The following is a 57,306-nucleotide window of genomic DNA, read 5'->3' on the forward strand; positions in this document are numbered from 1 at the left end:
ACCGGCCGCCCTCGTGCGTCCGCAGGCCGGGTCCCGGACGGTGGCCGCGACGTGGGCGGGGCCGGGTACGCCGCCGGGCCGCGCCCGGACGCGATGAGCGGTGCCCACGACGCGGGCGGGAGCCGGCCGGGTCCCGGACGGTGGCCGCGACGTGGGCGGGGCCGGGTACGCCGCCGGGCCGCGCCCGGACGCGACGAGCGTCGGCCACGGCGCGGGCGGGAGCCGGGTACGCCGCCGGGGCGCGCCCGGACGCGACGAGCGTCGGCGGCGACGCGGGCGGGAGCGCGCGTGGTGCCCGCTACGCGCGCCTGCGCCGCCGCCGCGGTGGGTTCCGCGGCGACGGCGCCGGTGTCCGCCCTATGAGGTTGTCCGCGCGACGCCGTCTCCCCGAGTCGGACGGCGTCCCGCAGCTCTCGGCCTGGCTCAGCTCTCGGCCAGGATGTGTGAGAGCTCCGTATCGAGGTCGAAGTGACGGTGCTCGGTGCCCGGCGGGACCGCGGCGTCGGTCCTTTTCAGGAACGACTCCAGGGCCCGCGCCGGGGCTTCCAGCAGGGCTTCGCCCTCAGGGGAGCTCAGCGCGATGCAGACGACGCCTTGGCCGTGGCTACGAGATGGCCAGACGCGGACGTCTCCGGTGCCGGTGGGCCGGTGCAGCCCCTCGGCGAGGAGGTCACGGGCGAAAACCCACTCGACCGTCTCCTCCGCTCCGGTGTGGAAGGTGGCGTGCACGGCATAGGGATCGGCCGTGTCATACCGCAGGCCCGCGGGTACAGGCAGTGAGGACTCGCTCGACACAACGAGGCGCAGGTGCAGCTCGCAGCTGACCGTGGTGTTCATAAGCGCCAGGGCCTTTCGCTCAGTGTGCGCTCGGGGATTCGCACGTCGGCGAAATCGACATGCCACCTACGGTGGCGTTGTAAACCCCTCTGACCTATTTGTGGCGCTTCGGGTCCCTCGTGCGGCGGTGTGTAACTTTGGGTCATGCGTCCATTCCGGTGACGATCGCCGTTCGGGTAGGTTGGCTCCATGAACGCGGAGAGTGACGAGCGGAAAGGGGTCGCCGCGACATCGGCGCCCGACTCCGCCACGGGGGACGAGCAGACGGCGGAGCGTGAGCTGGGGTCCCGGGCGCCCCGGTACATCCAGGCGTCGCGGGTGCTTCACCTGAGCTGGCAGGTAGGAATCTTCGTCGTCGGCCTGGCCGTGGTCGGCGCGGGCATCGTGATGCTGCCGCTGCCGGGTCCCGGGTGGCTGGTGATCTTCGGCGGTATGGCGATCTGGGCGACCGAGTTCGTCTGGGCCCAGCTCGTCCTGCGCTGGACCCGGCGCAAGGTCACGGAGGCCGCCCAGCGCGCCCTCGACCCCAAGGTCCGGCGGCGCAACATCATCCTCACCACGCTCGGGCTGCTGATCGTCGCGGTGCTGGTCGGGATCTACGTCTGGAAGTTCGGCATCGAGATGCCGTGGAAGATCGACCAGTGATCCGGTGATGGTCCGAAGGCGCCGCTGACATGGGGTAATGTATGCCGTGCGCCGGGGCGATTAGCTCAGTGGGAGAGCGCTTCGTTCACACCGAAGAGGTCACTGGTTCGAACCCAGTATCGCCCACCCCGGTCCGATGGCCCGGAAGCTTCTGAGAAGCTTCCGGGCCATCGGCGTTTCCGGGTGTGCCGTCGCGGCGCCCGGCCCCAAGTCTGTTCGGCCCGCCGACAGCCGACCGAATTTTCGTCCGAACCGTTGACGTGCTGGGTGCGGCTCCTTACTTTGACCCAGCAAGCGCTTTCTAAAACGATTCAATGCGAATGGATGGGGGCGAGCCATGTCTCGGAACAGCGGCATCGACCGTCGGCAGATGCTGAAGCTGGCCGGCTTCTCGGCGGCCGGTCTCGGATTGACAGCGGCCGGTTGCGGCTCGGGCGGAGGCAGTGGCTCCGGAGGTCCGGTCACCATCCGGCACTCCTGGTGGGGCGCCGACGACCGGGCGAAGAAGGTCCAGCAGTGCGTCACCCTCTTCGAGAAGAAGCACCCGAAGATCAAGGTGAAGACCGACTTCCAGCAGTACCCGGACTTCTGGAAGAAGTTCAACACCCAGGCGGCCGGCGGCAACCCGCCGGACGTCATCCAGAACGCCGTGACCTTCCTGCGCAAGTACGAGGCGAAGAACGTCCTCCTCGACCTCAACCCCCAGGCGAAGGCCGGCAACCTCGACCTCACCGGCTTCCGCTCCGGGCTGGAGAAGTTCGCCGAGATCGACGGCAAGCTGCTCGGGGTGCCGGTCGGCAGCAACTCGATGGCTCTGGTCATCGACGAGAAGGTCTACGAGAAGGCGGGCATCACCCCCGAGATCGGCTGGACCTGGGACGACTGGTACGCCGGTCTCCAGAAGATCAAGAACGGCCAGAAGATAGCCGGCGACGCCGGGCCGCACGGAGTGATGTACCTCTACGACCTGATACTCCGCCAGAACGGCAAGGCCTTCTTCACCGAGGACGGCATGGGCTTCGGCGAGGCCGAACTGCTGCCGTACTGGACCGAGGCGCTGGAGCGGGTCAAGTCGGGCATCTACGCCGACCCCAAGAAGGTCGAGCAGCTCAAGCCCGCCTCCGCGACGGCCAAGGGCCTGTCCGCCGGCGAGTTCACCTGGGACAACTTCTCGGTGCGCTACAGCGCCGAGGGCAAGAGCAGCTACGGCCTCGCGCCCATCCCCAGCACCGACGGCAAGAAGACCGGTCAGTACCTCGGCTCCCTGATGCTGAGCGGCACGGCCCGCACCAAGCACCCCGCCGAGGTGGCGACCTTCATCAGTTTCATGACGCACGACCCCGAGGTCGCCCGGATCATGGGTTACGACCGGGGAGTGCCCGCGACCACCGCGCAGTTCGAGGCGTACGAGCCCACCGACGCCCCCAGCAAGGCGATCGGCGCGTACGAGACCGCCATCGCCGACGCGGGCGTGCTGGAGCCCATCACCCCGCACCCCGCGGGCGCGGACGTCGTCGAGGCGGCCTTCCTGCGCATCGGTGCCGACCTGGCCCTGGGCAAGGCCTCGCCGAAGGACTCCGTGCAGCAGTTCTTCTCCGAGGCGAAGACCGCCCTCGCCTCGAACTGAGAGGACTGTGGTGACTGACATCCACACCTCCCCGGGAGTGATCGCCCCCGGGGACGACCGTTCCGCCACCGAGCGGCACGGTCCCGGAGGAAGCGCGCCGCCCGCCGCCACGAAGCGGCGGGGCTCCGGGGAGAACCTGGCCGGCTACCTGTTCATGTCGCCCTGGATCGCGGGCTTCCTGTTCCTGATCGCCGGGCCCATGGTCTTCTCGCTGTACCTCTCGTTCACCGAGTACAACCTGTTCGAAGCACCGCGCTGGATCGGTCTGCAGAACTTCACCGACATGTTCGCCGACCCCCGCTGGCGCCAGTCGGTCGAGGTGACCTCCTGGTACGTGCTGATCGGCACCCCGGTCAAGCTGGCCGCCGCACTCGCCGTCGCCATGCTGCTCGCGCAGAAGCGGTGGGGCCAGTCCTTCTACCGGGCGGCCTTCTACGCCCCCTCGCTGATCGGCGCGAGCGTCTCGGCGGCCATCGTCTGGCGCGCGCTGTTCTCGGACGACGCGATCGTCGACCGTACGCAGAAGGTGTTCGGCGTCGAGACCGGTGGCTGGATCGGCGACCCGGCGATGATCATCTACGCGCTGATCGCCCTCACCGTCTGGCAGTTCGGCGCGCCGATGGTCATCTTCCTGGCCGGTCTCAAGCAGGTCCCGCAGGAGCTGTACGAGGCCGCCGAGATGGACGGAGCCGGCCGCTGGCGGAAGTTCTTCAACATCACCCTGCCGATGATCTCGCCGGTGCTGTTCTTCAACGTCCTGCTGGAGACCATCCACTCGTTCCAGATCTTCGGCTCGGCCTACATCGTCAGCAACGGCAGCTGCGGGCCGGCCGACGCGACGCTCGTCTACACCTGTTACCTGTACGAACAAGGCTTCGTGAACAGCCGCATGGGCTTCGCGTCCGCCATGGGATGGCTGCTGCTGGTGGCGGTCGGCCTGGTCACCGCCGTGCTGTTCTGGTCCCAGAAGCGCTGGGTGCACTACGAGGAGGGCGGCCGATGAGTCTCCTGACAGCTGCCGTACGCCGCCGGGGCCCCGGCGCACTCGCCTGGCACCTCGGTGCGCTCGCCATCCTCGCCGTGGTCCTGTACCCCGTGGTGTGGACGATCGGCGCCTCGTTCAAACCGAGCGCCGAGATCATCGGCGCCCTGGACCTGCTCCCGGCCGACCCCATCGGTGACAACTACACCCGGCTCACCGAGGGCATCGCCGACATCCCGATCTCCACGTTCTTCCTGAACTCGACGTACATAGCCGTCGGTTCCGTGATCGGCGTGGTGCTGTCCTGCTCGCTGACCGCCTACGCCTTCGCCAAGGTCCGGTTCGCGGGACGCAACGTCATGTTCGCCATCATGATCGGCACGCTGCTGCTGCCGTACCACGTACTGATCATCCCGCAGTACGTGATGTTCCAGAAGCTGGAGCTGATCAACACCTTCACCCCGTTGCTGATCGGCAAGTACCTGGCCACCGACGCCTTCTTCGTCTTCCTGATGGTGCAGTTCATGCGCGGGCTGCCCAAGGAACTCGACGAGGCGGCCCGGCTGGACGGCTGCGGGCACCTGAGGACCTACTGGTCGATCGTCATGCCGCTCTGCCGGCCGGCGCTCGTCACCAGTGCGATCTTCACCTTCATCAACGCCTGGAACGACTTCATGGGCCCGCTGCTGTACCTCAACGAGCCGGACAAGTACACCGTCTCCATGGGCCTGAAGATGTTCATCGACCAGGACGCGGTGGCGGACTACGGCGGCATGATCGCCATGTCCCTGGTCGCCCTGCTGCCGGTGCTGGCCTTCTTCGTGGCCTTCCAGCGCTATCTCATCGACGGCATGGCCACCTCGGGCCTGAAGGGCTGACCGCACCATGGCGACGAAGGCCCGCACCCAGGCCAGGCGCACCCGCGCCATGGACCGCTTCGCCCTGTTCTCCGAATGCCTGCTCGTCGGTGTGTGGATCGCCGTGGCCGCACTGCCCGTGTTCACGTTCCCCGCGGCCTTCGCCGCGGGGACCCGGCACCTGCGCCGCTACCTCGGCGGAGAACGCGGCGGGCTGCGCGAGTTCGCCACCGACGCCCTCGCCGCGGCACGCGGCGGATGGCTCGTCGGCGCGGCCGTCTGGGCCGCCGCCGCACTGCTCTGGCTCGACCTCGCGGCCGTACACGCCGGGCTGCCCGGCGGGCCGCTCGTGGGGGCCGTCGGGATCCTCGCCATGATCGGATTCCTGGTCGCCGTGCTGCGCGCCGCCACCTGCTGGGAGCCGGGAGCGCGCTGGCGCGCCCTCCTGGCCGAGGCCGGCCGCACCACGGTCCGCGACCCGGCCGGCTCCCTCCTGCTGGTGTGCGGGATGGCCGTCGTCGTGCTGTCCGGCGCCATGATCCTGCCGCTGGCCGTCCCCGTCGTCGGGGCCGTCGCCGCCGCTGCCACCGCGGTGCAGGCGCGCCGGCTCTCGCACTGACCCGCAGACCCCTCCCTGTTCGTCCCCTGTCCCGATCCCGCACGGAGAGAGGCACAACCATGTCCAGGATGCCCCGCAGAACGCTCCTGAAGGCCGCCGCAGCGGCCGGCGCCGCCGCACAGTTCAGCTGGTCGCTCGGCGCCACCCCCGCGTCCGCCGCCCAGGGCGCGCGGGAGGCGGCGGAACCGGTCACGCTGACGTGGCTGGAGTCCGGCGGGCTCGGCGCGGCCCCCGGTTCCACGCTCGGTGTGCCCTGGCCCAAGGGTCAGTACGCCAAGGACCAGACCTTCGCGCTGGCCACGGAGGACGGCAAGGACGTCCCCGTCCAGACCTGGCCGATCGGCTACTGGCCGGACGGCTCGCTCAAGTGGACCGCGCACGCCGTCGGTCCCGAGGTCACCGCCAAGAAGTTCTCCCTGACCGCCGGTGCCCCCGCCGCTCCGTCGAAGAAGGTCACCGCCGTGCGCTCCGGCGGCACCATCACCGTCTCCACCGGGGTGATCACGGCCAAGCTCGGCACGAACGGCTCCGCCCTCGTCAAGACCGTCACCCGGGGTTCCACCGAGATCGCGCGGAACGGCCGTCTCGTCCTCGTACGCCAGGGGGAGATCGAGGACGGCGACCAGGGCAGCGAGAAGTTCGAGCGCTTCGAGAGCGTCGTCGAGGAGGCCGTGCTCGAACAGGACGGCCCCGTCCGGGCCGTCGTACGCATCGACGGCAAGCACCGCAAGGGCTCACGCTCCTGGATGCCCTTCTCCGTACGCTTCTACTTCTACGCGGGCGCCGAATCCTTCCGGATGGTGCACACCATCACCTACGACGGCACGGTGGAGCCCGGCAAGGCGTCGGGCGACTTCGTCCGGGGCCTCGGGGTCCGCTTCACCGTGCCGATGCGCGACGCCGCCTACGACCGTCACATCCGCATCGGCGGCGACGGCACCGGACTCCTGCGCGAAGCGGTGAAGGGCATCACCGGTCTGCGCCGCGACCCCGGGGCGGCCGTACGCGAGGCACAGTTCGCCGGCCGGAAGCTCCCCGACCCCGCCACCTGGGACCAGCGGGTCACCACCCGGCTCCAGTACATCCCCGAATGGGGCGACTACACCCTCTCCCAGCTCTCCGCCGACGGCTTCGGCCTGCGCAAGCGCACCAAGAAGGGGCACGGCTGGATCGGGGCGGGCGGCGGCAGGAGGGCGTCCGGCTTCGGCTACGTCGGCGGCCCCAGCGGCGGATTCTCCTTCGGCCTGCGGGACTTCTGGGAGAAGCACCCCGCCCAGCTCGACATCCGTGACGCGCACACCGACGCGGCCGAGGTCACCCTCTGGCTCTGGTCGCCCGAGGCCCAGCCCATGGACCTGCGCTTCTACCACGACGGCATGGGGCAGGACACCTACCCCGAACAGGTCGAGGGCCTCAACATCACGTACGAGGACTACGAGCCCGGATTCGGCACCCCGTACGGCATCGCCAGGACCAGCGAACTCCTGTTCTGGGCCAACGAGTCCACCCCGGCCCCCGAGACACTCGCCCAGCAGGTCGAGGCCGTGCGCACCCCGCCCCAGCTCGCCGCGCCGCCCGCGCAGCTCGTCAAGGCGAAGGTCTTCGGCGGCCTGTTCGCCGAACCCGACCGCTCCACCGCCGCGAAGTCGAAGATCGAGGACCACCTGGACTTCCTCTTCACGTACTACAAGGACCAGGTGGAGATGCGCCGTTGGTACGGCTTCTGGGACTACGGCGACATCATGCACACCTACGACCCGACCCGTCACCAGTGGTGCTACGACGTCGGCGGCTATGCCTGGGACAACTCCGAACTCTCGCCCGACCTCTGGCTCTGGTACGCCTACATGCGCTCCGGGCGGGCGGACATCTACCGCTTCGCCGAGGCCATGACCCGGCACACCGGCGAGGTGGACGTCTACCACCTCGGCAAATGGGCGGGCCTGGGCACCCGCCACGGCGTCCAGCACTACGCCGACAGCGCCAAGCAGCAGCGCATCGCCAACACCACCTACCGGCGCATGTTCTACTTCCTCACCGCGGACGAGCGCGTCGGTGACCTCATGCACGCCAACGTCGACTCCGACGAGACCTTCCTGGCCCTCGACCCGATCCGCAAGATCCGCACCGAGCCCTACACCCCGGACCGCCACGCCCTGTCCATCGGCTTCGGGACCGACTGGAGCGGGCTCGTCTCCGCCTGGCTCACCGAGTGGGAACGGCGCGGCCCCAAGTGGGAGAAGGCCAGGGACCGCGTCCTGTCCACCATGGAGACCATCGCCGCCCAGCCCAACGGCTTCGTCCAGGGCACCGGCCTCTACGACCTCGACACCGGGAAGTTCGCGATAGCCGACAAGCCCGCGGTCGGCGTCTCGCACCTCTCGGCCATGTTCGGACTGGTCGAACTCAACGCCGAACTCATCGACATGATCGACATGCCGGCGTTCGAGGCCGCCTGGATCGACTACTGCCGCTACTTCAACGCCACCAAGGCCGAACAGACCGCCCGCTACGGCAGCAACTTCGGCACCCTGCTGCTGTTCCAGGGCCACTCACGCCAGGACGCCTACGCCGCCGTACGGACCGGTGACGTCACCCTGGCGACCCGGGCGTGGAAGCAGTTCTACAGCAGCGCCGACGCCTGGGACTACAAGGAGAGCACGGACTGGAGCACCAAGAAGATAGAGGGGCCGACCGGTCCGGTGCCGGGCAGCGAAGCGGCCTGGGTCAGCACCAACACCACCGCCCTGTACGGCCTCGCGGCCATCCAGAACCTCGCACTGGTCGGCGACAAGATGCCTTAACGCATGCGGCCGAAGCTCTCCCTCACCCGGCGCGCGTCGCGCAGCCGCTGCTCGTACGTCGCACCGACCGCGAGCAGCAGCAGCCCGGCGAGCGCCGGGGGAGCCCAGCGCGGGAGCGCGTCGAAGACCTGGACGACGTGCGGGGCCAGCTCATGGAGCCCGTCCAGCGCGAGGACCGCACCACCGATCACCAGGGGCGCCCGCAGCCGCAGGCGGGCGCCCGCCAGGGTGACCACCAGCGCCGCGATCCCCAGCAGCAGGGGCCGCAGCCAGTGCGGATCGCCCCAGGCCACGACGAGGCTCGGCACCATCGTCACGGACAGGGCCGGACCGTAGGCCACCCACGAGGACGCGGAGGGGTCCCTGCGAAGACGCAGGTGCCCCACCACGAACGCGGCCACCGAGACCGGCAGCGTGTAGGCCTCCGGGTCCGTCACCCCCGAGGCCGCCAGCCGCACCCACGCCGCCGCGAGGAACAGCGCCGCCGCCGGATACCCCGCCGCCCGGCGGCGCTCCGGCCGCAGCGCGGAACCGGCTGCCAGAACCCCGCACAGGCCCAGCACCAGGGACAGGAACGGCGCGTCGGTCACCGAGAGCAGCACGGCCACGAGCGCGGCGAAGGCCCCCGTGAGCTCCACCGGCACCGCCACCGCGGGCACCCGCGACCGCGCCCCCAGCAGCACCGTCGCCGCGGTCACCGCCAGCACCAGCGGGGCCGTGTGCGGGGCGCTCCACCCCAGTGAGGCCCCGGCCGCCACGGCGACCACCGTGGCGCACAGGACCGAGCCGCAGGCGAGCACCGAGCGCACGGCACTCACCCCCGGCCGGGCAGCCGCACCGCCGAAGAGCACGGCCAGGGCTCCGAAGACGACGTACGTCGCGGGTTCGGCGGCCAGTCCGAGCACCCCTGCGCTCGCCGCGCCGGTGAGCGCGCACACCAGGGCCGTCACCGCGAGGGCGTCGCCGCCCCGGCGTACGGATGCGGTCAGCAGCGCCGCCACGAGCAGCAGCTCCACGCCCACCGCGACCGGGTACGGCGCGTCCGCCACCCCGAGCAGAGCCAGCGCCGCGCCCCAGCCCAGGACCGTGGCCCCCGCCCCGGCCGCGGCGCGCCCGCTCCTGCCCGGGAGGGACTGCGGCCACCTGACGTGGAGCGCGGCCGCCAGGCCGGCCGCCACCCCGAGCACCACGGGGGAGGAGGCCGAGGCCGACCAGGGCATCGTGCCCCCCATCGCGTCCCGCAGGCCCTCCGGCGCCCCGGACCAGACGCCCCCCGACAGCGTCACCGGACCCAGCACCACCGCTGCCACCACGGGCACCGCCCACAGCACCGAGGCCCCCACCACGACGGCCGACGCTCCCAGCACACCCCGGCTCACCGGGAGCGGGACGCGGAGCCGCAGAACGCCCGCCGACGCCGCACCGCACAGCAGATACACGACGACCGCCCAGCCCCACGGCAGGGCCGCCGCCGGCACACCGCCCACGGCCGCCACCGCGGCCAGACCGGCGACGAGGCCCCCGAACACGGCCAGTTCCTTCGGCGCGCGCAACGCCCCGGCCGCCGCCAGCGCACCGCCCGCCAGCAGCAGCGCCCCGGGGCCCACGGCCCCGAGCGCGTCACCCGCGGACACGGACAGCCCCAGCCCCAGACCCAGCGCGATCAGCCCGGTCAGCAGGGCACCGGTGCACGCCGTGACGCGCACCGCGAGGCCCCGGCCCCACAGCGCCACGGCGACATCCGCCGCCGCCGTCATCAGGAGCGCCCAGCCGAAGCCGGCCGCCGGCGCCTCCACCGCCCACGCCGCGAACACCAGCGGGAACTGCCCCGCCACCACGGCCGCCGGCAGCGGAACCCGCAGCTTTCCCAGCGACAGGCCGTACGCGGTCCAGAGCACCACCAGTACCGCCGAGGCCACCGCCGAGAAGGCGAACCCGTCCGTGCCCGGTGCCGCCACCGCGTGCAGCGCGACCGCGTCCAGGACGGTCAGCACCAGGGCCAGCGTGGCCACCGCCTCCGCCGTCGAGGGCAGCCGCCGGCCGAGCAGCAAAGCAGGCACCACCAGCGCCCCGGCGGTCACCACCGCGAGCACCGCCGAACGGCCCGCGATCTCCATCTCGCCCCAGCTGAACAGGGTGAACGCGATCGCCGCCACCGTGAGCAGCAGCCCTCCGAGGACCAGCAGCACGTTCTGCGTGCCGTGCGCCGGCGCCGCCGGAGCGAACGGCCTTGCGGCAGGCGCCGGAGCGAACGGCGGGGTGCCGGGCGCCGGAGCGGACGGCGGAGCGCCGGGCGCCTGGGGCCACGGCGGTGAAACCGGCGTACGCAGCACACCGAGCAGCCAGGCACGACGGTTGAGCAACTGGACCCGGCGGGCATCCAGCCAGACCAGTTCACGGTCGAGGAGCGCCAGTTCCTCTGCGGGCGGCGGCACATGTTCCATGAACGGGAGTGTGGCGGCGACCACATGCGCGTACATGCGTTCTCCTACTCAGTTCCGCGTCTGAGTAGGCACCCGGGCGCAGACTGGAGCCATGGACTGGAACCACTACCGCTTCACGAGCGTGTGGGAGATGCCCGCCCCGCCCGACGCCGTGTACGCGGCCCTCGAACGCCCAGAGGACTATCCGCGCTGGTGGCCCCAGGTCCGTGAGGTCAGCCGGATCGACGACGCCACCGCCAGGGCACGCTTCCGCTCCTCGCTGCCCTACGAACTCGTCCTGACGCTGCGGCAGCGCCACAGCGACCCCGTGACGCGGACCCTGGAGGCGGAGATGAGCGGTGATCTCGACGGCTGGGCGCGCTGGACCGTCGCGCCCCACGAGGACGGCAGCCGGATCGTGTACGAGCAGGAGGCCGTCGTGCGCAGGGCGCTGCTGCGCAGGTTCGCCGTCCCCGGACGGCTCTTCTTCCGGGCCAACCACGCGCTGATGATGCGCGCCGGACGCCGCGGACTGAGGGCGTGGCTGGGAACGGTTTGAACGGAGACCGCCGAGCCCTGTATGGTTCAACCCGTTCCCGGGCGATTAGCTCAGTGGGAGAGCGCTTCGTTCACACCGAAGAGGTCACTGGTTCGAAACCAGTATCGCCCACCCGGGAAAAGCCGGTCCGTCGCATGCCGACGGACCGGCTTTCGCGTACCCGGCCCGGATCACGCCGCCGCGGGCAGCTCCGGGCGCAGCGGCCACGCCGGGTCGACCACCTCCGGTGTTCCGCTCTTCTCGAACCAGGCCTGCAGTCCGCGCGCCTGCGCCGCGTGCCACACCGCCTGGAGCGAGTGGACCTCCGCCGGCGACAGCCGCTCCAGCCGGGCGGAGAACCGCCGCCCCACCGCGCGCACCAGCTCCAGCGACGCCGCCGCGTCCGCCGCCGCGTCGTGGGCGCCGTCCAGCGTCACCCCGTACAGCTCGCACAGGTCCGTCAGCGTGCGGCGGCCCTTGCGGTAGCGGTCCAGATGCTTGTCCAGGACCCGCGGATCCAGCACGCACAGCGGCTTGTTCCGCAGGTACCCCGCCAGCGAGGACGCCCGGTGCCGCCTCAGCTCCCGGTCCAGCAGGGTCAGATCGAACGGAGCGTTCATCACGACCAGCGGCCGCCCCGTCGCGCACTGCTCGGCCAGCGCCCGGCCTATCTCCTCGACCACCGGAGCCGGCCACCGGCCGTTGCGCTGCAGATGGTCGTCGGTCAGACCGTGGATCTCGGTGGCGCCGGGCGGCACCGGAATCCCCGGATTGACCAGCCAGCGGGTGACGCGGAGCCGTCCGCCCGCCATGTCCTGGAGGACGAGAGCGGCCGAAACGATCCGGTCCTCCTCGACGTCCACGCCTGTCGTCTCGGTGTCAAAAGCCGCCAGCGGCCCCTCGAACCAATGCATCATCCCCGAACTCCTCGCGCCTGCACGGCAGATGACGGGATTCCTCTGCCCGGTCCGGTGATACCCGCGCCTTATGCCTGATACGCCGTTTACGGGCCCTCTCCTGCGGTGACAACACAATTGACGGGCACGGAAGTTGACCAGCCCGGCAGCGGAGACCGGGCGACCGGTCGGCACAGCCCGGAAGGCACGGAGCCATGGCGCTCGCGCAGCCGAACCCAGGGAGTCCCGCCCGCACCGAGGACCACGGGGGAAAGCCGCCGCCGCAGCGGAACGCACCACCGCTGCGCGGCACACTCGCCACCACCGCCTGCATGGAGACCCTCCAGGTGGGCTACCTCCACGCCGTGGCAGCGGCGGCGGGCTGCTCGCTCTCGCAGCCCTTCCCCGACAACGGCATCGACTGGCACGTCAGCCACGGCGCCCCCGACCACACCGTCGACGACGAAGTGACCGTCAAGGTGCAGCTCAAATGCACCTACCAGATCCCCGCGCACCCGCCCGGCGCCGCGTTCTCCTTCACCCTCGACAACGCCCATCTGGTGAAGCTGGCCCGCACACCGGTCTCGGTGCACAAGATCCTGGTCGTGATGCTCGTGCCGCGCAGCCAGGACGACTGGCTGCGGGCCGGACACGACCGGCTCGACCTGCGGCACTGCTGTTACTGGACGAATCTGGCCGGCCACCCCGTCACGGGCCGGTACCGGACCACCGTGCGGATCCCGACCTCGCGGATCTTCGACGACCGCGCGCTCTGCGACATCATGGCCCGGGTCGGGGCGGGAGGGAGACCCTGATGCACCGCTCGACGGACGAGCCCACCGGAGGAACGGTCCCGGCGGGAACACGCGCACACCCGTACGCCGGGGAACCCGGGCCCGGCCAGGTCCCGGACCCGGCGCGTGTCGACCCAGCCGTCCTGTCCGCGCTGCTGCGCAGGCACGGCTGGAACCGGCGCGGAGGCGCCCAGGGCCGGTACAGCCGCTGGGTCCCGCCCGGCTCCGCCGCCCCCGGCACCAGCCTGCTCGTGCCGGACACCACCGCCTTCCCCGACAGCGAGGACCTGCTCGCCGAGGCCCTCACCGCCCTCGCCCGCAGCGCCGCCCCCTCGGCCCGCGAGATCATCGTGGCGCTCACCGTGCCCAGTGACGAGATCCGCTGGTGGCGGCACGTGCCCGAGGAACCCGTCGGCGCGGCCGACTGGACCGGCACCGACCAGCTGCGCACGGCGGCCCGGCAGATCCTCCTGGCCGGAGCCCTCTCCCTGCGGGGCCGGGCGGGCTACCACGGCGCACGGCACAGCAGGAAGGCCCGCGCGGCACTCGACGGAACCCTGGTGGGGCCGGTGTCATCGGGCCGCGGTCTCACCGCGTTCGTCCCCGTCGCGGAGGGGCGGGCCGTCGCCGTGCAGCTCTACGCGGCGCTCAACGCCACCCGCGAGGCCGTCGACTACCAGCGCGCCACCGGCGGCATGGACGCCTTCGACGCCGCCGTGGCCGCGGGAGTCAGCCGGGAGCTCACCGAGGCGCTCGTCGCCCTGGTCCGGGGCGCGGAGGGCGCCAGGATCACGCTGGCCTGGGCGCCGGCGGCGGGAACCCCCCGAGGGTGCCCGGCGCGCCCCGAGCCCGTGGAGTTCTCACCGGGCGACCTGCCCGCCCTCCGTCTCGCCGGGGTGCGCTATCTCCAGGACGAGCCCTCCGTCCCCGTACGGATCACCGGGGCCGTCGTCCGGCTGCGCCGCTCCGCACCGCGCGGCCCCGGCGTCGTACGCCTGCGGGTGCTGGCCGGGGCGGAGGTCGCGCACGTACGGATCGAGCTCGACGAGGAGGCCTACCGGATAGCGGGCCACGCCCACCTCGTCGGGCTGCCGCTGCGGGTGGAGGGGAGGCTGGAGAACCGGGGCGGCTTCCGGCGGCTCACCGGCGCCTCCCAGGTCGCCCCCGTCCAGGTGGACGAGGCGGAGCGTGACCGGCTGATGAAGTCGCTCCACGAGAACGTCGATTTCTTCGAGGAAGCGTGCACGGGGGACGAGGAGTAGGCGGCCCCGGTATCCCTTTCGCGTCGAGGCCCCCCGGCTCGGTACGATTCCTCTTGCGCGCGCAAGAGGAAAGCGACGCACCCCCTCAGTCAGGAGAGACCGGTGTCAGACGTCCGTGTGATCATCCAACGCGATTCCGAGCGGGAAGAGCACGTGGTGACGACGGGCACGACGGCCGCCGAGCTCTTCCCCGGGCAGCGCACCGTCGTCGCCGCGCGGGTCGAGGGCGAGCTGCGGGACCTCGCGTACGAGCTCAGGGACGGCGAGGTCGTCGAGCCCGTCGAGATCTCGTCCGAGGACGGCCTGAACATCCTGCGGCACTCCACCGCGCACGTCATGGCGCAGGCGGTGCAGGAGCTCTTCCCCGAGGCCAAGCTGGGCATCGGCCCGCCGGTCAAGGACGGTTTCTACTACGACTTCGACGTCGAGAAGCCGTTCACGCCCGAGGATCTCAAGGCCATCGAGAAGAAGATGCAGGAGATCCAGAAGCGGGGCCAGAAGTTCTCCCGCCGCGTCGTCACCGACGAGGCGGCCCGCGAGGAGCTCGCCGACGAGCCGTACAAGCTGGAGCTCATCGGCATCAAGGGCTCCGCCTCCACGGACGACGGCGCGGACGTCGAGGTGGGCGGCGGCGAGCTGACCATCTACGACAACCTCGACGCCAAGACCGGCGACCTGTGCTGGAAGGACCTCTGCCGGGGTCCGCACCTGCCCACCACCCGCTTCATCCCGGCCTTCAAGCTGATGCGCAACGCCGCGGCCTACTGGCGGGGCAGCGAGAAGAACCCGATGCTCCAGCGCATCTACGGCACCGCATGGCCCACCAAGGACGAGCTCAAGGCGCACCTGGAGTTCCTGGAGGAGGCCGCCAAGCGCGACCACCGCCGCCTCGGCAACGAGCTGGACCTCTTCTCCTTCCCCGACGAGATCGGCCCCGGTCTCGCCGTCTTCCACCCCAAGGGCGGCATCATCCGCCGGGCCATGGAGGACTACTCGCGGCGCCGCCACGAGGAGGAGGGCTACGAGTTCGTCTACAGCCCCCACGCGACCAAGGGCAAGCTCTTCGAGAAGTCCGGCCACCTGGACTGGTACGCCGACGGCATGTACCCGCCCATGCAGCTCGACGACGGGGTGGACTACTACCTCAAGCCGATGAACTGCCCCATGCACAACCTGATCTTCGACGCGCGCGGCCGCTCCTACCGCGAACTGCCGCTGCGTCTCTTCGAGTTCGGCACGGTGTACCGGTACGAGAAGTCGGGTGTGGTGCACGGACTGACCCGCTCGCGCGGCTTCACCCAGGACGACGCGCACATCTACTGCACCAAGGAGCAGATGGCGGAGGAGCTCGACCGTACGCTCACCTTCGTCCTGAACCTGCTCCGCGACTACGGTCTGACCGACTTCTACCTGGAGCTCTCCACCAAGGACCCGGAGAAGTTCGTCGGCTCGGACGAGGTCTGGGAGGAGGCCACCGAGACGCTGCGTCAGGTCGCGGAGAAGCAGGGCCTCCCGCTCGTCCCCGACCCGGGCGGCGCCGCCTTCTACGGGCCGAAGATCTCGGTGCAGTGCAAGGACGCCATCGGCCGGACCTGGCAGATGTCGACCGTGCAGCTCGACTTCAACCTGCCCGAGCGCTTCGACCTGGAGTACACCGGCCCGGACGGCACCAAGCAGCGCCCGGTCATGATCCACCGTGCGCTGTTCGGATCCATCGAGCGCTTCTTCGCGGTGCTGCTGGAGCACTACGCGGGCGCCTTCCCGGTCTGGCTGGCCCCGGTCCAGGCGGTCGGCATCCCGATCGGCGACACCCACATCCCGTACCTCCAGGAGTTCGCCGCCGAGGCGCGCAAGAAGGGGCTGCGGGTCGAGGTGGACGCCTCGTCGGACCGGATGCAGAAGAAGATCCGCAACCACCAGAAGGCCAAGGTCCCCTTCATGGTCATCGTCGGCGACGAGGACATGAACGCGGGCACGGTGTCCTTCCGCTACCGCGACGGCTCGCAGGAGAACGGCATCGCCCGTGACGAGGCGATCGCCAAGCTCGCCGACGTGGTGGAGCGCCGCGTCCAGGTGTGATCTCCGCCTGACCCGAAGCCCCTGGAGGAGCTACGCGCCCTCCGGGGGCTTCTTGTCGTCCTCCCGCCTGAACACCTCCACGAGCCACGACGAGAACGACCCCGTCACGGCCCCCAGCAGCGCCAGCCCGCAGGCCATCAGGAACGCGGCGATCACCCGGCCGCCGGCCGTCACGGGCACCGCGTCGCCGTAGCCCACCGTCGTGAGCGTCGCGCACGCCCACCACAACGAGTCCCCGAACGTGCGGATCGTCGAATCCCGCACCCCCTGCTCCTGGTGGTAGACGGCGAGGGAGGCGGAGAAGCCCAGGAGCACGGCGCTGAGGCCCGCGTAACTCATCACCCGGGCGTACAGGCTCAGCCGGGCCTTGCCCGTGCGGTGCCGGACCGCCGTGTAGACCTTGACCAGGCGCAGCGGGCGCAGCAGCGGCAGCAGGAGGACCACCGTGTCCAGCCAGTGCGTGTGGACGAAGCGCCCGCCCAGGCCGCTGAGCCGGAGCCGTACGCCGTAGTCGACGGCGAAGAGCAGCCAGGTCGCGGCCACCAGGGCGAGGGCGATGTCGCGCCACGGCTGGGCGCCGATCGGGGCGAGGACGCGTACCGCGTAACCGACGAGGAAGACCAGGGCCGCGGCGAAGAGGGGCACCTCGGTGCGCTGCTCCCACGCCGCGAGCCGGTCGGGGGCGGGGGCTGGGGTGCGGTCGCTCATGGCGCCAGCATCGCGGTGCGCCCACGGGGACCGCCCCGGCGACACGCGCGCCGGGAGTGACGCAATATGCTGGCCGGCATGACGAGTGAGCCGGAGCAGCAGTTCGGAGTGGGGACGCCCGACGCGTTCCAGCGCCTGTGGACGCCCCACCGGATGGCCTACATCCAGGGTGAGAGCAAGCCGAGCGGCCCGGGAGCCGGGGACGGGTGTCCGTTCTGCGAGATTCCGTCGAAGTCGGACGAGGACGGTCTGGTCATCGCGCGCGGTGAGAAGGTCTACGCGGTGCTGAACCTGTACCCGTACAACGGCGGGCACCTGATGGTGGTGCCCTACCGTCACGTGGCCGACTACACGGAGCTGGAAGGCGCGGAGACGGCCGAGCTGGCCGACTTCACCAAGCGGGCCATGGTCGCGCTGCGGGCCGCCTCGGGGGCGCACGGCTTCAACATCGGGATGAACCAGGGGGCCGAGGCCGGGGCCGGTATCGCCGCGCACCTCCACCAGCACGTGGTGCCCCGCTGGGGCGGGGACACCAACTTCATGCCGGTCGTCGGTCACACGAAGGTGCTCCCGCAGCTGCTGGGCGACACCCGGACGATGCTGGCCGGCGTCTGGCCGGCCGAGCTGCCGTCCGTCTGACCCGGTCGCACCCGCCCCGGGCCGAGGTCACGCGTCGTAGACGTCGGCCTTGCGCGGGGCGGGGTCCTGGACCAGGCCGCTGAGGATCATGGAGCGGTTGTCGAAGCGCTCGGTGTCGACGCCGTGCTCCTTCAGGACCCGCATCGTCGCCGCGTGGACGACGCGCAGGACCGGGGTGGCCGTCCGCATGGCGTCGTCGGCCATGAAGCGGTGGCCCCACGGCTTGGCCGCCCAGGCGTGGCGCAGGCCGAACGGCTCGGGCAGGACGATCTTGCCGCCCAGGTAGTCGAGCAGCGGCGGGTACCAGGTGAAGGGGGCGCGCAGGGCGAGCCTGACGACCTCGCTCGCCGTGACGAGGGGGAGGGAGATCTTGCGGGTCTCCCAGAACCTGACCGCCTTCTTGACCGTCTTGGTCGGTGCCTCGGGCTTGGTGAGGAACAGGCCGTGGACGGGGCCCAGCGCGTGCCCGGTGACCTCGATACGGAGGGTCTCGTGGAGCACGGTGACGCTGATCAGCATCGTGATCACCAGCTGGCCGTCCCAGAGGGTGAACTGGACACCCAGGTAGTGCCGGTCGCCGCTGCCGAACTGCTGGTGGTTGCAGATGCGCTGTATCTCGTGGGGCTTCACCTGGAAGGTGGCGACGTCCTCGCCCTCGGGGCGGGAGACGGAGTCGGCGTTCTCACCGACGGGGGAGACGATCCAGTGCTTCACGGACGGCGTGGGGAACCCGCCGGTGTTCAGCGGACCGCGCTCCAGCATCTTCAGCTGGTCGTGCACGGCGCGTACGACGTCCCAGCTGCGGAACTGGTGGATCTCCCTGGTGGGGTCCTCCGGGGTGAGTTCCTCGGCGAGCTGCCAGCTGCCCCAGCGTGTGCCCATGCCGAGGATGCCCTTGGGGCCCGCGTAGAAGACGGAGTTGGACTGCTGCTCCGCCGACAGCTTCTCCAGGCCCTGGCGCAGCGCCTCGCGAGCGGTCTCGTTGGGGTTCTTCGGCACGGCTTCGGGGATCTTCGCGCTGACCCCCGCGCCGGTGAGGAGCCCTTCCCAGCGGCCTCGCAGGTCCCTGGTCGAGGCCTCCGCGATCCGCTTGGCGAGCAGCCAGCCGATCAGCGGCGCGACGGCGGCGGCGCGCAGGTAGAGCGCCAGGAAGCCGGTGAGCGGCATGGCGATCAGGAAGAACGCGGCGGCGCCGCCGAGGACGACGAGCAGCACACCGCCCAGTGCCTGGAAGAACTTGTCCTTGGACTTGGCGAGGGAGTCCCGCAGCCGGAAGGCGAGGACCCACAGGAGCATGCCGGGCAGGAAGACGAAGCCGCAGACGGCCGTGATCAGGGTCAGCTTGGTGTCACGTGCCTTGCGCAGCCGGGTGGCGGACAGGCAGTGCTCGACGACGGTCTGCGGGTCGGTGCCGAAGGACTGGATGAGCGCGGCGCGACCGCCGCCGAGCATCCGCTCCTGCACGGCCCGGGAGAATGCCTCGCCCAGATTCGGCTTGAAGTAGTCGGACTTGAACAGCGTGGACGAGCCCGGTTTCACCTCGGACTTGTGCCACTCGCTGTTGGCCTTGAGGATCTCCGACACGTCGCTGTCGCGGTACGCGGCGGAGGCGAGGGCGTTGGTCGCCACCGCCTGTCCGCCTGAACCCTGGAGCGGGATCTGCGCTCCGGGAGAGAAATCGAATCCGTCGTTGGCCACTGTCGCCCCCACTCGCCCGCACGGCCTGCTCCTGCGGCTGTTCCCAACTACCGTACGTCGCACACCTTCTGAGCTGGGACCACAGCGTATCGTCCGGGCCCGCCGCCCGCCCGGACGACGCGGCCGGGAGGGACGGGAGGCGCCATATCCGGTCAGCTAGCTGACATTTGCGGTGTTTTCCTGTGTTTTACGGAGGCGCTCAGCCAGGGGCGGCGGCATGGGTTCGTGCCGGGCGTACGCCCGGTCGAACCGTCCTGTGCCGTGCGTCAGGGAGCGGAGGTCCACGGTGTACCTGCCGATCTCGATCTCGGGGACCTCGGCGCGGACAAGAGTGCGGTCCCCGGTCTCCTGTTCCGTGCCGACGAGCCGGCCGCGCCGGCCCGCGAGGTCGCTCATGACGGTTCCCACGTAGTCGTCGGGAACCAGCACGGCCACTTCGTCGACGGGTTCCAGGAGCTGGACCTGGGTGTCGGCGGCTGCTTCCCGCAGCGCCAGGGCGCCCGCGGTCTGGAAGGCGGCGTCGGAGGAGTCCACCGAGTGCGACTTCCCGTCGAGCAGTGTCACGCGCACGTCCACGAGAGGGTGCCCGGCCGCGACCCCACGGGCCGCCTGGGCGCGTACGCCCTTCTCGACGGAGGCGATGAACTGGCGCGGCACCGAGCCGCCGACCACCTTGTCGACGAACTCGACGCCCGCGCCGGGCGGCAGCGGTTCCACCTCGATCTCGCAGACGGCGTACTGGCCGTGCCCACCGGACTGCTTGACGTGCCGGCCGCGCCCCACGGCCCGCGAGGCGAAGGTCTCGCGCAGCGGGACGCGGTGGGGCTCTGCGTCGACCTGGACCCCGTACCTGCTGCGCAGCCTTTCGAGCGCCACGTCCGTGTGGGCCTCGCCCATGCACCACAGGACGACCTGGTGGGTGTCCTGGTTCTGTTCGAGTCGCATGGTGGGGTCCTCGGCGACCAGACGCGCCAGGCCCTGGGAGAGCTTGTCCTCGTCGGCCTTGCTGTGGGCGCGCACCGCCAGCGGCAGCAGCGGGTCGGGCAGGCTCCAGGGTTCGACCAGCAGCGGTTCCCCGGTGCCCGAGAGGGTGTCGCCGGTCTCGGCCCCGCCGAGCTTGGACACACAGGCCAGGTCCCCCGCGATGCAGCTGTCCAGGGGGCGCTGCTGTCTGCCGAACGGTGCCGAGAGCGCCCCGACGCGCACGTCGGACTCGTGGCGGGGGCCCGACCCGCCTTCCGGTGCGGTGAGGCCGTGGCCGCACACGTGCACGGTCTCGTCCGGACGCAGCGTCCCGGAGAAGACGCGGACCAGGGAGACCCTGCCGACGTAGGGGTCCGAAGCGGTCTTCACGACCTCGGCGACCAGCGGCCCCCCGGGGTCGCAGACCGGGGCGGGCCGAGGGGAGCCTTCCGGCGTGGAGACGGCCGGAAGCGTGCGCTCCACGGGGGAGGGGAAGCCGGCGCGGATCAGGTCGAGGAGTTCCACGGTGCCGACGCCATGGCCCGCGCCCTCGGCCGCCGGGGCCGCGGTGAGCACCGGATGGAAGGAGCCGCGTGCCACCGCGCGTTCGAGATCGCGCATGAGGGTCGCGACGTCGATCTCCTCGCCGCCGAGGTAGCGGTCCATCAGTGTCTCGTCCTCGCTCTCGGCGATGATCCCCTCGATGAGCCGGTCGCGGGCCTCCTGGAGCGGCCCCTCCTGGTCGCCCGAGGGCGGCAGCTGACGTCGTTCCCCGGTGGAGTAGTCGAAGACCCGCCGGGTGAGGAGTCCGGTGAGCCCGGTGAGCTGGGCATGCCCGTCGGGGCCCTCAGGGCCTTGTACCGGCAGATGGAGGGGCAGCACGGCGTCCGGGTCGTCGTGCCCGAAGATCCGCCCGCAGACCCGGGTCATCTCCTCGAAGGACATGCGCGCGGTGTCCAGGTGCGTGACGACGATCGCGCGCGGCATCCCGACGGCCGCGCACTCCTCCCAGACCGCGCGGGTGGTGCCGGCCACGGCGTCGGCCTCCTGGGCGGCCGAGACGACGAAGAGGGCCGCGTCCGCCGCGCGCAGACCGGCCCTGAGCTCCCCGACGAAGTCCGCGTAGCCGGGGGTGTCCAGAAGGTTGATCTTGTGGCCCTCCCATTCGACGGGGACCAGCGAGAGCTGCACGGAGCGCCGGCGGCGCTGTTCGATCTCGTCGTAGTCGGAGACGGTGGCGCCGTCCTCGACCCGGCCCGCCCGGTTGAGTGCCCCGGCCGTCAGCGCGAGTGCCTCGACCAGAGTGGTCTTGCCCGAGCCGCTGTGGCCGACCAGCACCACGTTCCGTACGGAAGCGGGCCCGTCGGCCGTCGTCGCCCTGCCGGCGGCCCCGGTGTGTGTATGAGTCCTGTCGCCCATGATGCGTGCCTCCCGATCGGTGGCAGTGCCGCGAGTACTGGGGGATGGATGCACGGGCGAGGGGAGCCGTGGCGGCGGCCTCGGCGACGCCCGCGGTCTTCCGAGCTTTTCACCCGTACCGTGCGCCGTCCATCCGTCGTGCACGGCGGCACGTGACTTCCGGGACATCCGGCGGGACGGGGTGCCCCGCCGATGCGCGGCGCGGCTCGTGACTACGATGGGCCAGCCGGTGGCCGAAGGGGCCGCGCGGCCCACCGAACCTCGGGAAGGCCATGCTGAACAAGTACGCGCGTGCATTTTTTACGCGTGTCCTCACACCGTTCGCCGCTCTGCTGCTCCGCCTCGGGGTCAGCCCCGACGCGGTCACCCTCGTCGGTACGGCCGGAGTGATGGCAGGTGCGCTGGTCTTCTTCCCCATGGGGGAGTTCTTCTGGGGCACCATCGTGATCACGGTCTTCGTCTTCTCGGACCTGGTCGACGGCAACATGGCCCGGCAGGCCGGGATCTCCAGCCGGTGGGGGGCGTTCCTCGACTCCACGCTCGACCGGGTCGCGGACGGGGCGATCTTCGCCGGTTTCGCCCTCTGGTACGCGGGGGGCGGCGACGACAACGTGCTCTGCGCGGTCGCGATCTTCTGTCTGGCCAGCGGCCAGGTCGTCTCGTACACGAAGGCGCGCGGTGAGTCGATCGGCCTGCCCGTCGCGGTGAACGGCCTGGTGGAGCGCGCCGAGCGACTGGTGATCTCCCTGGTGGCCGCCGGTCTCGCGGGACTGCACGGCTTCGGGGTACCCGGCATCCAGGTCCTGCTGCCGATCGCGCTGTGGATCGTCGCGGTGGGCAGCCTGGTGACGCTGGTCCAGCGCGTGGTGACCGTCCGCAGGGAGTCGGCCGAGGCCGACGCCGCCGCGGCGGCCGTCCAGGGCGGGAGCGAGTCCGCACAGTGAGCGGCACCCGAACCGACCTGAAGGAACGCCTGACGGACGGGCTTTACGGCCTCGGCTGGGGCGCGGTCAAGAAGCTCCCCGAGCCCGCCGCGGCCGCGCTCTTCCGTACCCTCGCCGACCAGGTGTGGAAGCGGCGGGGCAAGTCCGTGCTGCGCCTGGAGTCGAACCTCGCCCGGGTGGTGCCCGACGCGGACGCCGCCCGGCTCGCCGAGCTGTCGAAGGCCGGCATGCGCTCGTACATGCGCTACTGGATGGAGTCCTTCCGGCTCCCGACCTGGAGCCCGGAGCGCATCGCGGCGTCCATCGACGTCCGGGACGTCCACCGGCTCACGGAGGGCCTGGACGCGGGCCAGGGGGTCGTCCTCGCGCTGCCGCACCTCGGCAACTGGGACCTGGCGGGCGCGTGGGTCACCACGGACCTCAAGGTGCCGTTCACCACGGTCGCCGAGCGGCTGAAGCCCGAGACCCTCTACGACCGCTTCGTGGCCTACCGCCAGGGCCTCGGCATGGAGGTCCTGCCGCACAGCGGAGGGGCCGCGTTCGGCACCCTGGCGCGACGGCTGCGCGCGGGCGGGCTGGTCTGCCTCGTCGCCGACCGTGACCTGTCGGCCTCCGGCGTCGAGGTGGACTTCTTCGGGGACACCGCGCGCATGCCCGCCGGTCCGGCCCTGCTGGCCCAGCAGACCGGCGCGCTGCTGCTGCCCGTGACCCTCTGGTACGACGGCACGCCCGTCATGGGGGCGCGGGTCCACCCGCCCGTCCCCGTACCGGAGTCAGGCAGCCGTGCCGAGAAGACGTCCTCCATGACACAGGCGCTGGCCGACGCCTTCGCCACCGGGATCGCCGAGCATCCGGAGGACTGGCACATGCTGCAGCGGCTCTGGGTCTCCGATCTGGACCCCCAGGGGGAAGCGCCGTGAAGATCGGCATCGTCTGCCCGTACTCCTGGGACGTTCCGGGCGGGGTGCAGTTCCACATCCGCGACCTGGCCGAGCACCTGATCCGTCTCGGTCACGAGGTCTCCGTGCTCGCGCCCGCCGACGACGAGACGCCGCTGCCGCCGTACGTCGTGTCCGCGGGCCGGGCCGTGCCCGTGCCCTACAACGGCTCGGTCGCCCGGCTCAACTTCGGCTTCCTGTCCGCCGCGCGCGTCCGGCGCTGGCTGAACGAGGGCACCTTCGACGTCATCCACATCCACGAGCCGACCTCGCCCTCACTGGGCCTGCTCGCCTGCTGGGCGGCCCAGGGGCCGATCGTGGCCACGTTCCACACGTCCAACCCGCGCTCCCGGGCCATGATCGCGGCGTACCCGATCCTCCAGCCCGCGCTGGAGAAGATCAGTGCGCGCATCGCGGTCAGCGAGTACGCGCGGCGGACCCTGGTCGAGCACCTCGGCGGGGACGCCGTGGTCATCCCCAACGGCGTCGACGTGGACTTCTTCGCCCGCGCGGAGCCGAAGGCCGAATGGCAGGGCGGCACGCTCGGCTTCATAGGGCGCATCGACGAGCCCCGCAAGGGGCTGCCCGTCCTGATGAAGGCGCTCCCCGCGATCCTCGCCGCCCGCCCGGACACCAGGCTGCTGGTCGCGGGGCGCGGTGACGAGGAGGAGGCCGTCGCCTCGCTGCCCGAGGAGATGCGCTCGCGCGTCGAGTTCCTCGGGATGGTGAGCGACGAGGACAAGGCGCGGCTGCTGCGCAGCGTGGACGTGTACGTCGCGCCCAACACCGGCGGCGAGAGCTTCGGGATCATCCTGGTCGAGGCGCTGTCGGCGAGCGCCGCGGTGCTCGCCAGCGATCTGGACGCCTTCGCGCAGGTGCTCGACCAGGGCTCCGCCGGCGACCTGTTCGCCAACGAGGACGCGGACGCGCTGGCCGAGGCCGCGATCCGGCTGCTCGGCGACGAGGACCGGCGCGCGGGGCTCCGCGAGCGGGGCAGCGCGCACGTGCGCCGTTTCGACTGGACGACGGTCGGCGCGGACATCCTGGCGGTGTACGAGACGGTGACCGACGGGGCCGCCGCCGTCGACACCGACGAACGCACGGGTCTGCGCGCCCGCTTCGGCCTCGCCAGGGACTGAGCGGGACAGGGCCCCGCCCCGGGGCCGTACCGGCGGAACCGGGCGGGGCGTGCCGACGGTAGCCTTTGCGCCCGTGATCGAAACCCTCATCTGGATCGTCGTCGCGCTCCTCGCGATCGGCCTGTACCTCAGCTGGACCGCCGGGCGGCTCGACCGGCTCCACGCCCGCATCGACGCGGCCCGCGCGGCGCTGGACGCCCAGCTGCTGCGCCGTGCGTCGGTCACCCAGGAACTGGCCACCTCCGGTGTCCTGGACCCCGCGGCGTCCATCGTGCTCTACGAGGCGGCGCACGCGGCGCGGCAGGCCGAGGAGGAGCAGCGCGAGGTCGCCGAGAGCGAGCTGACCACCGCCCTGCGCGCCGTGTTCGGCGAGACCGCGCAGGTCGACGCGGTGAAGGAGGTGCCCGGCGGCGAGGACGCGGCGAGGGAGCTGGCCGCCGCCGTGCGCCGCGTACCGATGGCACGCCGCTTCCACAACGACGCGGTGCGCGCTGCCCGCGCGCTGCGCAGGCACCGGACCGTTCGGCTGTTCCGGCTCGCGGGCCACGCCCCGTTCCCTCTCGCGTTCGAGATGGACGACGAGCCGCCCGTCGCCCTGGCCGACCGTCCCGGCAGCTGAGGGAGGAAACGGCGGGCAAGGGGCCTGGCGGCGGCCGTCGCGGCAGCCGAAACGAAGGGGTGCCGGAGCCGGCGGCGGGAGAACGATCCACAGGGTCCTCATTGGCCCTTGCTGTGGACTGCTTCCGGAGCGTTTGCTCGGGGCTGCAGTATTCAGCTCTTCCACCCCAGTGAGGTCGATCCGTGTCCACGCTTCCCAGCACCCCGCAGTCCACCGAGACCCCGGCCACCGGCACCGCCCGCGTCAAGCGCGGCATGGCCGAGCAGCTCAAGGGCGGCGTGATCATGGACGTCGTCAACGCCGAGCAGGCGAAGATCGCCGAGGACGCGGGCGCCGTGGCGGTCATGGCCCTGGAGCGGGTCCCGGCCGACATCCGCAAGGACGGCGGCGTGGCCCGGATGTCGGACCCCAACATGATCGAGGAGATCATCGAGGCCGTCTCCATCCCCGTGATGGCCAAGTCCCGCATCGGCCACTTCGTCGAGGCCCAGGTGCTGCAGTCCCTCGGCGTCGACTACATCGACGAGTCCGAGGTCCTCACCCCGGCCGACGAGGTCAACCACAGCGACAAGTTCGCCTTCACCACCCCCTTCGTCTGCGGCGCCACCAACCTGGGCGAGGCCCTGCGCCGTATCGCCGAGGGCGCGGCCATGATCCGCTCGAAGGGCGAGGCGGGTACCGGCAACGTCGTCGAGGCGGTCCGTCACCTGCGTCAGATCAAGAACGAGATCGCCCGGCTGCGCGGCTACGACAACAACGAGCTGTACGCCGCCGCCAAGGAGCTGCGCGCCCCGTACGAGCTGGTCAAGGAGGTCTCCGAGCTCGGCCGGCTGCCCGTCGTCCTGTTCTCGGCCGGTGGCGTGGCCACCCCCGCCGACGCCGCCCTGATGCGACAGCTCGGTGCCGAGGGCGTCTTCGTGGGCTCCGGCATCTTCAAGTCCGGCGACCCGGCCAAGCGCGCCGCCGCCATCGTGAAGGCCACCACCTTCTACGACGACCCGAAGATCATCGCGGACGCCTCCCGCAACCTGGGCGAGGCCATGGTCGGCATCAACTGCGACACGCTGCCCGAGGGCGAGCGCTACGCCAACCGCGGCTGGTAAGCACCGATGACCGACACGCCTGTCATCGGAGTCCTGGCTCTCCAGGGCGACGTACGGGAACACCTGATCGCCCTGGCCACGGCGGACGCCGTGGCCAGGCCGGTCCGGCGGCCCGAGGAGCTCGCCGAGGTCGACGGCCTCGTCATCCCCGGTGGCGAGTCCACCACGATGTCCAAGCTGGCCGTCCTCTTCGGCATGCTGGAACCGCTGCGCGAGAGGGTCGCCGCCGGGATGCCGGTCTACGGCACCTGCGCCGGAATGATCATGCTCGCGGACAAGATCCTCGATCCGCGCTCCGGTCAGGAGACCGTCGGCGGCATCGACATGATCGTGCGCCGTAACGCTTTCGGGCGGCAGAACGAGTCCTTCGAGGCGGCCGTCGAGGTCGAGGGCGTGCCCGGCGGCCCCGTCGACGGAGTCTTCATCCGGGCCCCCTGGGTGGAGTCCGTCGGCGCCGCCGCGGAGGTCGTCGCGGTGCACGGCGGTCATATCGTGGCCGTACGCCAGGGAAACGCCTTGGCGACGTCGTTCCACCCCGAGCTGACCGGCGACCACCGGGTGCACGCGCTCTTCACCGACATGGTGCGCGCCGTGGGCTGATCCGATCCCGGTAGGATCTCTCGGGTTCGGATCGATTTTGGTGACGCGAAGGAGAAGGCAGATGTCCGGCCACTCTAAATGGGCTACGACGAAGCACAAGAAGGCCGTGATCGACGCCAAGCGCGGCAAGCTCTTCGCGAAGATGATCAAGAACATCGAGGTCGCGGCCCGCACGGGCGGCGCCGACGTGTCCGGCAACCCGACCCTCTTCGACGCCATCCAGAAGGCCAAGAAGAGCTCGGTCCCGAACAAGAACATCGACTCCGCGGTCAAGCGCGGCGCCGGTCTCGAAGCCGGCGGCGCCGACTACGAGACGATCATGTACGAGGGCTACGGCCCGAACGGCGTCGCGGTGCTCATCGAGTGCCTCACCGACAACCGCAACCGTGCCGCGTCCGACGTCCGTGTCGCCATGACCCGCAACGGCGGCTCGATGGCGGACCCGGGCTCGGTCTCGTACCTCTTCAACCGCAAGGGCGTCGTGATCGTCCCCAAGGGCGAGCTGTCCGAGGACGACGTGCTCGGAGCGGTGCTCGACGCGGGTGCCGAGGAGGTCAACGACCTCGGTGACACCTTCGAGGTGCTCAGCGAGGCCACCGACATGGTCGCGGTCCGCACCGCGCTGCAGGACGCCGGCATCGACTACGACTCGGCCGAGGCGAACTTCGTCCCGACCATGCAGGTCGAGCTCGACGAAGAGGGCGCCCGCAAGATCTTCAAGCTCATCGACGCGCTGGAGGACAGCGACGACGTGCAGAACGTCTTCGCGAACTTCGACGTCTCCGACGAGGTCATGGAGAAGGTCGACGCCTGAGACGGCGTCGCGGTACGCCGACGGGCCGACGGGACACACCCCGTCGGCCCGTCGCATTGTCAGCGGGACCCGATAGCCTGCGGGAACAGATGACCGAGCGGCGGAGGGGGCCCTTTCATGCGGGTGCTGGGCGTGGACCCGGGGCTGACCCGGTGCGGTGTCGGAGTGGTCGAGGGCGTCGCCGGAAGGCCGCTCACGATGATCGGCGTCGGCGTGGTGCGGACCCCGGCCGACGCGGAGCTGGGCCACCGGCTCGTCGCCATCGAGCAGGGCATCGAAGCGTGGCTCGACGAACACCGGCCCGAATTCGTCGCCGTGGAGCGGGTGTTCAGCCAGCACAACGTACGTACGGTGATGGGCACCGCCCAGGCCAGCGCGGTCGCCATGCTCTGCGCCTCCCGGCGCGGCATCCCCGTGGCCCTGCACACCCCCAGCGAGGTCAAGGCGGCCGTCACCGGATCGGGACGTGCCGACAAGGCGCAGGTCGGGGCCATGGTGACCCGGCTGCTGCGGCTCGACGCGCCGCCGAAGCCCGCGGACGCGGCCGATGCCCTCGCTCTCGCCATCTGTCACATCTGGCGCGCGCCCGCGCAGAACCGACTGCAGCGGGCCGTCGCCGCCCATCGCACGCTGAAAGGCCGTACCGCATGATCGCCTTCGTCTCCGGCCCGGTGGCCGCGCTCGCCCCGACCACGGCCGTGATCGAGGTCGGCGGCATCGGCATGGCCGTCCAGTGCACGCCCGCCACCCTCGCCGGCCTGCGGATCGGCGACGACGCCCGGCTGGCCACCTCCCTCGTCGTCCGGGAGGACTCGCTCACCCTCTACGGCTTCGCCGACGACGACGAGCGCCAGGTCTTCGAGCTGCTCCAGACAGCCAGCGGTGTGGGCCCCCGGCTCGCCCAGGCCATGCTCGCCACCCACAGCCCGGACGCCCTGCGCATCGCCGTCGCCACCGGTGACGAGAAGGCGCTCACCGCCGTGTCCGGCATCGGCAAGAAGGGCGCGCAGAAGCTCCTGCTGGAGCTCAAGGACCGCCTCGGCGAGCCGGTCGGCGCGCACATCGGGCAGCAGGGCGTCGGCGCGGCCGTCAGCTCCTCCTGGCGCGACCAGCTGGGGGCCGCCCTGATCGGCCTCGGCTACGCGACCCGTGAGGCCGACGAGGCCGTGAGCGCCGTCGCACCGCAGGCGGAGGCCGCGATCGCGGACGGCGGCCAGGCACCCGTGCCGCAACTGCTGCGCGCGGCCCTGCAGACGCTCAACCGCGCACGCTGACCCAGGGGCCCCACACGCCCTCCGCGCCGGCCGGGACACCGCACGGCCCGGCACCGAAACACCCGAGGCGGGACTGACGAGATGAACTGGGACGAGACCGGGCCCGACACCGGCGAACTGACCGACGAGCGGCTCGACGACCGCCTCGTCGACGCCGGCGCGGACGGCGAGGACACCGCCGTCGAGGCCGCCCTCCGCCCGAAGGACCTCCATGAGTTCGTCGGCCAGGAGAAGGTGCGCGAACAGCTCGACCTGGTCCTCAAGGCCGCCCGCGCCCGGGGCGCCACCGCCGACCACGTCCTGCTCTCCGGCGCCCCCGGCCTCGGCAAGACGACGCTTTCCATGATCATCGCGGCGGAGATGGGCGCCCCGATCCGCATCACCTCCGGGCCCGCCATCCAGCACGCCGGAGACCTCGCGGCGATCCTCTCCTCGCTCCAGGAGGGCGAGGTCCTCTTCCTCGACGAGATCCACCGCATGTCGCGGCCCGCGGAGGAGATGCTCTACATGGCGATGGAGGACTTCCGCGTCGACGTCATCGTCGGCAAGGGACCCGGTGCCACCGCCATCCCCCTGGAGCTCCCTCCGTTCACCCTCGTCGGCGCCACCACCCGGGCCGGACTGCTGCCGCCCCCGCTGCGCGACCGCTTCGGCTTCACCGGCCACATGGAGTTCTACGCCCCCACCGAGCTGGAGCGGGTCATCCACCGCTCCGCGGGCCTGCTCGACGTCGCCATAGACCCGGCGGGCGCCGCCGAGATCGCCGGGCGCTCCCGGGGCACGCCCCGCATCGCCAACCGGCTGCTGCGCCGCGTCCGTGACTACGCCCAGGTCAAGGCCGAGGGCCGCATCGACCGGGACATCGCCGCGGCGGCCCTGCGGGTGTACGAGGTCGACGACAAGGGCCTGGACCGGCTGGACCGCGCGGTGCTCGGCGCCCTGCTGAAGCTCTTCGGCGGCGGCCCCGTCGGGCTCTCCACCCTCGCGGTGGCGGTGGGGGAGGAGCGCGAGACGGTCGAGGAGGTCGCCGAGCCCTTCCTCGTACGGGAGGGACTGCTCGCCAGGACCCCGCGCGGCCGGGTCGCGACCCCCGCGGCATGGGCCCACCTCGGGCTCGTCCCCCCTCAGCACGGCGTAAAGGGACAACAGGGCCTGTTCGGGGCGTGACAGAGGACAGGTTGGCCAGCACGGGAACCAGGGTGCGATGCTGGACGTTGTTCCAATGATGCGGACTCGCTTAGACTCCGCCGATGCCGCCCGTACAGGTCGGTGTACCCACCCCCGTAGACCAGGCCGCGTGAGTTCGACGTGGTCGTGCGAAGGAAGTTCCGTCCCGTGAGTCTCGTGACCCTCCTCCCCTTCATCGTGCTCATCGGGGCCATGTTCCTGATGACCCGGTCCGCCAAGAAGAAGCAGCAGGCGGCTGCGCAGATGCGCGACGACATGCAGCCCGGCACGGGCGTCCGGACGATCGGGGGCATGTACGCCACCGTCAAGGAGATCCAGGACGACACGGTGCTCCTCGAGGTCGCGCCCGGCGTCCACGCGGTCTACGCCAAGAACGCCATCGGTGCCGTCCTGGACGACGCGGAGTACAACCGCATCGTCCACGGCGACGACGAGCTGGAGACCGACGGCACGGTCGTGCCGGACGACGCCTCCTCGCTCACCGCCGGTGAGCACGCGGACGACGACGTCGCGAAGATCGACCTGGGCAAGAAGGCCGAGGACGACACCGTCGCGAAGGACTCCGAGGTCAAGGACGCCAAGGCCGACGGCGAGGGCGACGCGAAGTAGTTCCACGACCCAGAGACGCCGGACACCCACGGGTGTCCGGCGTCTCACGGGCCGTGCGGTCTTCTGCGGGGGCGGGTCCCCACAACACTTCGTGGCCGCTCGGGCGCGTACCCGGCGCGGGGCGGTTGGACAGGGAGAAACGAAAAGGTGGCAGCACCGAAGAAAGGCCGGGGCTCAACCGGTGGACAGGGCAGGCCGGGCCGTGCCCTGGCTCTGATCCTCATCGCCATGGTCGCCCTGACCGGTGGGATGTTCCTGTCCGGGCACACCACGCCCCGGCTCGGGATCGACCTGGCCGGCGGTACGTCGATCACACTCAAGGCGAAGAGCCAGCCCGGCAAGCCTGAGGCGATCAACGAGACCAACATGAACACAGCGGTCAGCATCATCGAACGCCGTGTCAATGGTCTGGGTGTCTCCGAGGCCGAGGTTCAGACCCAGGGCGCATCGAACATCATCGTCAACATCCCCAAGGGCACGAATTCGAAGCAGGCCCGGGAGCAGGTCGGCACGACCGCCCAGCTCTACTTCCGGCCCGTGCTCACCGTCACCGGTGGAGGGCCGACGCCCGAGGGCTCCGCGAGCCCGTCCGCGAGCGGTTCCGGAGAGGCGAGCGCCACGCCCAGCGCGAAGGCGACCGACCCGGAAACGGCCTCCGATCCGAAGGCGACGCCCTCGGGGAGCGCGAGCACCCAGGGCCGTGCGGTCACCGACGCCCTGAAGAAGGACACGACGCCGACCCCGTCCGCCAGCGCCTCCGGCGGGGCGGACTCGTCGAAGACCCCCGCGGCCACCGAGACCCCCGACGCCGCCACCGCGGCGCTGGAGAAGAAGTTCACCGCCCTGGACTGCACCGACGAGGCGGCCCGCGCCAAGGCCGGCGACGGCGTCAAGCCCGAGGACCCCACCGTCGCGTGCAGCTCCGAGGGTGACGCCAAGTACCTCCTCGGCCCGGCCGAGGTCTCCGGCACGGACGTCGACGACGCCAAGGCCCAGTTCGACCAGCAGCGCGGCATCTGGCTCGTCTCCATGGAGTTCACCGACAAGGGCTCCAAGAAGTTCCAGACGATCACCAAGAAGCTGTCGACGCAGACGTCGCCGATGAACCAGTTCGCGATCTCCCTCGACGGTGAGGTCGTCTCCGCGCCCCAGGTCAACGAGACCCTCAGCGGCAGCGCCGAGATCTCCGGCAGCTTCACGCAGCAGTCCGCCGAGGACCTGGCCAACGTCCTGTCCTACGGCGCGCTCCCGCTGTCCTTCAGCGAGGACACCGTCACCACCGTCACCGCCGCGCTCGGCGGCGAGCAGCTGGAGGCCGGTCTCATCGCCGGCGCCATCGGCCTGGCCCTGGTCGTCATCTACCTGGTGGCCTACTACCGCGGCCTGGCCCTCATCGCGCTGCTCAGCCTGCTGGCCTCCGGCATCCTGACGTACACGATCATGGCGCTGCTCGGCCCGGCCATCGGCTTCGCGCTGAACCTCCCGGCCGTCTGTGGCGCCATCGTGGCGATCGGTATCACGGCGGACTCGTTCATCGTGTACTTCGAACGCATCCGGGACGAGATCCGGGAAGGCCGCACGCTGCGGCCGGCTGTCGAGCGTGCCTGGCCCAGGGCCCGGCGCACCATCCTCGTGTCCGACTTCGTGTCGTTCCTCGCGGCTGCCGTGCTCTTCCTCGTCACCGTCGGCAAGGTCCAGGGCTTCGCCTTCACGCTCGGCCTCACCACCCTGCTCGACGTCGTCGTCGTCTTCCTCTTCACCAAGCCCGTCATGACGCTGATGGCCCGCACCAAGTTCTTCGGCGGCGGTCACCCGTGGTCCGGCCTGGACCCGAAGCGGCTCGGCGCCAAGCCGCCGCTGCGCCGCTCGCGCCGCGTCAACGTCCGTACCGACCACCCGAAGGAGGCGTGAGATGTCGCGACTCGGCAATCTCGGCGCCCGGCTCTACCGTGGCGAGGTCGGTTACGACTTCATCGGCAAGCGCAAGATCTGGTACGGCGTCTCGATCCTGATCACCATCACGGCCATCCTCGGCCTGGCGGTCAGCGGCCTGAACATGGGCATCGAGTTCAAGGGCGGCGCGGTCTTCACGACCGACACCAAGGCCAAGGTGTCCGTCAGCCAGGCCCACGAGGACGCGGTCGCGGCCTCCGGCCACGAGGCGATCGTCCAGGAGCTCGGCAACGGCGGGCTCCGCATCCAGATCACCGAGGTCGACACCGCCAAGGCCGACCAGATCAAGGCCCAGCTCTCCGAGGACCTCGGCATCCCCGAGGCGAAGATCAACGCCGACCTCGTCGGTCCCAGCTGGGGCGAGCAGATCGCCAACAAGGCCTGGATGGGCCTCGGCATCTTCATGGTCCTGGTCGTGGTCTACCTGGCCATCGCCTTCGAGTGGCGGATGGCGGTCGCCGCCCTCATCGCGCTGATCCACGACATCACCATCACGGTCGGTGTCTACGCCCTCGTCGGCTTCGAGGTCACACCGGGCACCGTGATCGGTCTGCTCACCATCCTCGGTTACTCCCTCTACGACACGGTCGTCGTCTTCGACAGCCTCAAGGAGGGCACGAAGGGGATCACCAAGCAGACCCGCTGGACCTACAGCGAGATCGCGAACCGCTCCATCAACGGCACCCTGGTGCGTTCCATCAACACCACGGTCGTGGCGCTGCTGCCGGTCGCCGGTCTGCTGTTCATCGGCGGCGGTGTGCTCGGCGCCGGCATGCTGAACGACATCTCGCTGTCGCTCTTCGTCGGCCTCGCCGCCGGTGCGTACTCCTCGATCTTCATCGCCACCCCGCTGGTCGCCGACCTCAAGGAACGCGAGCCGCAGATAAAGGCACTGAAGAAGCGGATCCTCGCCAAGCGCGCCGCCGCAGCGGCCAAGGGCGAGTCCCCCGAGGACGAGCGCGACGACCGGGAGCAGGACTTCGACGAGGACTCCGAGCCCGCCGCTGCCGTCGTCGGCCAGCGCCGCCAGCCCGGCGGACACGGCCGGAGCCCGAGGAACCGCCGATGACGAGCACCAGCATCGACCAGGCGACCCGGGAGCTCCTGCTCAGCCGGATCCGTGACGTGGCGGACTACCCGAAGCCCGGAGTGCTGTTCAAGGACATCACCCCGCTGCTCGCGGACCCGGTGGCCTTCAGCGCGCTCACGGACTACTTCGCGGAGCTGTGCGTCCGGCACGGGGCCACCAAGATCGTCGGACTGGAGGCGCGCGGGTTCATCCTCGCCGCACCGGTCTCGGTCAGGGCCGGCCTCGGCTTCGTGCCCGTGCGCAAGGCCGGGAAGCTGCCCGGTGCCACGCTCGGGCAGGCGTACGAGCTGGAGTACGGCACGGCCGAGATCGAGATCCACGCCGAGGACCTGTGCGCCGACGACCGGGTCATGGTCATCGACGACGTCCTGGCCACCGGCGGCACCGCCGAGGCCTCGCTGGAGCTGATCCGGCGGGCCGGGGCCCAGGTCGCCGGCGTCTCGGTCCTGATGGAGCTCGGTTTCCTGGCCGGCCGCGCCCGGCTGGAGACCGGGCTGCGGGACGCTCCGCTGGAGGCTCTGATCACCCTCTGACCTGCGCCGCGCCACCTCGGCGCGTGTAAGGACGGACAGGACGGGCACCCGGGAACACCGGGTGCCCGTCCTGTGTTGTGAGGGGTTCCACCGTCCCCGGGCGAGGTCCTGCCCCGAGGTCGATACCATGGGCTTTCCGGTAGCCCGGATCCGCACGAGGAGCGCTCTTGCCAGACGAGGCCCAGCCAGTCGCCGCCCCGCAGCCCGAAAAGCCCGAGGCGGCCTCCGCCACGCCCGGGAAGGCCCAGCCCGCCGCGGCGGCGGGCGAGTCCGGGTCCTCCGGCGAGCACACGCAGGGCCCCGCCCAGGCTCCGGCCCCCCAGTCTCCCGACGGTCCTGCCAAGCCGGCCCCGCCCCCCGGGACGAAGGCCGCGCCCGTCTCCGGGACGAAGCCGCCCGCCCCTCCCGCGACGGAGCAGACGCCCCCGGCGCCTCCCGCCGCCGGGTCCGCGGCCCCGGCGGCGAAGCCCCCGGCCAAGCCCTCCGCCACACCGCCGGCACCGCCCGCCCGTTCCGGCGGCTCGTCCAACCGGGTCCGTGCGCGCCTCGCCCGCCTGGGCGTGCAGCGCTCCAGCCCGTACAACCCGGTCCTCGAACCCCTCCTGCGCACGGTCCGAGGCAACGATCCCAAGATCGAGTCCGCCACCCTGCGCCAGATCGAGAAGGCCTACCAGGTCGCCGAGCGCTGGCACCGGGGCCAGAAGCGCAAGAGCGGCGACCCGTACATCACCCACCCGCTCGCCGTCACCACGATCCTCGCCGAGCTCGGCATGGACCCGGCGACGCTGATGGCCGGGCTGCTGCACGACACGGTCGAGGACACCGAGTACGGCCTGGACACCCTGCGCAAGGACTTCGGCGACCAAGTCGCGCTGCTCGTCGACGGCGTCACCAAGCTGGACAAGGTCAAGTTCGGCGAGGCCGCCCAGGCCGAGACCGTGCGCAAGATGGTCGTCGCCATGGCCAAGGACCCCCGGGTCCTGGTCATCAAGCTCGCCGACCGGCTGCACAACATGCGCACCATGCGGTACCTCAAGCGGGAGAAGCAGGAGAAGAAGGCCCGCGAGACCCTCGAGATCTACGCGCCGCTCGCCCACCGCCTGGGCATGAACACCATCAAGTGGGAGCTGGAGGACCTCGCCTTCGCGATCCTCTACCCCAAGATGTACGACGAGATCGTCCGCCTCGTCGCCGAGCGCGCGCCCAAGCGGGACGAGTACCTCGCCATAGTGACCGACGAGGTCCAGGCCGACCTGCGCGCCGCCCGGATCAAGGCCACCGTCACCGGCCGGCCGAAGCACTACTACAGCGTCTACCAGAAGATGATCGTGCGAGGCCGGGACTTCGCCGAGATCTACGACCTGGTGGGCATCAGGGTCCTCGTCGACACGGTCCGCGACTGCTACGCGGCGCTCGGCACCGTCCACGCCCGGTGGAATCCGGTGCCCGGGCGGTTCAAGGACTACATCGCGATGCCCAAGTTCAACATGTACCAGTCGCTGCACACCACGGTGATCGGCCCCAGCGGCAAGCCCGTCGAGCTCCAGATCCGTACGTTCGACATGCACCGCCGTGCCGAGTACGGCATCGCCGCGCACTGGAAGTACAAGCAGGAGGCCGTCGCCGGCGCCTCCAAGGTCCGCACGGACGTCCCCAAGAACACGGGCGGCGGCCGGGGCCAGGACACCGTCAACGACATGGCGTGGCTGCGGCAGCTCCTCGACTGGCAGAAGGAGACCGAGGACCCCGGCGAGTTCCTGGAGTCGCTGCGCTTCGACCTCTCGCGCAACGAGGTCTTCGTCTTCACGCCCAAGGGCGACGTCATAGCGCTGCCCGCCGGTGCGACGCCGGTCGACTTCGCGTACGCCGTCCACACGGAGGTCGGCCACCGGACCATAGGGGCACGGGTCAACGGGCGGCTCGTGCCGCTGGAGTCCACGCTCGACAACGGTGATCTGGTGGAGGTCTTCACCTCCAAGGCGGCAGGCGCGGGACCCTCCCGTGACTGGCTCCAGTTCGTCAAGTCGCCCCGGGCACGCAACAAGATCCGCGCCTGGTTCTCCAAGGAGCGCCGGGACGAGGCGATCGAGCAGGGCAAGGACGCCATCGCGCGGGCCATGCGCAAGCAGAACCTGCCCATCCAGCGGATCCTGACAGGTGACTCCCTCGTCACGCTGGCCCACGAGATGCGCTACCCGGACATCTCCTCGCTGTACGCGGCGATCGGCGAAGGCCATGTCGCAGCGGCCGGCGTCGTCCAGAAGCTCGTCCAGGCGCTCGGCGGCGAGGACGCGGCCAACGAGGACCTGGCGGAGAGCTCGCCGCCCTCGCACGGCCGCAACAAGCGCCGGGCCAAGGCGGATCCGGGCGTGGTCGTCAAGGGCGTCGAGGACGTCTGGGTCAAGCTGGCCCGCTGCTGCACACCCGTCCCCGGCGACCCGATCATCGGATTCGTCACCCGGGGCAGCGGAGTCTCCGTCCACCGCGCGGACTGCGTCAACGTCGACTCGCTCTCGCAGCAGCCGGAGCGCATCCTCGACGTCGAGTGGGCGCCGACCCAGTCGTCGGTCTTCCTCGTCGCCATCCAGGTCGAGGCGCTGGACCGGTCGCGGCTGCTCTCCGACGTCACGCGCGTCCTGTCCGACCAGCACGTCAACATCCTGTCGGCGGCCGTGCAGACCTCCCGCGACCGGGTGGCCACCTCGCGGTTCACCTTCGAGATGGGCGACCCGAAGCACCTGGGCCACGTCCTGAAGGCCGTACGGGGCGTGGAGGGCGTCTACGACGTCTACCGGGTCACCTCGGCGCGCCGGCCGTGATCGGTGCCGTCCTGGGCGGGTCCCGCCGGACCCGCCCAGGACGGCGGCACCGGGGCCGTGCGGGTGTCAGCCGTCGATCTCGTACTGCCCGTACTCCAGGAAGTGACGCATCTCCTCCGGCGTGCCCTCGATCGCCTCGGTCACGGCCGCGCGGAGCGCGTCGCTGATGCCCGGGCGGGCCAGGATCCGGAAGAGGGCGACGCGGTCGTCCTCGGCTTGGGCGAGCCGGTAGCCGGTCTCCAGCCACTGGCGGATCTCCTGCGGGGTGCCGCTGTCGAGCAGCGTGTTGATCTCGTTCGTGACGCGCCGGCCCGAGTCGGGGTCGGCGAGGATGCGGAAGAGGGCGACCTGGTCGTCCTCGGCCTGGGCGAGGGGATAGGCGGTCTCCAGGAAGTACCGCATGGCTTCCGTGGTGCCGTTGTCGAGGGCCTCGTTCGCCTCCCGGATCACCCTGCTGCCGCTGTCCTCGTCGGCCAGGATGCGCAGGATCGCGACGCGGAGATCGTCGTCGGACATGTCGCCCACGGAGGACGCGGGGACAGCGGGCACACCCGCAGGCGCGACGGCCGGTGACGGGGACGCCGGGCCCGCCGCGGCGGCCGGTCCGGCGAGGAGAAGGGCCGGGAGCAGGGCGGTGGCCGCGACGGTCAGAACGGTACGGGTCGGTCTCATGGTGAAGCCTGCCTCGAAGTCGTGGTGATTCCGGCGGATCCGGCAGAGGCACGCCCTCTGCCGTGTGCCGATCCTCGCTCCCCGCGGGCCCGGATTCACTGCGGTGTTCCGGCAGTCACGACGCCCGTTCGCTGCCGTCCACGCACCGGAGGCCCGACGCTCCGCCTGCCTCCTCCGCACGAGAGGAGCCGAGTCCTGGAACCCACGGGCCGGCCCCACGCACGGAAAGGCCCCCGCACGCAGCGCGTACGGGAGCCCTCGCCTCGTTCCGGCGCGACCGGCGTCAGCCGCCGAACTCCTCCAGGCCCTTCAGCGCCTGGTCCAGCAGAGCCTGACGGCCCTCCAGCTCACGGGAGAGCTTGTCGGCCCTGGCGTTGTTGCCGGAGGCGCGGGCCGTGTCGATCTGCGTACGCAGCTTGTCGACGGCCGCCTGGAGCTGACCGGTGAGGCCCTCCGCGCGTGCCCGCGCCTCCGGGTTCGTCCGGCGCCACTCGGCCTCCTCGGCCTCCTGGAGCGCGCGCTCCACCGCGTGCAGCCGGCCCTCGACCTTCGGGCGGGCGTCACGCGGAACGTGGCCGATGGCCTCCCAGCGCTCGTTGACCGAACGGAACGCGGCCCTGGCCGCCTTCAGATCCGTCACCGGGACCAGCTTCTCGGCCTCGGTGGCGAGCTCCTCCTTGAGCTTGAGGTTCTCGCCCTGCTCCGCGTCCCGCTCGGCGAAGACACCGCTGCGGGCCGCGAAGAACACGTCCTGGGCACCGCGGAAGCGGTTCCACAGCTCGTCCTCGGCCTCGCGCTGGGCGCGCCCGGCCGCCTTCCACTCGGTCATCAGGTCGCGGTAGCGGGCAGCCGTCGCACCCCAGTCGGTCGAGCCGGAGAGCGACTCGGCCTCGGCGACCAGCTTCTCCTTGGCCTTGCGGGCCTCCTCGCGCTGGGCGTCCAGCGCGGCGAAGTGCGCCTTGCGGCGCTTGGAGAAGGCGGAACGGGCGTGCGAGAAGCGGTGCCACAGCTCGTCGTCGGACTTGCGGTCCAGACGAGGCAGCCCCTTCCAGGTGTCGACGAGCGCCCTCAGACGCTCACCCGCCGACCGCCACTGCTCGCTCTGCGCCAGCTCCTCCGCCTCGACGACGAGGGCCTCCTTGGCCTGACGCGCCTCGTCGGTCTGCTTGGCCTTCTGGACCTTGCGCTCCTCACGGCGCGAGTCCACGGTCGCGACGAGCGCGTCCAGTCGCTTGCCGAGCGCGGCCAGGTCGCCGACGGCGTGGTGCTCGTCGACCTGCTGACGCAGGTGATCGATCGCCGCCGTGGCGTCCTTCGCCGAGAGGTCGGTGGTCTTCACCCGCCGCTCGAGGAGGCCGATCTCGACCACCAAGCCCTCGTACTTGCGCTCGAAATAGGCCAGAGCCTCCTCGGGGGAACCGGCCTGCCACGATCCGACGACCTGCTCGCCCTCGGCTGTACGCACGTACACGGTGCCCGTCTCGTCGACACGGCCCCACGGGTCGCTGCTCACAGCGCCTCCTCCACCTGATGCATCGGGGGAGTTCGCCCCCGTGCATCGTCCACAGTTTCCTGGGGCGGGCAGCGCCCGCCCTGCACAACGCCAATCTAGGCGACCGGCCACCCGGCTGTCCGCACTCAGCGCGGCTGAAATTCTCCGGTCCGCCCGCCGGGGCGGTCACCGGGTGGCCGCCCGGGGTCAGGCCTTGTCGACGGTCACCTTCTCGACCGTGACGGTCTTCTTGGGCGCACCGTCACTCGCACCCTCGGCGACGCCCGCCTCGGCGACCTTCTGGACGGCCTTCAGGCCGGCATCGTCCATGGTGCCGAACGGCGTGTAGCTGGGCGGGAGTTTGGTGTCCTTGTAGACCAGGAAGAACTGGCTGCCGCCGGTGCCCGGCTGACCGGTGTTCGCCATCGCGACGGTGCCCGCCGGATACGTCACCGCACCGTCGTCGCCCGCCTTGCCCAGCGCGGTCAGGTTCTCGTCGGGGATCGTGTAGCCGGGACCGCCCGTGCCGTCGCCCTTCGGGTCACCGCACTGCAGGACGAAGATGCCCTCCGTGGTCAGCCGGTGACACTTCGTGCCGTCGAAGTACTTCTTGTCCGCGAGGGCCTTGAACGAGTTCGTGGTGTGCGGGGTCTTCGCCGCGTCCATCTCGATCGCGATGTCGCCCTGGCTCGTGGCGAGGGCCATCGTGTAGTGGGCCTTCTTGTCGATCGTCATCTCGGGCTCGGGCTCGCTGCTCTCGCTCGCCGAGGGGGAGGGGGAAGGGCTCGCGCTCGCGGCCGCGTCCGCGGAGTCCTTCGAGTCGTCGCCGTCGACGAAGACGTACGAGCCCACTCCGATGACCGCCACCACGGCCACCGTCGATGCGATGATCGCCGTGAGGCGCCTCGTCCTGCGGCGAGCCTCCTCCCGGCGCTGCTGCTGCCGCTCGAACTTCTCCCGGGCGAGCTGCCGCCGCCGCTGATCGCTGCTGACCACCGGATGGTCTCCTTGTACGTCGTGTGATCGGGCCTGGATTGCCCCGTACGGTATATGGGTTAGCTGTGGAATGAGGAGCGCCGGTAGGCTCTGATCTGCCGCCTTCCTCTCCGCGGCCCTTCCCGTCGGACGAACACTAAGGACGATCGTGCTCATTGCCGGGTTCCCCGCCGGGGCCTGGGGGACCAATTGCTATCTGGTCGCCCCCGCCGCAGGCGAGGAGTGCGTGATCATCGACCCGGGCCACCAGGCCGCCCAGGGCGTCGAGGAAGCGCTGAAGAAGCATCGGCTCAAGCCCGTCGCCGTCGTGCTCACCCACGGCCACATCGACCACGTCGCCTCGGTCGTCCCCGTCTGCGGCGCCCACGACGTCCCCGCCTGGATCCACCCCGAGGACCGCTACATGATGAGCGACCCGGAGAAGGCACTCGGCCGCTCCATCGGGATGCCGCTCATGGGAGAGCTGACCGTGGGCGAGCCCGCCGAGGTCGAGGAACTGACCGACGGCTCCCTGCTGAAGCTGGCGGGCCTGGAGTTCGGCGTCGCGCACGCGCCCGGCCATACCAAGGGGTCGGTGACGTTCAGGATGCCCGAGGCCGCGGACGTGCCGCAGGTCCTCTTCTCGGGCGACCTGCTCTTCGCCGGCTCCGTCGGACGCACCGACCTGCCCGGCGGCGACCACGCCGAGCTGCTCGAGTCGCTGGCCCGCGTGTGCCTGCCGCTCGACGACTCGACCGTGGTGCTGTCCGGCCACGGCCCCCAGACGACCATCGGCCGCGAGCGCGCCTCCAATCCGTATCTGCACGGCCTGGACGCGCCCCGCCGAGGAATGTGACGAGAGAAAAACACCGTGAGTACCTTCCAGGCCCCCAAGGGCACGTACGACCTGATCCCGCCGCGTTCCGCGAAGTTCCTCGCGGTCCGCGAGGCGATCTCCGCACCCCTGAAGAACTCCGGCTACGGCTACATCGAGACGCCCGGATTCGAGGACGTCGCCCTGTTCTCACGCGGTGTCGGTGAGTCCACCGACATCGTGTCCAAGGAGATGTACGCCTTCGAGACCAAGGGCGGCGACAAGCTCGCCCTGCGCCCCGAGGGCACCGCATCCGTGCTGCGCGCGGCGCTGGAGGCCAACCTGCACAAGGCGGGCAACCTCCCCGTCAAGCTCTGGTACTCCGGCTCGTACTACCGCTACGAGAAGCCGCAGGCCGGCCGGTACCGCCACTTCTCGCAGGTGGGTGCCGAGGCCATCGGCACCGAGGACCCCGCGCTGGACGCCGAGTTGATCATCCTCGCCGACCAGGCGTACCGCTCGCTCGGCCTCAGCGAGTTCCGCATCCTGCTGAACTCGCTGGGCGACAAGGAGTGCCGCCCCGTCTACCGCGAGGCGCTCCAGACCTTCCTGCGCGACCTCGACCTCGACGAGGAGACCCGCCGTCGCATCGAGATCAACCCGCTCCGGGTGCTCGACGACAAGCGGACCGACGTCCAGAAGCAGCTGATGGGCGCGCCGATGCTGCGCGACTTCCTCTGCGACGGCTGCAAGGCGTACCACGAGGAGGTCCGCGAGCTGCTGACGGCTGCCGGCGTGGTCTACGAGGACGACGAGAAGCTGGTCCGGGGACTCGACTACTACACCCGCACGACCTTCGAGTTCGTCCACGACGGCCTGGGATCCCAGTCCGCGGTGGGCGGCGGCGGCCGGTACGACGGCCTGTCCGAGATGATCGGCGGCCCGTCGCTGCCGTCCGTCGGCTGGGCCCTCGGCGTGGACCGTACGGTGCTCGCCCTGGAGGCCGAAGGCATCGAGCTCGGGATCCCGGCCACCACCAGCGTGTACGCGGTCCCGCTCGGCGAAGAGGCGCGGCGGGTGCTCTTCGGCCTGGTGACCGAGCTGCGGAAGGCTGGTGTCGCCACGGACTTCGCCTTCGGCGGGCGCGGTCTGAAGGGCGCGATGAAGAACGCGAACCGCTCCGGCGCCCGCTACACGATCGTGGCCGGTGAGCGTGATCTCGCCGATGGCGCGGTGCAGCTCAAGGACATGGAGTCGGGCAACCAGGAAGCGGTCGCGCTCGACGCCCTGGTCGACACCGTACGGGCCCGGCTGGCCTGACCCGCCGCGTGCTCACTCCGTGCCCGCCCGGTTCGCCCGGGCGGGCACGGGTGTGCCGGGCGCGGGCACCCCTGGACCCGCTCCCGCCGTCAGCCGGGCTCCCGCCGTCGGCCCGGTCGGAGTCCCGCCGTCAGCCGGGCTCCGGCCGTCAGCCCGGTCGGAGTCCCGCCGTCAACCTGGCCGGAGCGAATTAATCCCGCCAGGTGATTCCGATCTTGGGCCGTCGCCGGCAGTGGGCGACGGCCCGGTGCGCGCCGGTCTCCCGCGCTGTTCCGCCGTCCCCGCTGCGTACGCCCGCCATGGGCTTCTTCGCCGGGGTGGACGCCCTGTGCGGCCCCGGATTCCGGGCGGGCCGCACGCACGTCTTTACGCCGATCGAACGGCTGGGCGCGACAGCGGTACGGCACAATGACCGTGCCCGGCTGGCTACTCAGTGATGGAACGGCGATATGACGATGGCAGCGGTAGATCATCCCTCCTCCCGGCAGGACGAGGACAACGGAGCCAGGACCTTCGGCGGCAGTCGCGCGCTCGCGCTGCTGCTGGTGATCACGGGCGCCGCCGGACTGCTCGCCGCCTGGGTGATCACGATCGACAAGTTCAAGCTGCTGGAGGACCCGAGCTTCACGCCGGGATGCAGCCTGAACCCCGTGGTCGCGTGCGGCAACATCATGAAGAGCGAGCAGGCGTCCGCCTTCGGCTTCCCCAACCCGATGCTCGGCATCGCCACCTACTCGGTGGTCATCGGCATCGGCATGGCGCTCCTCGCCGGCGCCCGCTTCCGCGCCTGGTACTGGCTGGGCCTCAACGCCGGCACGCTCTTCGGCGTCGGCTTCTGCACCTGGCTGCAGTACCAGTCGCTGTACAACATCAACTCGCTCTGCCTGTGGTGCTGCCTGGCCTGGGTCGCCACGATCTTCATGTTCTGCTACGTCACCGTCCACAACGTCAAGCACGGCATCCTGCCCGCGCCCGCCTGGCTGCGGAACGCCCTCACCGAGTTCCACTGGGTGCCGCCGGTGCTCTGGATCGGGATCATCGGCATGCTGATCCTGACCCGCTGGTGGGACTTCTGGACCAGCTGACGCTCCAGGCGGTCCTGTCGGTGGGGTGACATAGGCTTCCTTGCGTGGAGCCCGACCTCTTTACCGCAGCAGCCGAAGACCGCCAGGAGAAGGACCCGTCCAGCAGCCCCCTCGCTGTCCGGATGCGCCCTCGTACGCTGGACGAGGTCGTCGGCCAGCAGCATCTGCTCAAGCCGGGATCACCGCTGCGCCGCCTGGTCGGTGAGGGCGGTGGAGGGCCCGCCGGGGCCTCGTCGGTGATCCTCTGGGGCCCGCCCGGCACAGGAAAGACGACCCTGGCGTACGTGGTCAGCAAGGCCACCAACAAGCGCTTCGTCGAACTCTCGGCGATCACCGCCGGGGTCAAGGAGGTCCGGGCCGTCATCGAGGGCGCTCGACGCGCCACCGGTGGCTTCGGCAAGGAGACCGTCCTCTTCCTCGACGAGATCCACCGCTTCTCCAAGGCCCAGCAGGACTCCCTGCTCCCCGCCGTGGAGAACCGCTGGGTCACTCTGATCGCGGCCACCACGGAGAATCCGTACTTCTCGATCATCTCCCCGCTGCTGTCGCGCTCCCTGCTCCTCACCCTGGAGCCCCTCACCGACGAGGATCTGCGCGCACTGCTGCGCAGGGCCCTGACGGACGAGCGGGGGCTGGGCGGTGCCGTCACCCTGCCCGAGGACGCCGAGGCGCATCTGCTGCGCATCGCCGGCGGCGACGCCCGGCGGGCACTGACCGCGCTGGAGGCGGCCGCCGGAGCGGCTCTCGCGACGCACGAGCGGGAGATCACGCTCACGACGCTCGAGGAGACCGTCGACCGCGCCGCCGTGAAGTACGACCGTGACGGCGACCAGCACTACGACGTGGCGAGTGCCCTCATCAAGTCGATCCGCGGATCCGACGTGGACGCCGCACTGCACTACCTGGCCCGGATGATCGAGGCGGGGGAGGACCCGCGCTTCATCGCGCGCCGGCTGATGATCTCCGCCAGTGAGGACATCGGGCTCGCCGATCCGGCGGCGCTGCCCCTCGCCGTCGCGGCGGCCCAGGCCGTGGCCATGATCGGTTTCCCCGAAGCGGCGCTCACCCTCAGCCACGCCACGATCGCGCTCGCTCTCGCACCGAAGTCCAACGCGGCGACCCTGGCGATCTCGGCGGCGCAGGACGACGTGCGCCGGGGCCTCGCGGGCCCCGTCCCGCCCCATCTGCGCGACGGCCACTACAAGGGCGCCGCGAAACTGGGCCATGCCCAGGGCTACGTCTATCCGCACGACGTGCCCGGCGGGATCGCCGCCCAGGAGTACGCCCCGGACGCCGTCCGGGACCGCCGCTACTACGAACCCACGCGGTACGGCGCGGAGGCGCGGTACGCGGACGTGGTGGACCGGGTCCGCGAGCGGCTCGGCCGCACGGAGCAGGGGGGCGGGGCGTCTTCGTGAGCCGTGCGGCTCAGCAGGCCGCGGCCTCGAAGAGCGTGTGCATCGCACGGCGGATCTCGACGATGTCGCCTACCGGCTCGGGGAACTCGAAGCGGGCGTCGAAGCAGGCCCCGCCGCCCTCGACGAACCGCACCCGCAGACCGAAGCGGTCGAGCGCGACCGGCACGGCCTCGGTCCCGCCCCCGGCGCAGCCGCAGTCGCCCCTCTCGCCGAGCAGCGCCGACAGCGTCGCCATCCGGTCTCCGTGGGCTGCGTGCAGGTGCTGGAGCAGCTCGGCCTCGTGGGCCGCCATCGGGTCGGCGACGGCGTCCCGGAAATCCTCCGGCTCGACCTCCTCGTAGCCCCACAGGTCGTCGACCGACGCCTCGCCGAACTCCAGCCGGAGCATCATCCGGCCCGGCTGTGCCAGGCCCGGCACCGAGGTGAGCCAGCCGGCGACGCGGGCACGGCCGCGGATGCGGTGCGGGACCGAGACCGGTGCGACATCGGTGAGCTCCAGCACGGCGGTCAGCTCGTCGCCCTGAGCGCGCGTAGCGGCCCGTACGACCGGCGAATCAGCGGGGAAGCCGAGGAACAGATCCCCTTCCGGGCCGACGCTCCGGGAGTCGGGCATCACCTGGTCGGGATGGGCCACCGACAGCCCCGGTACGAGCAGCACCGCGGAGCAGGTACTCTGTACGAGAGTTCGTGTGCGCTCGGCTGCTGACGGCATCCGAGTGTTATCAAGCCCGCTGGGACGCGGCTGACCACGATCAGATCGGCCTTCCGTCGTTACGGCGCCTTCGTGTGTGCCGTCGCTGTCTGTGCTGTCCGTGACGTGTGTGGTGTTCCCAGGGCGAGACATGCGATCTCCTTGAGTAAGGTAAGCCTAACCTAACCTACAACGGAGGTCTGGAGAACGTGCCTAACCAGTCGCGTCCCAAGGTCAAGAAGTCGCGTGCCCTCGGCATCGCCCTGACGCCGAAGGCTGTCAAGTACTTCGAAGCCCGCCCCTACCCGCCGGGCGAGCACGGCCGTGGCCGCAAGCAGAACTCGGACTACAAGGTCCGTCTGCTCGAGAAGCAGCGTCTGCGTGCGCAGTACGACATCAGCGAGCGCCAGATGGCGCGCGCCTACGACCGCGCCCGTAAGGCCGAGGGCAAGACGGGCGAGGCGCTGGTCGTCGAGCTCGAGCGCCGCCTCGACGCCCTGGTCCTGCGTTCGGGCATCGCCCGCACCATCTACCAGGCCCGCCAGATGGTCGTCCACGGCCACATCGAGGTCAACGGTGGCAAGGTCGACAAGCCGTCCTTCCGCGTGCGCCCCGACGACGTCGTGCAGGTCCGCGAGCGCAGCCGCTCCAAGGTCCCCTTCCAGGTGGCCCGCGAGGGTGGTTACGACACCGACGGCGAGACCCCGCGCTACCTCCAGGTGAACCTGAAGGCCCTGGCCTTCCGCCTGGACCGTGACCCGAACCGCAAGGAAATCCCGGTCATCTGCGACGAGCAGCTCGTCGTCGAGTACTACGCCCGCTGACGCAGGCGTAGTCATCGACCGAGTTCGGGCCCGCCCCTTCCCGTTGTACGGGAGGCGGCGGGCCTTCGCGTTTCCTCCGGGGCCCCGCAGCCGGGAGCGGCCTGCGGGGGCGTGCCCGTGCCGAGTGCCCGGGCCACCGCCGTCCTCGTGTCGAGCAGGCGCCCCGCACCCCGTGCGGCGTCGTACCGTGTGTCACCCAGGGCCGCCCTGGCTCTCTCCTCGCACTTGAGCCGGGGACCGCCGTAGTGGGCGGAGCCGAACAGCGGCAGGCCGACCGACGGCCAGATCCGGTCCGCCGCGCCCTGCAGCACCGCCGCCTCCGTCGCGTCACCTTCGACCACCGTGATGAGGGCGAGCAGCTCCAGGGAGAGCGCCGTGCCGAGCAGATCGTCGAAGGCGTGCCCGATGGACAAGGACTCCTCCAGCATCCGGCGGGCCCGTCCGCTCAGCCCGGCCTGGAGCGCCGCGAACCCGAGGACGTACAGCGCGTAGGCCATGGCCCACCGCTCGCCGTGGTCCTCGCAGATCTCGCGGACCTCGTCACAGATCGCCTCGGCGCCGTCCAGGTCCCCGAGGAAGGCCATGGCCATGCCCAGCTCCACCTGGGCCATCAGCACGTTGCTGTTCAGCTCGCCGATCTCCCGGTAGCGCGCGAGCGCCTCACGCAACAGCTCCTCCGCGCGCACCGCGTCGTCCGTGACGAGCGAGAGGCAGCCCGTGCGGTGCACCGCGTAGGCCACGGCGGACGCGTCCTGGGAGCGCTCGCCCTCCTCACGGCACTCCTGCAGCGCCGAGACCGCGCCGGCCGGATCGCCCTGGAGCACCGCGACGTAACCGAGGACCCACAGGGCCTTCAGCCGCGAGTGGTCGTGGGGCGATTCCTCGGCGAGGACGTGGTCCAGCCAGTGGCGGCCCTCGGCCAGATGCCCGCACCCGGTCCAGTAGAACCAGAGTGTGCCCGCCAGGTACTGCGCGAGATGGACCTCGTCGGGGCTCTCGAGCGAGCACTCCATCGCCTGGCGGAGATTGGGCAGCTCGCCGTCGATCCTGGCCGCGGCATCGGCCTGGCGGGGGCTGAACCAGTCGAGCTCGCACCAGGTGGCGAGCCCCAGGTACCAGTCGCGGTGCCTGCGGCGCAGCCGCTCGGCGTCCCCCGTGGCCCGGAGCCACTCGGCGCCGTACTCCCGCACGGTGTCCAGCAGCCGGAACCGGCTGCCCAGGACCGAGTCCTCGCGCAGCACGACGGACTGGGCCAGCAGCGCGTCGAGGACGTCGAGCACCGAGTCGGCCGGCAGCCCCGGGCCGCTGCAGATGTACTCGACCGCCTCCAGGTCGAACTGCCCGGCGAACACCGAGAGCCGTGCCCACAGCAACCGCTGCTCCGGAGCGCACAGCTCGTGGCTCCAGCCGATGGCCGTACGCAGCGTCTGGTGGCGGGGGAGCGCGTTGGGGCTCCCTCCCGTCAGCAGCCGGAACCGGTCGTCGAGCCGGTGCAGCACCTGCTCCATCGTCAGGGCGCGCAGCCTTCCCGCCGCGAGCTCGAGGGCGAGCGGGATGCCGTCGAGACGCCGGCAGAGCTCCCGGGCCGTCTCCCGGTTGCCGTCCGTCAGCCTGAACCCCTGCCGCACCGCGGCGGCGCGCCGGGCGAAGAGCTCCATGGCGTCGTCGTCCGCCATCGGCGCCAGCGGGAAGGTGAGTTCGCCGTCCACCCGCAGCGGCCGGCGGCCTGCGGCGATCACCCGCAGGCGCGGTGCCCGGCGCAGCAGCTCCCTCACGAGCTCGGCGCACACATCGAGGAGATGCTCGAAGCCGTCGATCACGAGCAGGAGGTCGCGGTCTGCGCAGTGCTCGACGAGGACGGTGCGCGGGGGCCGGTGGGTGTGGTCGGTCAGCCCCAGTGCGTCGACCAGGGCGTGTTCGAGCAGCTCGGGATCACGGACGGTCGAGAGCTCGGCGATCCACACCCCGTCGCAGTACCGTTTCTCCATGAGCGCCGCAGCCCGGGAGGCGAAGCGGGTCTTCCCCACCCCGGCGACTCCGGCCACGGTGACCAGCCTGGATTCCCGCAGAAGTGCGGCGAGTGCGGCCAGTTCGTCCTCGCGGCCCACGAAGGTGTCCAGCTCGGCCGGGAGGTTTCCGCGTACAGGGACGGGCTCCGCGTCGTCGGGGGTGGGCGAGGGGCGCTGAGGGCGTCGCATGAAACACGCAGAGTACTGGCACATAAGCTCTCCGTACAATCTCCCCGCTCCCGGCGCCCGTCTCACCACCCACCCCGCCACCCGCACCACCCGCCCGTAATGCGGTACGGCGCGTGACGCCCGGCGCGATAGGCTCGGGGGACGACGATCGGCAGTGGTGGCGGTACGCGCCGGCCGAGCAGAGACAGGCAGAACGCCGGCCGGGAGATGCCCCGGCCGATGCGGGCGACGAGCAGAGAGCGGTGCACTGTGTCCGGTGGAGAGGTGGCCGGCATCCTGGTGGCTGTCTTCTGGGCGATCCTGGTGTCCTTCCTCGCCGTGGTACTGGTGAGGCTGGCCCAGACGCTCAAGGCGACGACGGCGCTGGTGGCGGACGTGACGGAGCAGGCGGTCCCGCTGCTCGCCGACGCCTCCGCCACCCTGCGCTCCGCGCAGACCCAGCTCGACAAGGTCGACGCCATCGCGAGCGACGTCCAGGAGGTCACCTCCAACGCCTCCGCGCTCTCCACCACCGTCGCCTCGACGTTCGGCGGTCCGCTCGTGAAGGTCGCGGCCTTCGGCTACGGCGTGCGCCAGGCGATCGGCCGCCGTACCGCCGGAGAGTCCGAGCCCGCGCGCAAGGCCTCCCGCCGCACCGTCATCGTCGGCCGTACCGTGCCGTCCGCGCGTGACAGGAAGCGGAACGGCCGAAGCTCCCGCGGACAGAAGGACTGACGCAGCGATGTTCCGCCGTACGTTCTGGTTCACCGCCGGCGCAGCCGCCGGTGTCTGGGCCACCACCAAGGTCAACCGCAAGATCCGGCAGCTGACCCCCGAGAGCCTCGCGGCGCAGGCCGCCGACAAGGCGATCGAAGCGGGCCACAAGCTGAAGGACTTCGCCCTCGACGTCCGTGAGGGCATGGTCAGACGCGAGGCGGAACTGGGCGGGGCTCTCGGTATCGAGGCGCCTGCCGACCCCGGACTCGCCGCCCGTCGCGCACTTCCCTACAACTCGAACAACCGGAATGAGGACTACTGATGGAGTCGGCTGAAATTCGCCGCCGCTGGCTGAGCTTCTTCGAGGAGCGCGGTCACACCGTCGTGCCTTCGGCGTCGCTCATCGCGGACGACCCGACTCTGCTGCTGGTCCCCGCGGGCATGGTCCCCTTCAAGCCCTACTTCCTCGGTGAGGTCAAGCCGCCCGCGCCGCGCGTCACCAGCGTGCAGAAGTGCGTGCGTACGCCGGACATCGAAGAGGTCGGCAAGACGACCCGGCACGGCACGTTCTTCCAGATGTGCGGCAACTTCTCCTTCGGCGACTACTTCAAGGAAGGCGCCATCGAGTTCGCCTGGGCCGCTCTCACGAGCTCCGTGGCGGACGGCGGCTTCGGCCTCGACCCGGAGCGGCTGTGGATCACGGTCTACCTCGACGACGACGAGGCCGAGGCCATCTGGCGCGACAAGATCGGCGTCCCGGCCGAGCGCATCCAGCGCCTGGGCAAGAAGGACAACTTCTGGTCCATGGGCGTCCCCGGGCCCTGCGGCCCGTGCTCGGAGATCAACTACGACCGCGGTCCCGAGTTCGGCGTCGAGGGCGGCCCGGCCGTCAACGACGAGCGCTACGTGGAGATCTGGAACCTCGTCTTCATGCAGTACGTGCGGGGTGCCGGTGACGGCAAGGAGGACTTCCCGATCCTCGGGGACCTGCCGTCGAAGAACATCGACACCGGACTCGGTCTCGAGCGCCTCGCCATGATCCTGCAGGGCGTGCAGAACATGTACGAGACCGACACCCTGCGCGTCGTCATGGACAAGGCCACCGAGCTCACCGGCGTGCGTTACGGCGCCGAGCAGGGCTCCGACGTCTCCCTCCGGGTCGTCGCCGACCACATCCGCACGTCCGTCATGCTCATCGGCGACGGCGTCACCCCGGGCAACGAGGGCCGCGGCTACGTCCTGCGCCGCATCATGCGCCGCGCCATCCGCAACATGCGCCTGATGGGTGCCACCGGTCCCGTCGTGCGTGAGCTCGTCGACGTCGTCGTCGACACCATGGGCCAGCAGTACCCGGAGCTGATCACCGACCGCAAGCGCATCGAGACCGTCGCCCTCGCCGAGGAGGCCGCCTTCCTCAAGGCCCTCAAGGGCGGCACGAACATCCTCGACACCGCCGTCACCGAGACCAAGGCCGCCGGCGGCAAGGTCCTGGCCGGCGACAAGGCGTTCCTGCTCCACGACACCTGGGGCTTCCCGATCGACCTCACGCTGGAGATGGCCGCCGAACAGGGCCTCTCGGTGGACGAGGACGGTTTCCGCCGTCTGATGAAGGAGCAGCGGGAGCGCGCCAAGGCCGACGCCAAGGCCAAGAAGACCGGCCACGCCGACCTGTCCGCCTACCGTGAGGTCGCCGACAACGCGGGCGTCACGGAGTTCACCGGCTACGCCAGCATCGAGGGGGAGTCGAAGATCGTCGGCCTCCTCGTCGACGGCGTGCCCTCGCCCGCCGCCACCGAGGGCGACGAGGTCGAGGTCGTCCTCGACCGCACCCCGTTCTACGCCGAGGGCGGCGGCCAGCTCGCCGACCAGGGCCGGATCAAGCTCGACAGCGGTGCCGTCATCCAGGTCCGCGACGTGCAGCAGCCGGTTCCGGGCGTCTCCGTGCACAAGGGTTCGGTCCAGGTCGGAGAGGTGACGGTCGGGGCCTCCGCCTACGCCGCCATCGACAACACCCGCCGCCGTGCCATCGCCCGCGCCCACAGCGCCACGCACCTCACGCACCAGGCGCTGCGTGACGCCCTCGGCCCGACGGCCGCCCAGGCCGGTTCGGAGAACTCGCCCGGCCGCTTCCGCTTCGACTTCGGTTCGCCCGCCGCCGTCCCCGGCACGGTCCTCACCGACGTCGAGCAGAAGATCAACGAGGTCCTCTCCCGGGAGCTCGACGTCCAGGCCGAGGTCATGTCCATCGACGACGCCAGGAAGCAGGGCGCCATCGCGGAGTTCGGCGAGAAGTACGGCGAGCGGGTCCGCGTCGTGACCATCGGCGACTTCTCCAAGGAGCTGTGCGGCGGCACGCACGTCGGCAACACCGCCCAGCTGGGCCTGGTGAAGCTGCTCGGCGAGTCCTCCATCGGCTCCGGGGTGCGCCGCATCGAGGCCCTCGTCGGCGTCGACGCGTACAACTTCCTGGCCAAGGAGCACACGGTCGTCGCCCAGCTCCAGGAGCTGCTCAAGGGGCGCCCCGAGGAGCTCCCCGAGAAGATCTCCGGCATGCTCGGCAAGCTCAAGGACGCCGAGAAGGAGATCGAGAAGTTCCGCGCGGAGAAGGTCCTCGCCGCCGCCGCCGGGCTCGTGGAGTCCGCCAAGGACGTGCGGGGCGTCGCCCTGGTCACCGGGCAGGTTCCGGACGGCACCACGGCCGACGACCTGCGCAAGCTGGTCCTCGACGTCCGTGGGCGCATCCAGGGCGGCCGGCCGGCCGTCGTGGCCCTGTTCACTACGGCCAACGGCCGCCCGCTGACGGTGATCGCCACCAACGAGGCCGCCCGCGAGCGCGGCCTCAAGGCCGGTGACCTGGTGCGCACCGCCGCCAAGACCCTCGGTGGCGGAGGCGGCGGCAAGCCGGACGTCGCCCAGGGCGGCGGCCAGAACCCGGACGCCATCGGCGACGCCGTCGCCGCTGTCGAACGTCTCGTCACCGAGACGGCGTGACGCCGGAGATGCCGCAGATGCGCAGGGGGCGCCGACTCGCGATCGATGTCGGCGATGCCCGGATCGGGGTCGCCTCGTGCGACCCCGACGGGATCCTCGCCACGCCGGTGGAGACCGTGCCGGGACGTGACGTCCCGGCCGCCCACCGGCGGCTCGGCCAGATCGTCGAGGAGTACGAGCCGATCGAGGTCGTCGTCGGGCTTCCCCGCTCCCTCGGGGGCGGGGAGGGCCCGGCCGCCGCGAAGGTCCGTGCGTTCGCCCAGGTGTTCGCCCGTGCGATCGCGCCGATTCCTGTACGTCTCCTGGACGAGAGGATGACCACAGTGACGGCCACTCAAGGGCTACGCGCTTCGGGCGTGAAGTCCAAGAAGGGCCGGTCTGTCATCGACCAGGCTGCCGCTGTGGTGATCCTTCAGAACGCTCTGGAGTCCGAACGGGCGTCAGGCGTTGCTCCGGGCGAGGGCGTCGAAGTGGTTGTCTGATCGCGATACGGTAACGTTCCGCGCGATGCGCCGGTGTTCGAACAGACACCGCACAGCAAAGCGAAGAGACGGAGCGTCGTCTCGCGGCTCAAGGGGATCGATGACTGAGTATGGCCGGGGCCCCGGCTCCGAACCGTGGCATCCCGAGGACCCCTTGTACGGGGACCAGGGATGGGGAGGCCCTCAGGCCCCCCACGGCCAGGGCCAGTACGAAGGCCAGCAGCAGCCCTACGCGCAGGACCCGTACGCCCAGCAGGGCTACCAGCAGGACCCCTACGCCCAGCAGCATCAGCAGGACCCTTATGCGCGGCAGCAGCAGCCGCACCAGCAGGATCCCTACGCCCAGCAGCAGCACCAGCAGGATCCTTACGCCCAGCAGCAGCACCAGCAGCCGTACGACGGGCAGGACCCGTACGGGCAGCAGGGGCAACAGCCTCCCCAGCAGCCGCCCTACGACGGCGGCTGGGACACCGGCCAGCAGCCGGCGATGCCGTACGGGGCCGAGCCCTCGTACGGCAGCGCCGCCGGTGGCTACGGCGAGCAGCCCGACCACTACGGCACCCCCGATGCCTACCCCCCGCCGCAGCCTCCGGGGCGGCGCGAGCAGGCGGCCCAGCAGCAGAACCCGGACTGGGACCCGGAGGTGCAGCCGGAGGAGACGCATCCTTTCTTCACGGGCACCGACGAGCAGTCGCCGGAGCGCGGTTCCAGGTCGTCCAGGGGCTCCGGGGAGCCTGAGGGCGACCAGGGCCACGACGACGGGTACGACGACGACCCGCGGGAGAGCAGGCGGGGCGGCGGTGACCGCCGGGGCAAGGGCAAGAAGAAGAACCGCAGCGGCTGCGCCTGCCTGGTCGTCTCCGTGATCCTCGTCGGTGGCCTCGGGGGAGTGGGCTACTTCGGCTACTCCTACTACCAGAGCCAGTTCGGCGAGGCGCCCGACTACGCGGGCGGCGGCAGCGGCTCGGTGGAGGTCGAGATTCCCGAGGGCGCTTTCGGGAACGAGATCGCGAGCATCCTGAAGAAGGCCGGCGTCGTGAAATCGTCCGGCGCCTTCATTTCGGCACAGAACGGAAATCCCAAGGGGAAATCCATCCAGGCCGGTGTCTATCTCCTGAAGAAGGAGATGTCGGCGGACAGCGCCCTCGAAATGATGCTGGACCCCGCCAGCCAGAACGCGATGATCATCCCCGAGGGCACGAGCACCATCGATGTCTACAAGCGGATCGACAAGAAGCTGAAGCTGAAGGCCGGCACCACGGCCGGTGTCGCGAAGACGAAGGCGGAGAGCCTCGGGCTGCCCGAATGGGCGGACGACGACCCGGAGATCAAGGATCCGCTGGAAGGATTCCTCTTCCCGGCCGCCTACGCGGTCCCCGAGGGCTCCAAGCCCGAGGACGCGCTGAAGAAGATGGTGACCCGGGCCAAGAAGGAATACGCGAAACTCGATCTCGAGGAGAACGCGGAGAAACTGAATCTGGACTCTCCGCTCGACGTCATCACCGTGGCGAGCCTCGTCCAGAAAGAGGGCAAGTACAAACACGACTTCGACAAGGTCGCGAGGGTCGTGTACAACCGGCTCAAGCCCGACAATCTCGAAACGGTCGGCAGGCTCGAGTTCGACTCGACGATCAACTACATCCGGGCGGAGAGCACGCTGGACGTGGGGGCCGTCGACGATCTGCGGAAGATCGACGACCCGTACAACACGTACAGCGTCAAGGGGCTGCCGCTCGGCCCGATCTCCAATCCGGGCGCGGACGCACTGCACTCCGCGATCAGCCCCGCGTCGGGTCCCTGGTACTACTTCGTCTCCGTCACCGAGGACAAGACCCTGTTCGCCGTGACGAACGAGGAGCACGAGCGCAACCGCAGGCAGTACGAAGAGAACAAGGCAGACCAGTGAGCACCGCCCGTCGCGCCGCCGTACTCGGCTCGCCCATCGCCCATTCGCTCTCCCCCGACCTGCACCGGGCCGCTTACGCCGAGCTCGGGCTCGTCCACTGGTCCTACGACCGCTTCGAGGTCGACGAGGCCGGGCTCCCGGGCTTCGTCGAGGGCCTGGACCCCTCGTGGGCGGGCCTCTCCCTGACCATGCCGCTCAAGCGGGCGATCATCCCGCTGCTGGACGGGATCAGCGACACGGCGGCGGCGATCGAGACGGTCAACACGGTCGTCCTCACCGAGGACGGCCGACGGGTCGGCGACAACACCGACATCCCCGGCATGGTCGCGGCACTGCGCGAACGTGGCGTCGAGAAGGCCGAATCCGCCTCCGTCCTGGGCGCCGGAGCCACCGCGTCCTCGGCGCTGGCCGCCCTCGCCGAGATCTGCACCGGTCCGGTGACGGCCTACGTGCGCAGCGCCGCACGGGCCGACGAGATGCGCGGCTGGGGCGACCGTCTCGGGGTCGACGTGCGGATCGCGGACTGGGCCCGCGCCGAGGAGGCCCTGCACGCGCCTCTGGTCATCGCCACCACGCCGGCCGGCACCACGGACGCCCTGGCGGACGCCGTGCCCCAGGCCCCGGGAACGCTGTTCGACGTGCTGTACGAGCCCTGGCCGACGGCGCTGGCCTCCCGATGGTCGGCGACCGGAGGCGGGGTGGTCGGCGGCCTCGACCTGCTGGTGCACCAGGCCGTCCTCCAGGTGGAACAGATGACCGGGCGCGACGCCCCGCTCGCCGTCATGCGGGCGGCCGGCGAAGCGGCACTCGCGGCGCGCGGACGCTGAGGGCTGTCCCGTAATCCGTGGTGGATCAGCGCGCGGCGTCAGATGCGGTGCATCGCACGGCGGAGGGACGTCCGCATACTGGATGTACTCGGACGCTCCGACAACGCTGCCAGGTGCCGTAGCTGTCGTCGTGCGCCCGCCAGGGATTGCGGGACAGCCCTTGGGGCAGCTGCTCCTTCGGATCATGCCGGGCTCGCGGGCGCCGGCACCGCGAGGCGCGGTTGCGGCCGTCCGCCAGCTCCGTGCGGTCCTCGCGCAGACGGGCCGCCTCTCGACGACCGGGCCCGCGCGCCGTCACCCGTGTGAACTGCGGCCGGCGGTCCTCCTCGCCCTCCGGCCCCTCCCTGCACCCCGCTGAGACGCGGCCGAAACGTCCGTCTGCTGGACCGGCGGCGGGTCGGGCCTCCTGGTCGTGGGAGGATCGGAGGCGGCGGGCCAGGGCCGCGCACCCGGTCGCGCCGTTGCAGTTTCAGGCGCGAGCATGAGGAGCACCGTTGAGCAGGTTGCGCTGGCTGACCGCGGGGGAATCGCACGGCCCCGCACTGGTGGCGACGCTGGAGGGTCTTCCCGCCGGCATCCCGGTCACCACGGAGATGGTGGCGGACGCGCTCGCCCGGCGGCGGCTCGGTTACGGGCGCGGCGCGCGGATGAAGTTCGAGAAGGACGAGGTCACCTTCCTCGGTGGCGTCCGGCACGGCCTCACCATGGGCTCGCCCGTCGCCGTCATGGTGGGCAACACCGAGTGGCCCAAGTGGGAGCAGGTCATGTCGGCCGACCCGGTCGACCCGGAGGTGCTGGCCGCGCAGGCCCGTAACGCCCCGCTGACCCGCCCCCGGCCCGGTCACGCCGACCTGGCCGGTATGCAGAAGTACGGCTTCGACGAGGCCCGGCCCGTCCTGGAGCGCGCGAGCGCCCGTGAGACCGCCGCCCGTGTGGCCCTCGGCGCCGTCGCCCGCTCCTACCTCAAGGAGACCGCGGGCATCGAGATCGTCTCCCACGTCGTCGAGCTGGCAGCGGCCAAGGCGCCCTACGGCGTCTACCCCAAGCCCTCCGATGTGGAGCGGCTCGACGCCGACCCGGTGCGCTGCCTGGACGCGGACGCCTCGAAGGCGATGGTCGCGGAGATCGACCAGGCCCACAAGGACGGGGACACCCTCGGCGGGGTCGTCGAGGTGCTCGCGTACGGCGTCCCCGTCGGCCTCGGCTCGCACGTCCACTGGGACCGCAGGCTCGACGCCCGCCTCGCCGCCGCCCTGATGGGCATCCAGGCCATCAAGGGCGTCGAGGTCGGCGACGGCTTCGACCTGGCCCGGGTCCCCGGCTCGAAGGCGCACGACGAGATCGTGGCCACCGCCGACGGGATCAGGCGGACCTCCGGCCGCTCCGGTGGCACCGAGGGCGGACTGACCACCGGCGAGCTGCTGCGGGTCCGTGCCGCGATGAAGCCGATCGCCACCGTGCCCCGCGCGCTCGCCACGGTCGACGTCGTCACCGGTGAGGCC

The 57,306-nt window shown here is 70.9% G+C and carries 49 protein-coding genes and 2 tRNA genes (1 of these 51 cut by a window edge); 40 read left to right on the plus strand and 11 right to left on the minus strand.

Annotated features, from left to right (window positions below):
• Positions 1 to 423: 423 nt before the first annotated feature.
• Entirely contained in the window at positions 424 to 837 is a 414-nt protein-coding gene (locus ACFYQ6_RS25735) for an SsgA family sporulation/cell division regulator (protein ID WP_003959770.1), read from the minus strand.
• Between the two features lie 189 nt (positions 838 to 1,026).
• Between ACFYQ6_RS25735 and ACFYQ6_RS25740 the strand changes: the two genes are divergently transcribed.
• The 7 genes from ACFYQ6_RS25740 (at position 1,027) to ACFYQ6_RS25770 (ending at position 8,371) form a co-directional block, all read left to right on the plus strand.
• Complete coding sequence (locus ACFYQ6_RS25740; RefSeq protein ID WP_361574338.1) at positions 1,027 to 1,482, plus strand: TIGR02611 family protein; 456 nt, start codon at positions 1,027 to 1,029, stop codon at positions 1,480 to 1,482.
• 54 nt (positions 1,483 to 1,536) lie between these two features.
• Positions 1,537 to 1,608: transfer RNA gene (locus ACFYQ6_RS25745), tRNA-Val, on the plus strand.
• A 211-nt stretch (positions 1,609 to 1,819) separates the two neighbouring features.
• A complete protein-coding gene (locus ACFYQ6_RS25750) occupies positions 1,820 to 3,109 on the plus strand; it encodes an extracellular solute-binding protein (protein ID WP_361574336.1) in 1,290 nt (429 codons plus the stop codon).
• A 10-nt stretch (positions 3,110 to 3,119) separates the two neighbouring features.
• Complete coding sequence (locus ACFYQ6_RS25755; RefSeq protein WP_388765114.1) at positions 3,120 to 4,112, plus strand: carbohydrate ABC transporter permease; 993 nt, start codon at positions 3,120 to 3,122, stop codon at positions 4,110 to 4,112.
• Entirely contained in the window at positions 4,109 to 4,969 is an 861-nt protein-coding gene (locus ACFYQ6_RS25760) for a carbohydrate ABC transporter permease (protein WP_361574334.1), read from the plus strand. The genes ACFYQ6_RS25755 and ACFYQ6_RS25760 overlap by 4 nt, the downstream gene beginning before the upstream one ends.
• A 7-nt stretch (positions 4,970 to 4,976) precedes the next feature.
• A complete protein-coding gene (locus tag ACFYQ6_RS25765; protein WP_388765116.1) occupies positions 4,977 to 5,567 on the plus strand; it encodes a hypothetical protein in 591 nt (196 codons plus the stop codon).
• A gap of 59 nt (positions 5,568 to 5,626) precedes the next feature.
• Positions 5,627 to 8,371, plus strand: a complete 2,745-nt coding sequence (locus ACFYQ6_RS25770; protein ID WP_388765118.1) for a Tat pathway signal sequence domain protein — start codon at positions 5,627 to 5,629, stop codon at positions 8,369 to 8,371.
• Here the strand turns inward: ACFYQ6_RS25770 and ACFYQ6_RS25775 are convergent.
• Positions 8,368 to 10,851, minus strand: a complete 2,484-nt coding sequence (locus tag ACFYQ6_RS25775; protein WP_388765119.1) for an SCO7613 C-terminal domain-containing membrane protein — start codon at positions 10,849 to 10,851, stop codon at positions 8,368 to 8,370. The two genes, ACFYQ6_RS25770 and ACFYQ6_RS25775, sit on opposite strands and share 4 nt — an antisense overlap.
• Positions 10,852 to 10,906: 55 nt before the next feature.
• On the opposite strand from ACFYQ6_RS25775, the gene ACFYQ6_RS25780 reads away from it, so the two are divergent.
• Positions 10,907 to 11,353 (plus strand): SRPBCC family protein, encoded by a 447-nt coding sequence (locus tag ACFYQ6_RS25780; RefSeq protein WP_361574326.1) that lies wholly within the window; start codon positions 10,907 to 10,909, stop codon positions 11,351 to 11,353.
• A 39-nt stretch (positions 11,354 to 11,392) separates the two neighbouring features.
• Positions 11,393 to 11,464, plus strand: a tRNA-Val gene (locus ACFYQ6_RS25785).
• A 59-nt stretch (positions 11,465 to 11,523) separates the two neighbouring features.
• Here ACFYQ6_RS25785 and ACFYQ6_RS25790 read toward each other — a convergent pair.
• Positions 11,524 to 12,249 carry a 3'-5' exonuclease gene (locus ACFYQ6_RS25790; RefSeq protein WP_361574324.1) on the minus strand — a complete coding sequence of 242 codons (726 nt, stop codon included), beginning with the start codon at positions 12,247 to 12,249 and terminating at the stop codon, positions 11,524 to 11,526.
• A 194-nt stretch (positions 12,250 to 12,443) separates the two neighbouring features.
• Here ACFYQ6_RS25790 and ACFYQ6_RS25795 point away from each other — a divergent pair, with 194 nt between their 5' ends.
• From ACFYQ6_RS25795 to thrS, 3 genes are all read left to right on the plus strand, one after another.
• Positions 12,444 to 13,043, plus strand: a complete 600-nt coding sequence (locus ACFYQ6_RS25795; RefSeq protein ID WP_361574322.1) for a DUF4365 domain-containing protein — start codon at positions 12,444 to 12,446, stop codon at positions 13,041 to 13,043.
• Entirely contained in the window at positions 13,043 to 14,284 is a 1,242-nt protein-coding gene (locus ACFYQ6_RS25800; RefSeq protein ID WP_361574320.1) for a hypothetical protein, read from the plus strand. Before ACFYQ6_RS25795 ends, ACFYQ6_RS25800 begins: the two co-directional genes overlap by 1 nt.
• 102 nt (positions 14,285 to 14,386) lie before the next feature.
• Positions 14,387 to 16,363, plus strand: coding sequence for a threonine--tRNA ligase (gene thrS / locus ACFYQ6_RS25805; RefSeq protein WP_361574318.1), 1,977 nt, complete (start codon positions 14,387 to 14,389; stop codon positions 16,361 to 16,363).
• A gap of 30 nt (positions 16,364 to 16,393) precedes the next feature.
• Here the strand turns inward: thrS and ACFYQ6_RS25810 are convergent, their stop codons facing one another.
• A complete protein-coding gene (locus tag ACFYQ6_RS25810) occupies positions 16,394 to 17,071 on the minus strand; it encodes a potassium channel family protein (protein WP_361574316.1) in 678 nt (225 codons plus the stop codon).
• 66 nt (positions 17,072 to 17,137) lie between these two features.
• Here ACFYQ6_RS25810 and ACFYQ6_RS25815 point away from each other — a divergent pair, with 66 nt between their 5' ends.
• On the plus strand, positions 17,138 to 17,710 hold the full coding sequence (locus tag ACFYQ6_RS25815; protein ID WP_361574314.1) for an HIT domain-containing protein: 573 nt from the start codon (positions 17,138 to 17,140) through the stop codon (positions 17,708 to 17,710).
• A gap of 27 nt (positions 17,711 to 17,737) precedes the next feature.
• Here ACFYQ6_RS25815 and ACFYQ6_RS25820 read toward each other — a convergent pair whose 3' ends face one another.
• Together ACFYQ6_RS25820 and ACFYQ6_RS25825 are read right to left on the minus strand one after the other, a co-directional pair.
• Entirely contained in the window at positions 17,738 to 19,408 is a 1,671-nt protein-coding gene (locus tag ACFYQ6_RS25820) for a hypothetical protein (protein ID WP_361574312.1), read from the minus strand.
• A gap of 156 nt (positions 19,409 to 19,564) precedes the next feature.
• Positions 19,565 to 21,790, minus strand: a complete 2,226-nt coding sequence (locus ACFYQ6_RS25825; protein ID WP_388765123.1) for an elongation factor G-like protein EF-G2 — start codon at positions 21,788 to 21,790, stop codon at positions 19,565 to 19,567.
• Positions 21,791 to 22,062: 272 nt separating this feature from the next.
• Here ACFYQ6_RS25825 and pgsA point away from each other — a divergent pair, with 272 nt between their 5' ends.
• The 15 genes from pgsA to ACFYQ6_RS25900 all read left to right on the plus strand — a co-directional run bounded on the left by pgsA (position 22,063) and on the right by ACFYQ6_RS25900 (position 37,413).
• Positions 22,063 to 22,734 (plus strand): phosphatidylinositol phosphate synthase, encoded by a 672-nt coding sequence (pgsA, locus tag ACFYQ6_RS25830; RefSeq protein ID WP_361574308.1) that lies wholly within the window; start codon positions 22,063 to 22,065, stop codon positions 22,732 to 22,734.
• The gene (locus ACFYQ6_RS25835; protein WP_388765125.1) at positions 22,731 to 23,654 is read left to right on the plus strand and encodes a phosphatidylinositol mannoside acyltransferase; all 924 of its coding nucleotides are present in this window, start codon (positions 22,731 to 22,733) and stop codon (positions 23,652 to 23,654) included. Before pgsA ends, ACFYQ6_RS25835 begins: the two co-directional genes overlap by 4 nt.
• On the plus strand, positions 23,651 to 24,811 hold the full coding sequence (locus ACFYQ6_RS25840; protein ID WP_361574304.1) for a glycosyltransferase family 4 protein: 1,161 nt from the start codon (positions 23,651 to 23,653) through the stop codon (positions 24,809 to 24,811). The genes ACFYQ6_RS25835 and ACFYQ6_RS25840 overlap by 4 nt, the downstream gene beginning before the upstream one ends.
• 73 nt (positions 24,812 to 24,884) lie before the next feature.
• The gene (locus ACFYQ6_RS25845; RefSeq protein WP_361574302.1) at positions 24,885 to 25,430 is read left to right on the plus strand and encodes a hypothetical protein; all 546 of its coding nucleotides are present in this window, start codon (positions 24,885 to 24,887) and stop codon (positions 25,428 to 25,430) included.
• A 182-nt stretch (positions 25,431 to 25,612) separates the two neighbouring features.
• Complete coding sequence (pdxS, locus tag ACFYQ6_RS25850; protein ID WP_033304361.1) at positions 25,613 to 26,533, plus strand: pyridoxal 5'-phosphate synthase lyase subunit PdxS; 921 nt, start codon at positions 25,613 to 25,615, stop codon at positions 26,531 to 26,533.
• Positions 26,534 to 26,539: 6 nt separating this feature from the next.
• Positions 26,540 to 27,133: a pyridoxal 5'-phosphate synthase glutaminase subunit PdxT gene (gene pdxT / locus ACFYQ6_RS25855; protein WP_356739863.1), complete on the plus strand. Its 594-nt coding sequence runs from the start codon at positions 26,540 to 26,542 to the stop codon at positions 27,131 to 27,133.
• A gap of 61 nt (positions 27,134 to 27,194) precedes the next feature.
• Positions 27,195 to 27,947: a YebC/PmpR family DNA-binding transcriptional regulator gene (locus tag ACFYQ6_RS25860; RefSeq protein ID WP_014044843.1), complete on the plus strand. Its 753-nt coding sequence runs from the start codon at positions 27,195 to 27,197 to the stop codon at positions 27,945 to 27,947.
• A gap of 117 nt (positions 27,948 to 28,064) precedes the next feature.
• Positions 28,065 to 28,598 (plus strand): crossover junction endodeoxyribonuclease RuvC, encoded by a 534-nt coding sequence (ruvC, locus tag ACFYQ6_RS25865; RefSeq protein WP_356739859.1) that lies wholly within the window; start codon positions 28,065 to 28,067, stop codon positions 28,596 to 28,598.
• Positions 28,595 to 29,221 carry a Holliday junction branch migration protein RuvA gene (gene ruvA / locus ACFYQ6_RS25870; protein WP_361574298.1) on the plus strand — a complete coding sequence of 209 codons (627 nt, stop codon included), beginning with the start codon at positions 28,595 to 28,597 and terminating at the stop codon, positions 29,219 to 29,221. The genes ruvC and ruvA overlap by 4 nt, the downstream gene beginning before the upstream one ends.
• Before the next feature lie 81 nt (positions 29,222 to 29,302).
• Positions 29,303 to 30,388, plus strand: a complete 1,086-nt coding sequence (gene ruvB, locus ACFYQ6_RS25875) for a Holliday junction branch migration DNA helicase RuvB (RefSeq protein WP_145806237.1) — start codon at positions 29,303 to 29,305, stop codon at positions 30,386 to 30,388.
• Between the two features lie 168 nt (positions 30,389 to 30,556).
• On the plus strand, positions 30,557 to 31,018 hold the full coding sequence (gene yajC, locus ACFYQ6_RS25880) for a preprotein translocase subunit YajC (protein WP_361574294.1): 462 nt from the start codon (positions 30,557 to 30,559) through the stop codon (positions 31,016 to 31,018).
• A gap of 147 nt (positions 31,019 to 31,165) precedes the next feature.
• Positions 31,166 to 32,929: a protein translocase subunit SecD gene (gene secD / locus ACFYQ6_RS25885; protein WP_361574292.1), complete on the plus strand. Its 1,764-nt coding sequence runs from the start codon at positions 31,166 to 31,168 to the stop codon at positions 32,927 to 32,929.
• A gap of 1 nt (position 32,930) precedes the next feature.
• Positions 32,931 to 34,040 (plus strand): protein translocase subunit SecF, encoded by a 1,110-nt coding sequence (secF, locus tag ACFYQ6_RS25890; RefSeq protein ID WP_361574290.1) that lies wholly within the window; start codon positions 32,931 to 32,933, stop codon positions 34,038 to 34,040.
• Complete coding sequence (locus tag ACFYQ6_RS25895) at positions 34,037 to 34,594, plus strand: adenine phosphoribosyltransferase (RefSeq protein ID WP_361574288.1); 558 nt, start codon at positions 34,037 to 34,039, stop codon at positions 34,592 to 34,594. The genes secF and ACFYQ6_RS25895 overlap by 4 nt, the downstream gene beginning before the upstream one ends.
• 167 nt (positions 34,595 to 34,761) lie before the next feature.
• Entirely contained in the window at positions 34,762 to 37,413 is a 2,652-nt protein-coding gene (locus ACFYQ6_RS25900) for a RelA/SpoT family protein (protein ID WP_388765133.1), read from the plus strand.
• A gap of 66 nt (positions 37,414 to 37,479) precedes the next feature.
• Here the strand turns inward: ACFYQ6_RS25900 and ACFYQ6_RS25905 are convergent, their stop codons facing one another.
• From ACFYQ6_RS25905 to ACFYQ6_RS25915, 3 genes are all read right to left on the minus strand, one after another.
• Entirely contained in the window at positions 37,480 to 38,085 is a 606-nt protein-coding gene (locus ACFYQ6_RS25905; protein ID WP_361574284.1) for an ALF repeat-containing protein, read from the minus strand.
• Positions 38,086 to 38,368: 283 nt separating this feature from the next.
• Entirely contained in the window at positions 38,369 to 39,598 is a 1,230-nt protein-coding gene (locus tag ACFYQ6_RS25910) for a DUF349 domain-containing protein (protein WP_361574282.1), read from the minus strand.
• Positions 39,599 to 39,784: 186 nt separating this feature from the next.
• Positions 39,785 to 40,573, minus strand: a complete 789-nt coding sequence (locus ACFYQ6_RS25915; RefSeq protein ID WP_361574280.1) for a peptidylprolyl isomerase — start codon at positions 40,571 to 40,573, stop codon at positions 39,785 to 39,787.
• A gap of 148 nt (positions 40,574 to 40,721) precedes the next feature.
• Between ACFYQ6_RS25915 and ACFYQ6_RS25920 the strand changes: the two genes are divergently transcribed.
• From ACFYQ6_RS25920 to ACFYQ6_RS25935, 4 genes are all read left to right on the plus strand, one after another.
• Complete coding sequence (locus ACFYQ6_RS25920; RefSeq protein ID WP_361574278.1) at positions 40,722 to 41,408, plus strand: MBL fold metallo-hydrolase; 687 nt, start codon at positions 40,722 to 40,724, stop codon at positions 41,406 to 41,408.
• Positions 41,409 to 41,423: 15 nt separating this feature from the next.
• Complete coding sequence (gene hisS / locus ACFYQ6_RS25925; RefSeq protein ID WP_388765138.1) at positions 41,424 to 42,686, plus strand: histidine--tRNA ligase; 1,263 nt, start codon at positions 41,424 to 41,426, stop codon at positions 42,684 to 42,686.
• Between the two features lie 449 nt (positions 42,687 to 43,135).
• Positions 43,136 to 43,771: a vitamin K epoxide reductase family protein gene (locus ACFYQ6_RS25930; RefSeq protein ID WP_361574274.1), complete on the plus strand. Its 636-nt coding sequence runs from the start codon at positions 43,136 to 43,138 to the stop codon at positions 43,769 to 43,771.
• 44 nt (positions 43,772 to 43,815) lie between these two features.
• Positions 43,816 to 45,189 carry a replication-associated recombination protein A gene (locus ACFYQ6_RS25935; RefSeq protein ID WP_361574272.1) on the plus strand — a complete coding sequence of 458 codons (1,374 nt, stop codon included), beginning with the start codon at positions 43,816 to 43,818 and terminating at the stop codon, positions 45,187 to 45,189.
• Between the two features lie 10 nt (positions 45,190 to 45,199).
• Here ACFYQ6_RS25935 and ACFYQ6_RS25940 read toward each other — a convergent pair whose 3' ends face one another.
• The gene (locus tag ACFYQ6_RS25940; RefSeq protein ID WP_388765141.1) at positions 45,200 to 45,901 is read right to left on the minus strand and encodes a DUF2470 domain-containing protein; all 702 of its coding nucleotides are present in this window, start codon (positions 45,899 to 45,901) and stop codon (positions 45,200 to 45,202) included.
• Between the two features lie 188 nt (positions 45,902 to 46,089).
• On the opposite strand from ACFYQ6_RS25940, the gene rpsD reads away from it, so the two are divergent.
• Positions 46,090 to 46,704 carry a 30S ribosomal protein S4 gene (rpsD, locus tag ACFYQ6_RS25945; protein WP_014157362.1) on the plus strand — a complete coding sequence of 205 codons (615 nt, stop codon included), beginning with the start codon at positions 46,090 to 46,092 and terminating at the stop codon, positions 46,702 to 46,704.
• A gap of 11 nt (positions 46,705 to 46,715) precedes the next feature.
• On the opposite strand, the gene ACFYQ6_RS25950 is transcribed toward rpsD, so the two are convergent.
• The gene (locus ACFYQ6_RS25950) at positions 46,716 to 48,902 is read right to left on the minus strand and encodes an AAA family ATPase (protein WP_361574268.1); all 2,187 of its coding nucleotides are present in this window, start codon (positions 48,900 to 48,902) and stop codon (positions 46,716 to 46,718) included.
• Between the two features lie 264 nt (positions 48,903 to 49,166).
• Here ACFYQ6_RS25950 and ACFYQ6_RS25955 point away from each other — a divergent pair, with 264 nt between their 5' ends.
• From ACFYQ6_RS25955 to aroC, 7 genes are all read left to right on the plus strand, one after another.
• Complete coding sequence (locus ACFYQ6_RS25955; RefSeq protein WP_361574266.1) at positions 49,167 to 49,616, plus strand: DUF948 domain-containing protein; 450 nt, start codon at positions 49,167 to 49,169, stop codon at positions 49,614 to 49,616.
• Positions 49,617 to 49,623: 7 nt separating this feature from the next.
• Positions 49,624 to 49,920, plus strand: a complete 297-nt coding sequence (locus ACFYQ6_RS25960; protein ID WP_361574264.1) for a hypothetical protein — start codon at positions 49,624 to 49,626, stop codon at positions 49,918 to 49,920.
• Positions 49,920 to 52,589, plus strand: coding sequence for an alanine--tRNA ligase (gene alaS, locus ACFYQ6_RS25965; RefSeq protein WP_361574262.1), 2,670 nt, complete (start codon positions 49,920 to 49,922; stop codon positions 52,587 to 52,589). The genes ACFYQ6_RS25960 and alaS overlap by 1 nt, the downstream gene beginning before the upstream one ends.
• Before the next feature lie 8 nt (positions 52,590 to 52,597).
• Positions 52,598 to 53,071, plus strand: a complete 474-nt coding sequence (gene ruvX / locus ACFYQ6_RS25970) for a Holliday junction resolvase RuvX (RefSeq protein ID WP_361574929.1) — start codon at positions 52,598 to 52,600, stop codon at positions 53,069 to 53,071.
• A 100-nt stretch (positions 53,072 to 53,171) separates the two neighbouring features.
• The gene (gene mltG / locus ACFYQ6_RS25975; protein WP_388765145.1) at positions 53,172 to 54,977 is read left to right on the plus strand and encodes an endolytic transglycosylase MltG; all 1,806 of its coding nucleotides are present in this window, start codon (positions 53,172 to 53,174) and stop codon (positions 54,975 to 54,977) included.
• Complete coding sequence (locus ACFYQ6_RS25980; RefSeq protein ID WP_361574258.1) at positions 54,974 to 55,804, plus strand: shikimate dehydrogenase; 831 nt, start codon at positions 54,974 to 54,976, stop codon at positions 55,802 to 55,804. The genes mltG and ACFYQ6_RS25980 overlap by 4 nt, the downstream gene beginning before the upstream one ends.
• A 494-nt stretch (positions 55,805 to 56,298) precedes the next feature.
• On the plus strand, positions 56,299 to 57,306 hold the 5' portion of the coding sequence (aroC, locus tag ACFYQ6_RS25985) for a chorismate synthase (protein ID WP_361574256.1). Its footprint extends 177 nt past the window's final position; the window shows 1,008 of its 1,185 coding nt (coding positions 1-1,008); it begins with the start codon at positions 56,299 to 56,301; its stop codon lies beyond the right edge, outside the window.

This window comes from Streptomyces sp. NPDC005494 (assembly GCF_042872025.1).
Taxonomy (GTDB): Bacteria; Actinomycetota; Actinomycetes; order Streptomycetales; family Streptomycetaceae; genus Streptomyces.

Bases quoted from the DNA above. Each gene is read 5' to 3' on its own strand.
- ACFYQ6_RS25735 (WP_003959770.1), bottom strand. From the start codon at position 837: ATGAACACCACGGTCAGCTGCGAGCTGCACCTGCGCCTCGTTGTGTCG.
- ACFYQ6_RS25740 (WP_361574338.1), top strand. From the start codon at position 1,027: ATGAACGCGGAGAGTGACGAGCGGAAAGGGGTCGCCGCGACATCGGCG.
- ACFYQ6_RS25750 (WP_361574336.1), top strand. From the start codon at position 1,820: ATGTCTCGGAACAGCGGCATCGACCGTCGGCAGATGCTGAAGCTGGCC.
- ACFYQ6_RS25760 (WP_361574334.1), top strand. From the start codon at position 4,109: ATGAGTCTCCTGACAGCTGCCGTACGCCGCCGGGGCCCCGGCGCACTC.
- ACFYQ6_RS25765 (WP_388765116.1), top strand. From the start codon at position 4,977: ATGGCGACGAAGGCCCGCACCCAGGCCAGGCGCACCCGCGCCATGGAC.
- ACFYQ6_RS25770 (WP_388765118.1), top strand. From the start codon at position 5,627: ATGTCCAGGATGCCCCGCAGAACGCTCCTGAAGGCCGCCGCAGCGGCC.
- ACFYQ6_RS25775 (WP_388765119.1), bottom strand. From the start codon at position 10,851: ATGTACGCGCATGTGGTCGCCGCCACACTCCCGTTCATGGAACATGTG.
- ACFYQ6_RS25780 (WP_361574326.1), top strand. From the start codon at position 10,907: ATGGACTGGAACCACTACCGCTTCACGAGCGTGTGGGAGATGCCCGCC.
- ACFYQ6_RS25790 (WP_361574324.1), bottom strand. From the start codon at position 12,249: ATGATGCATTGGTTCGAGGGGCCGCTGGCGGCTTTTGACACCGAGACG.
- ACFYQ6_RS25795 (WP_361574322.1), top strand. From the start codon at position 12,444: ATGGCGCTCGCGCAGCCGAACCCAGGGAGTCCCGCCCGCACCGAGGAC.
- ACFYQ6_RS25800 (WP_361574320.1), top strand. From the start codon at position 13,043: ATGCACCGCTCGACGGACGAGCCCACCGGAGGAACGGTCCCGGCGGGA.
- ACFYQ6_RS25810 (WP_361574316.1), bottom strand. From the start codon at position 17,071: ATGAGCGACCGCACCCCAGCCCCCGCCCCCGACCGGCTCGCGGCGTGG.
- ACFYQ6_RS25815 (WP_361574314.1), top strand. From the start codon at position 17,138: ATGCTGGCCGGCATGACGAGTGAGCCGGAGCAGCAGTTCGGAGTGGGG.
- ACFYQ6_RS25825 (WP_388765123.1), bottom strand. From the start codon at position 21,790: ATGGGCGACAGGACTCATACACACACCGGGGCCGCCGGCAGGGCGACG.
- pgsA (WP_361574308.1), top strand. From the start codon at position 22,063: ATGCTGAACAAGTACGCGCGTGCATTTTTTACGCGTGTCCTCACACCG.
- pdxT (WP_356739863.1), top strand. From the start codon at position 26,540: ATGACCGACACGCCTGTCATCGGAGTCCTGGCTCTCCAGGGCGACGTA.
- ACFYQ6_RS25860 (WP_014044843.1), top strand. From the start codon at position 27,195: ATGTCCGGCCACTCTAAATGGGCTACGACGAAGCACAAGAAGGCCGTG.
- ruvC (WP_356739859.1), top strand. From the start codon at position 28,065: ATGCGGGTGCTGGGCGTGGACCCGGGGCTGACCCGGTGCGGTGTCGGA.
- ruvA (WP_361574298.1), top strand. From the start codon at position 28,595: ATGATCGCCTTCGTCTCCGGCCCGGTGGCCGCGCTCGCCCCGACCACG.
- ruvB (WP_145806237.1), top strand. From the start codon at position 29,303: ATGAACTGGGACGAGACCGGGCCCGACACCGGCGAACTGACCGACGAG.
- secF (WP_361574290.1), top strand. From the start codon at position 32,931: ATGTCGCGACTCGGCAATCTCGGCGCCCGGCTCTACCGTGGCGAGGTC.
- ACFYQ6_RS25895 (WP_361574288.1), top strand. From the start codon at position 34,037: ATGACGAGCACCAGCATCGACCAGGCGACCCGGGAGCTCCTGCTCAGC.
- ACFYQ6_RS25905 (WP_361574284.1), bottom strand. From the start codon at position 38,085: ATGAGACCGACCCGTACCGTTCTGACCGTCGCGGCCACCGCCCTGCTC.
- ACFYQ6_RS25930 (WP_361574274.1), top strand. From the start codon at position 43,136: ATGACGATGGCAGCGGTAGATCATCCCTCCTCCCGGCAGGACGAGGAC.
- ACFYQ6_RS25940 (WP_388765141.1), bottom strand. From the start codon at position 45,901: ATGCCGTCAGCAGCCGAGCGCACACGAACTCTCGTACAGAGTACCTGC.
- ACFYQ6_RS25950 (WP_361574268.1), bottom strand. From the start codon at position 48,902: ATGCGACGCCCTCAGCGCCCCTCGCCCACCCCCGACGACGCGGAGCCC.
- ACFYQ6_RS25960 (WP_361574264.1), top strand. From the start codon at position 49,624: ATGTTCCGCCGTACGTTCTGGTTCACCGCCGGCGCAGCCGCCGGTGTC.
- alaS (WP_361574262.1), top strand. From the start codon at position 49,920: ATGGAGTCGGCTGAAATTCGCCGCCGCTGGCTGAGCTTCTTCGAGGAG.
- ruvX (WP_361574929.1), top strand. From the start codon at position 52,598: ATGCCGCAGATGCGCAGGGGGCGCCGACTCGCGATCGATGTCGGCGAT.
- mltG (WP_388765145.1), top strand. From the start codon at position 53,172: ATGACTGAGTATGGCCGGGGCCCCGGCTCCGAACCGTGGCATCCCGAG.